Below are 56,018 nucleotides of genomic sequence, written 5' to 3' on the forward strand. Positions count from 1 at the left end.
GGGAATCCTGACCAAGCCCACCAGTACAGCGTCGACAGTGGTGCCGCGGACGGTGAGGAGCTGCGGGCTGGACACCTACCTGCCAGCACGAAGGTGAGATCTGGCGCTACGAGATCTCCCCGGACAGCCCGCACCCGGTGCGGGCGGCCACCAGCCTGGTCGCCCTCTTCCACCAGTGGACGCTGGCGATCACCGAGGGGGTCGTCGTGCACGATGAGGGCGGGTGGCTGCGGATCGAGGAGGACGAGCTGCCCTGGGTCAACGGCCTGGACCTGGTGGCCTTCCCGGTCGACCTGGAGGAGCACGTGCTGCGGCAGCGGCAGACCGAGTGCGGGGTGGACCTGGCCGCCGTCGACGAGGGCTTCGACCGGCGCGAGAAGCTGATCCACGCGGTGGCCGCGGTGAAGGCCGCTCTCAAGAAGTAACTACGGTTTCCGGCCCACCCCGCAGTAGACGTTCAGCGGCTCCGGGGTGGTGCCGGGCTCCGGGCGCCACAGGGGTGTCGGGACGACGCCCGGCTCGACGAGGTCCAGGCCGGCGAAGTATCCGCGGATCTGCTCGGGTGTGCGCAGATGGTAGTCGGCGCCTCCGCTCCTGGCCGTCTGCACCGCCTCGACGGTCTGGGTGGCGATCACGCTGTCGTTGACGACCAGGTAGCTGCCGGACGGGACGGCGTCGAGGAACTGCTCCACGATCGCGGGCGGGCCCGGCTGATCGTCGTCGGCGACGTTGCCGAGGATGCCGAGCATCATCAGGCCGATCGGCTCGGCGAGGTCGAGCGTCTTCGCGGCGGCCCGCAGGATCTTGGCGGGGTTGCGGACGTCGGCGTCCACGTAGTCGGTGACACCGTGCTCGCTGCCGCGCAGCAGCGCCCGGGCGTGGACCAGCACCAGTGGGTCGTTGTCCACGTAGACGATCTTGGACTCCGGGGCCACCCGCTGGGCCACCTCGTGGGTGTTGTCCGCGGTGGGCAGGCCGGTGCCGAGGTCCAGGAACTGGCGGATGCCGACCTCGCCGGCCAGGAACCGCACCACCCGGCCGAGGAACGCCCGGGACGCGACAGCCACGGCGACGACGTCGGGATAGACCTGTTTGACCTGGTCACCGACGGCCCGGTCGGCGGCGAAGTTGTCCTTGCCGCCCAGCCAGTAGTTCCACATCCGCGCGCTGTGCGGGACGTCCGCCCGCAGGTTCGCCGCCGAGGACTCGTCGGCCATCGCCTTGCCGCCTTCCGTCGTCACGGTGGCAGTCAGCATAGTGCGGTTTCAGATGGCTGAGTAATACGACATCTATCAATGTGAGCCCTCCTCTTGTTTCATGAGCGTTACTGCTCAGTAGCACAGTCGAGGATCGATGGGGGTCACGTGATGGGTTCGTTCGTACCTCTGAAACGCCTGGCTGCGGCCGCCCTCGGCGGCCTGCTGGTGCTCGGCGCCGCCGCTGTGCCGGCGGCCGCCGCGCCTGCGCTGCGCCAGGTGATGTTCGTCGGCAACAACTGGGACGGCACCGTCGACGTCATCGAGCCGAGCGGTGGCTACGCCCGCCTCGGCCGTTTCTCGGTGGTCCCGGACCGGGCGCAGCGGCTCGCCGAGATCTACCTCAACCCGATCAAGCTGGCCTTCTACCTCGGCATCCAGCAGGGGCCGGGGGAGGGGCACGACCAGCTCGTCGACGACATGTACACCACGCCCGCCGGGGACGCCCTGGTGGTCTCCCGCCCCAGCTTCGCCGACGTGGTCGCGATCGACCTGGCCACCGGGGCGGTGCGCTGGCGGTTCCCGGTCAGCGGCTTCCGCTCCGACCACATGGCGGTCTCGCCGGACGGCCGTACCGTCGCGGTCTCCGCCTCCACCGGCAACGTGGTGCACGTCCTCGACATCGTCACCGGCCGGCAGCTCGGCTCGTTCGCCACCGGCGACAAGCCGCACGAGAACATCTTCGCCGCCGGTGGCCGGCACCTGTGGAACATGTCGATCGGCGAGGTCAACACCGACCTCGACGCACCCTGGCTGGACTTCACCAAGGGCGACCGGAAGATCACGATCGCCGACACCAGCACGTACCGGGTGGTCAGGACCATCGACATGCGGTCCCGGCTGGACGCCTTCGGCCGCCGCGATCTGTCCGACGCGATCCGCCCGGCCGTGCTCACCCCGGACGAGTCGAAGCTCTACTTCCAGGTCTCCTTCTTCGCCGGGCTGGTCGAGTACGACGTGACCACCGACCGGGTCACCCGGGTGAAGGAGCTGCCGCAGAACCCGGCCACCGACCCGGACCGCACCTCCTGGGTGAACGACTCGCGCCACCACGGGCTGTCGATCAGCCGGGACGGGGCGAAACTCTGCGTCGCCGGCACCATGGACGACTACGCCACGGTGGTCGACCGGGCCACGCTCAACCCCGGGCCGCTGGTCACCGCGATCAAGCCCTACTGGGCGACGGTGAGCGCGGACGGCCGTGACTGCGTGGTCTCCGAGGCCGGCGCGGACCGGGTCACCGCGATCAGCTTCGCCACCGGCCGGGCCGTCGCCACCGTCGCGGTCGGTGACCATCCGCAGCGCGTACGCATCGGGCAGATCCCGGTGGGCTGGACCGCTCCCTGACCGCCGGCGCCGGCTGTGCTCATCCGGGAGGGATGAGGACAGCCGGCGCGTGCGGCGCGATCGTCAGAGCATGCGGACCCAGACGACCGAGGGCTACACGCACCGGATGGAGCGGGCCGTCGCGCAGGCGGTCGACGCCGGCCTCACCGGCCTGCTCGTGACGCCCGGACCGGACCTGGTCTACTTCACCGGTCACCACCCGACCGCGATCACCGAGCGGATCACCCTGCTCGCGCTGCAGGCCGGGCGGGAACCCGCGATGATCGTGCCGATCCTGGAGCGGCCGGACGCCGAACCCGCCCCGGGCGTGGCCGCCCTGTCCCTCGCCGACTGGGCGGACGGCACCGACCCCTACACCGCGACCGCGAAACTGCTCGACCCGGCCGGCCGCTACGCGATCTCCGACTCGGCGTGGGCGCTGCACGTGCTGGCCCTGCAGGAAGCCCTGCCGGGCACCCGGTACGTCTCGATGACCAGCACGCTTCCCATGCTGCGGGCGGTCAAGGACGCCGACGAGGTGGAACGGCTCGCCGCGGCGGGCGCGGCCGCCGACGCGGCCTTCGAGGACATCCTCGGGGTACGGTTCGCCGGCCGCCGGGAACGTGACATCGGCGCCGACCTCGCCCGGCTGCTGCGCGAGCACGGGCACTCCCAGGTCGACTTCACCGTCGTCGGGTCCGGGCCGAACGGCGCCAACCCGCATCACGAGATGGGCGACCGGGTCGTCGAGGACGGCGACATGGTGATCCTCGACTTCGGCGGGATCAAGGACGGGTACGGCTCCGACACCACCCGCCCCGTGCACGTGGGGGAGCCGACCGAGGAGGAGCGCCGGGTCCACGAGATCGTCCGGGCCGCGCAGCAGGCGGCCTTCGAGGCGGTGCGGCCGGGGATCACCTGCCAGGACGTCGACCGGGTGGCCCGGCGGGTCATCACCGAAGCCGGTTACGGCGACTACTTCATCCACCGCACCGGCCACGGCATCGGGCTGACCACGCACGAGCCGCCGTACCTGGTGGAGGGCGAGACGAGGCCGCTGGTGCCCGGCATGTGCTTCTCCATCGAACCCGGCGTCTACCTGCCGGGGCGCTTCGGGGTGCGGATCGAGGACATCGTCACGGTGACCGAGGACGGCGGCCGGCGCCTCAACAACACCAGCCGCGACCTGCACATCGTCTCCTGAGGAGCGGTCAGCGATCCAGCCACCGGTCGTCGGGGTGTCCCTGGGAGCATTTCGGGAACTTGAGTTTGTGGCCGCGTTTGAGCGGCCGTTTCGCCTCCCCGCAACTCGGCTTCCAGCTTGCGGTCCAGGGCACGAGATCGCCCGTGCGATACACCCTTTCCGCGGTGTCTGATGATCCGACGAAGTCGCTGCTGTCGGACCTTTTTACGATGTCGGACTCGGGAATCTTGTCGAAACGTTCTTCGGGCTCGATCGATTGCATTGTTCTTCCTATCTGCTACGAGCATCATGGATCCAACAGTGTTATGGGCATTCTGTGACACTCGGCGGTGGCGGTTTGTCGAGCGCCTTGGAGCGATCAATTCCGGGAGGCAGATTCATGGCGTCGCCGAGATAGGTCGCCAGGGTCGCCCCGGCCACTTCGCTGTCCGTGAAGTCGGCGCCGGTCAGTTTGGTTCGGACGAGATCCGCCCCTCTGAGGTCCACCTCCGCCAGGTCCGCTTGGGTGAAGTCCGCCCCACTGAGATCCGCGTTGGGCATGATGGAAGCGGACAACGTGGCGGTGCCGCCGAACTTGGCGTTCAGTGCGACAGCGCCGGTGAAATCCGCGTCCCGGAAATCATTACCGCGCAGTTCCGCGTGCTGCAACGAAGCGCCCGCCAGGCGCGCTCCGATGAAATCGGACCGGTCGATGACAGCGTTGTCCAGAAGCATGCAGGTCAGGTCGGCATTCAGGAATTCGGTCTTGCGCAGGCACACCCCGCGCAGATCTACCCGATCGTCGCGAAGTTCTCTGGTGATCGTGTGGAACAGCACGTGCAATGCCGCTCCGACATCCATGGGCGGTGCGCCCATGGCGTAGCAGCGCCGGCGATCAGTGGGATCGACGCCGATGGACGCCCTGACGTAATCGGCGAGCAGATCGATGATGGCGGGACGGTCGTAGGTCGAGTCCTTGGCCAGTCGGGCGAGAGCGTGGACGGCGCCCGTCCTGGTGACCGGATTCGGGCTGCCGAGTTGTTCGACGGCGGCGCTGTACCGGGTCGTGATCTGCCCGTCCATCGTGGTCTTGGCGGTGACCCCGGAGATGACCAGCGCGCAGGCCGCCGTCAACGCCGACACCACGGATGAGATGTGGGCCCAGCTGATGCCGCGGTCGGCACGGTGCGGCCCACGGTCACGGGCTTTCGGCCGTATCCGCATGCTCATCGCCTGCCCCCGGGACGCCCGCAGTTTCCGCCGGACCACGTCCCGTTGCGGCAAGCTGCCACGGCTCACCCCGTCGCCGGTCCGGTGACGTGCCAGGGCTGGAAGGCGTTGCCGACCTTGAACATTGCCGGGCGCAGGCGCGGGTAGTGCCGGAGCAGAACGGTGGCCATCGTGTTGTCCGTGATCCAGTCCAGTCCCTCCGGCGTGTACACCTCCGGTTTGTAGTACTCCGTGAAGAAGCGGTCGCTGTTCAGACGCCGCGACGCCATCAGGATGAAGATGCGGAACGCCGTGTCGCTGAAGGCGAATCCGGCCGGCAGCGGCTCGGCGAACATGCCGACAGTGACGTCGACCTGCTCGATGTCGCCGTGGTAGGCCGCTTTGATCTCCTCGGCCCAGGCCGGGTTGTCGGTGAGTTCCTCGAACGTCGCGGCCGGCGGCAGACGCAGCAGCCTGCGGAACTCGTTGTACCGGGGGACGCCGAGCTCCCGTGCGCGGAGCAGGTCGGTGGCGGCCAGATCCTGGAGCTTCCCGTCCGGCCTCTCGAACTCCTGGAGGAACTTGGGGAAATTGTGCAGGGTGACGAGGCCGGGCGGCAGAGTGCCGAAGCTGTAGAACAGGTCGGTGGTGTCGAACTCGTTCATCACGGCGGAGCCGGCCGGACCGGCGAGGTCGCGCAGCGTCGTCTGCCGCAGCGTCCGGTCGTCCGCGATGGCGCGCAGATGCCAGTCGTCGCGGACCAGTGGGTGCATGCGGTAGACCGTGACGAACTCCTCGGTCAATGCGAACGGAACCCCGAAGTGATCCGTGCTTCCGCCCGGGATACCGCTGACCACCTCGCTCGCCGAGACACGTCCGAACAGCTTGTGCACCCGTTCGCCGGCGATACCGAACCAGTTCGCCCGCAACGCCGCGACCGTGGTCGGGTGGCTGATCACGGCGGGGGTCCACTCCACCGTGTGGATCTTCGCGATCAGAGCGGCGTTGATCAGGCGGGCCCGCTGGAACAGCTCCTCATCCGTCCAGTGCGGATAGCGGCCGCGCAGCATGTCACAGATGGCGTTGTGCTCGGCGACGAACAGCCGGTGCATGAGCGCGACGCCGAGCCAGAAACCGGGAACGGTGTCGGCCCCGGCCTGTGGTTCCGGGTGCAGCTTGCCGTCCAGCCCGCTGCGCAGCGCCTTCTGCTCGGTCGCGTTGCATCCGTACAGCTGGGAGGCGTCCCACCAGTGCGAGTTCACGTTGATGCTGGTGGGCGGCATGGACGCGGCTGAGTCGGCCGGGCGGGTGTGGTCCGGCGGCGTCCGCATGATGGTCATCGGGCGCTGTGGCCAGGTGTCCGACTCCGCCAGCGGAATCACCCACGGGTCCTCCTCGGGGCTGACACCATGACTGAACCAGTCCCGGATCATGAACTGCAGCCACGCCGCGACCAGCGAGTTCACCGTCGTCGCCGGGACGAATTCGGTACGGGTGAGCAGGGCCTGGCTGATCTCCCGCGGGTTGGGGGTCAGCACGCCGGCGTCCTCCGGCCGGACAGTGCCGGCGAGTGGGATGTTGCGGCCGAACCGGGTGCCGGCCATGCCCATCCGGGGATTCGCGAGGTCGTTGTACGAGCCGTCCGCGGTCCGGCTGGTCCGGTGGTGCTCGGCCGGTGGCTCGATCGGTGGCGCATTCACCGTCGGCAGGCTCGTGGTGTCGTGCAGGTTCCGCTGCCTGAGCCGATGTCGCAGGCCGAGCAGGGTGGCCAACCCGACCGCGCTCGGCAACCGGTCCCAGCCGAATCGATGGTCGAAGTACTCGGCGGCCGCCATGTACAGCTCGGCCAGCCGGCGGCTCCCGGCGGTCCGGGACAGCTCACGCCGCCTGTTGTGTGGCTCCATCTCGGCCATCGGAAGGCTCCTCGGTCACTGGTGCGGATGTCGTGGATCGGCCGCGGGCCGGGCCGCGTCGGCCAGGATCACGTCGGCGGCCTTTTCGCTGATCATGTAGGTCGGCAGGACGATGAAGCTGCCGGGAATGCGGGGGAACACCGAAGCGTCCACCACCCGCAGGCGCGCGATGCCGTGCACCCGGAAGTGGCTGTCGACCACCGCGGCCGGGTCGGACGCGGGCCCGATCTTGCAGGTGCCGCAGGCGTGGTGGCCCCACGCCTCCGCCTGAACGAACCGCCGTAGTTCGTCGCGGCCACGCACTGCCGGGCCCGGCCACAGCTCGTCGCTGATGACGGCGTCCGCGGCCGCGTTGAGGGTTCGAACGAACTCGATGCCGTCGACCACCGCCTCGAGATCCGAGCCGGAGGCGTCGTTGCCGTCGGTGAAGTAGTGGAAGTTGACGACCGGTTGCTCTCGGGGGTCCGCACTGCGCAACAGCACCCGGCCGGCGGTGTTACGGGTGTGCGATTTGAGGATCGCCCAGGTGAAGCGGTCGCGGCTGCGCTGGAGCGAGGCCGAGTAGCCGGGGGCATAGCCGCGAAAATCGGCGAGCAGCCCGAAGATGAACAGATCGGGCGACGCGAGGGCCGGGTCGGACTTGCGGGTGATCCCGACGACTGCGCCGTTGGAGGTGTAGAGCCCCGCCCCGCGCTGCCACTCCCGGTACGCCGGGTCAGGTTCGGCGCCGGGAGCGGGCGGGAGAAAGGTCGCTTCCTCGATCAGCGCGAAGTTCTCGTTCGCACGCGAGACGACCCCCACCTCGTACCGGTCCTGGAGGTTCTCTCCCACACCGGGCCGGTCGCACACCACCTCGATGCCGTGTGCCCGCAGCTCGGCCCCCGGGCCGATGCCGGACAGCTTCAGCAGCTGCGGGGTCTGGAACGCCCCCGCTGACAGGACCACCTCACGGCGGGCGAGGACCTGCCGGACGACCGGCTCCGCGCCGGTGGCCGGCACGCCCGGAAAGCCGGGCACCTCGGCGTACTCGACGCCGGTCGCGGTCGTGCCGTCCAGCAGCACGCGGGTGACGAGCGCCTGGGTCCGCACGGCGAGCCGCCCGGACGATCGCCGTCGTGCCTCGGCCAGGCGTTCCCGGCTGCCGCTGCGCCGGCCGTCCGCCGTCGACATGGGAATGAGCCACAGACCCTGTAGCCGGCGGCGCTGGACCCGCCAGTCGTTCGGGTCGACCAGCGAGCCGAGCCCTTCCCAGACGTGCAGGGGGCGGCCCAGCCAGCCGGACAACGTCCGCGCCGCCGCCGCGAACAGCACGGCGGCCAGCTGCCGATCCCGTGCGATGAGCTGCGGATCAGCCAGGTGTGTCTCGAGCCAGCCGTCGAAGCCGTGCCGGCCACGGTTGACGAAGCGGTCCGAAAGGAACGGCAGCTTTGCCAGGAACTCGGCGAGCCAGCGGCACCGTGGCAGCATCTTCGGCCGTGGCCGGTAGCGACACCGTTCGATGCGCTCGAAGTAGCGGCGCATCGCCGCGGCGGACCAGCTCCGATCACCGGTGGTGCGGGCGATGTCCGCCCAGTCGGCGTCGTTCGGATACATCGTGATGAGCGCATGATGCGCGGTGCATCCCCCCACCGTGGACGCCCGGGGATAGAGGATGCCGCGGCCGGCCACGAACTTGCTGTCCCGCTGCGCCTGCTCCGGGTCGGTGTAGTGGGTGACGAAGTGGTCCCACGCGTACGCGGGATCCTCGCTGGCGTTGGCGTGGAAGGCGGGCACCCGGTAGTTGTCGTTCTCCGCCGCACTGCCCGCCTCGAGCACCAGCACCGTCATCCCGGCCTCAGCGAGCCGTGCCGCGAGCGGGCCCCCTCCGGCGCCGGAGCCGACCACGACGTAGTCGAAGACGTCAGGTTCCGCGCTCACTTGCGCTCCAGTGCGACGAGTGCGAGCACGGTGTTCGTCGCGGAGATGAGCACGAGCATCACCACCGTGCGGCGCGGCAGCAGACCGCGGGCACCGAGAAGGACGCTCGTCACGGTGTCGCTGGCATGGATGAGGACGCCCTCCCGGACGATCTCACGCTGCCTCGCACCGTGGCTGGTCAGCAACTCGGCACCGAGCAGAACGGTACGCACGCCGAAGAGACGGAAGGCGTACACGGCTGCCGGGTTGGGGCTGCTTCCCGGGTCGATCCGTCCGATCAGGCGCTCGGGCGTCACCCAGCCGAGCACCCCGTTGATCAGGCGGATGCCGCCGAGAGCGTAACGGGCGTACTGGGCCGTGCGGCGTGAACTCATGACGATGCCTTCTTCCCGGTCTGTTCCCGCTCCGGGCGCACCCGGCCCAGATATGACCCGAGCAGCACCAGCGCCACGACCACCCCGGACTTGAACAGGAGGTCGGGATGGAGCGCTTCTCGGTGGTTCCAAGCCACCGCGCTGAGCGCGACGAGAACCATGAGCGCCGGCAGCACCAGCCGCCGGCCGATCGGCCGGCCGCGCGGAGTGAGCAGCGCCCCGGTGGCCAGGCCGGTCAGCACCAGAAGAGCACCGAGCAGCACGACGAACATCGGTACGTTCGGCGCGAACAGCGAGATCCCGATCGCCGCCGAACCGAGCGTGACAGCGAGTGCCACCGTCCTGGGCCCGAACCGGCCCCGGGACGTGGCCAGGCTGACCGACGTCCAGAGGATCAGCGCATAGCCGCGCAACGCGCGCAGGATCGCCCGAACGGTACGGGTCCGGGGAACCGCTGCCAGCAGGTTCGCCGCGACCACCCCGATCTGGCTGGTGAGTTTGACCAGCTCGTCGGTGCCCACCTCATCGGCGAGCCGCTGGCGGCCGATCATCTCGGCGGCGGACAACAGCCGGACCGTCGTGGCCGGGGCGGGGACCGAATCCGTGCTCATGCTGCTCTCGTAGTCGCGCAACCACGCGGCGGCCGGTTCGTCACGGCGCAGGGCATCCGCCAGCCATGCCAACTCGTCGCCCACGAACTCCAGCTGAACCCGCAGCGCCACCTGGTCCGCGCAGCGCGGCAGCCCGGCCGGAGGCTTCTGCCCGCTGTCGAGATATGCCAGTTCGGCGCGAAGTGCGGGCTCACCGTCAGCCCACCGCGCGCTCAGGAAGTCGTACTCCGGACTGCCCGGCTCACCGGTCACCACCGCCTTCAGCGCGGACATCGCCGTTTCAGTGGTGTGGCCGAGCTGCCTGAGCCGCGCCGGTGACAGGAGGATCTGGCAGACCCGGGTGGTGCCGTCGATCCGGCCGCGCAACCAGTCGTTGACGCGCCACGACCGCCGGTAGAAGGCGCCGAAGTGATAGGCCTGCACCGCGGTGAGCAGGCTGCTGTCCAGACTGCTGACCTGGACCAGTTCCACCTCCTGCTCCGGCTGATCCAGCGTGCCCGCCAGGGCGAGGTGCACGATGTCCAGCATCAGTGCCCGGCGCAGGACGGCGGGTGCCCCGGCGTCCTGCGTGTCGGCGAGTGCCGGGCCCCGGAGCAGGTAGTCGACCAGGGCCGTCAACTCGGCGTCCGCGGGCGCCGAGATCGCCAGCAGGTCCGGGCCGGCCACGGCCAGTACCTCGGCGATGTCGCGGGCCTGCCGGTACTGCACGTCACGCCGAGCCTCGTCGGTCCATCTGGCCAGCAGCCCGACGATCCACCGATCGAGCGCCTCGGTGCCCCGGTCGCGGGTCGGCCAGCTCTTGCCGACGTCACGCCAGTAGGCGTTCAGCTCGCGCCGGTTCGCCCAGATCCGCTCGAGCACGTCGTAAAGTGCGGTGCGATGCCCGGCGATCGCCGCGCGTAATGCCGGGTCCGACACCGGGACCGTGGCCATGGCCCGTTTCAGCACGTCGAGGGCGATCGCCCCGAGCCGTTCGACAGTGGTCTGGCCCCACGTCCAATCGCCGTCGACGCGGGTGAGCGCGCGCGCCGGATCCGGGTCCGCCGGAACGAAGCTGAGTGTGTCGGCCGGCAGGCGCCGGATCGCATCGGTCAGCTCCTGGGCGCTCCACCGGGTGCTGTCACCGGTGCCGCCGCCGATGATCAGATCTGCGATCAGCCCCGCGGCGATGCGGCGCCTCTCCTGCTGGTATCCCTCCCACACCGCGGGGTCGCAGGCTAGGTTCGCCGCCTGCCGGGTCATCGCGGCGACCAGGCGAGCACGCGTGGCCCGTTGGTTCCGGACCGCGTCGTTGGTGCGGCGGATCTCGGCGAGCTCTCGGGCCACCGATTGGGTCGCCTGCAGGCGGGTGAGCACGTTCATGACGACCTCATGGGCCGGCGGCACCGGCGACCGGCCGCCGCCCGCGGGATCGTCCCTCTGCCCCGGCAGCGGGGCCACGTACGCCAGCACCCGGCGGACCTCTCGCTGCGCGGACTTGCGATAGATCGCGTCCAGGGCCGGCCGGATCGGCTTGTTCAGCAGGATGCCGCCGTCGACGACGTACTGGCTCTGCTCGAACGTGGCCGGCCCGGCGTCGGTGTCCCACCAGCGGGCGTCGCGATCGTCCACGATGCGGTGATCCCGTACGCCGATGAAGTGCGGCTCGAAAGCGCCGGGGAACGAGGAGGTGCACCGCGAGGCAGCGGCCAGTTTCGCCATCGTCTCGCGATGGCGAAGGTCGCCGGCCGGACAGGCCCCGTCGTTACCGAAGTGGAAAAGCGCGTCGTGGTCTATTTCGTCGATATTCGCGCCCATGTCGTCGGCGAATCTCGTACGCCGGCCGGCGTACAGCGTGCCGGTGAGGAAAAGATCTACACTGCTTTTCTCCGGAGGCACATTCTCGCGGTCGGCCTGGGCGCCTTTCCAAAGGTCGTCAAAGGCCGACTCCAGTGCCGGCAGAAAGTATTTGTCGCCCCGCAACAACGACGCCGGCTCGGCTTCCAGCGGATCCCGGAGCAACTGGGCCAGGCCGCCCTTGTCCGCCCAGAGCCGGCCCAGCCCGTCGAGTGAGCCGCCGACCCCGACGCCGACCGCGAGGAAGCCGCCGTTGATGCCGCCAGCGCTGGTACCAGCGATGACGTCGACTGTCGCGGTGGCGTGGAGGAGGTCCAGCAGGGCCCGGTAGCCGCGTCCTCGGGTGGCGCCGTCCCGGCTCGCGGCGACCATCCGGTTCAGCTCCGCGGTGACGCCGCTCATCCAGACGGCCAGGCTCACGCCCCCGTTGAGGACCACAGCGAACCTGATGTCCTGCCGATCATCCATTACCGACTCGATCCTGGAGTTGACACAGTCGAGATGGCATGAATAGATGCCTTCGGCTCCCGGCTCACGGTCGGATCATCGACCGGTCACTGGAGCCTATCGGCGGCGGCTAGCCCTCGTCGTGATATCGCGTCAACCGGCACCTTCGGCGGACCGGTCAATCCTTCTTTCATACAAGATGATCCGTCATTTCCCGGCTTACAGGCGCACCTCGTACACGTTGTTGAACGGGGTTTGCGCCGCCAGGCGGAACCGGGTGAAGCCGGCGTCCGTGGCGACCTGGCGGATGCGTGCCGGGCCGGCCTGGGTGCCGAGGGCGGCACCGGGCTCCTGGGAGAGCGAGGCCGGGGTGCAGAGCAGCGCCGAGAATCCGTAGTAGGCGCGGCCCACCGGGTTCAGGTTGTCCTCGACGTGGTCGCCGGCCGCCGGCTCGACGATCATCCAGGTGCCGTCGGGGGCGATGATGTCGCGCACGTGCCGGGCGGCGCCGTCCGGGTCGCCCATGTCGTGCAGGCAGTCGAACATCGTCACCAGGTCGTAGCCGGTGCCGGTGACGCCGGTCGCCGAGCGGACCTCGAACCGCACGCGATCCTGCACGTCCGCCGCGGCTGCCCGCTCGCGGGCGGTCGCGATCGACTCCGGGTGGTAGTCGGAGCCGGTGAACGACGACCGCGGATAGGCCTGGGCCATCAGGATGGTGGACGCGCCGTGACCGCAGCCCACGTCGGCGACGGTCGCGCCCCGCCGCAGCCGGCCGGCCACGCCGTCGAGCGCGGGCAGCCACGAGCTCACCAGGTTGGCCGCGTAGCCGGGCCGGAAGAACCGCTCGCAGCCGAGGTGGACGTCGTCGTTGTGCTCGTGCCAGCCCAGTCCCGCGCCGCGCCGGGCGACCTCGATGATCCGGTACGCGTCACGCACCGTCCCGTGGGCGATCTGGAAGAACCCGGGCAGGAACGCCGGGCTGCTCTCGTCGGTGAGGGCCACCGCGTGCTCGGCGGGCAGCGTGTACCGCCGGGTGGCCGGGTCGTACTCGACGTATCCGCCGGCGGCCTGGGCGTTCAGCCACTCGCGGGCGTACGGCTCCCCGGTCTCGGTCCGTTTCGCCAGCTCGGCCGGGGTGCTCGGGCCGTGCGCGGCCAGGTCCCGGTAGTAGCCGAGCCGGTCGCCCATCACCACGAGAGCGCAGTTCAGGGTCGCGCCCACCTCGTCGACGGCGCGGAACACGAAGCTCATCAGTCTGTCGGTATCGATCTGTGTCATGGGCCGACGCTAGGCTGGGTCAGTATTAGCATCAATGCTGATCACTGGAGGCCGATCAGTGGAACTAATAGGCCACGTGCGAGCGATCCGGGTGCTGTGCGAGCTCGCCGCCCGGGGATCGTTCTCGGCCGCCGCGGAGGCGCTCGGTCTCACCCAGTCCGCGGTCAGCCAGCACATCGCCGGGCTGGAACGGCAGACCGGGCTGCCCCTGGTCGAGCGGGGCACCCGCCCGCTGGCGCTGACCGACGCCGGCCACGCCCTGGTCCGGCACGGCCGGGCGATCAGCGCCCGCCTCGACAGCGCCGAACAGGACCTGGCCGAGATCGCCGGCCGGCGCGGCCGCCGCCTGCGGTTCGGCAGCTTCCCGACGGCGCTGACCACCTTCGTGCCGGCGGCCCTCGCCCGGTTGCGCAGCCGGCAGCCCGGCACCGCGCTGACCGTGGTCGACGACCACCTGCAGGGGCTGCTGCCCCGGCTGAACGACGGTGAGCTGGACCTCGCGGTGATCTACGACCATGAGGTGCTGGCCGGTTCCGCGCGGTTCGGCGGTGGCCGGGTGCACCTGTTCGACGACACCTTTCAGGCGGTGCTGCCGCGTGGTCACCGGGTGGCGGCCGGCCGTCGTACGGTCGAGTTGACCGACCTGGCGGAGGAGGCCTGGGTGGGTGGCCGGCCGGGCAGCGCCTGGTTCAGCATCGTCCGGCATGCCTGCCGGGCGGTCGGTTTCGACCCGCGGGTGTCGCTCACCTCCGACGACTACCGTGCCGTGCAGGCGTTCGTCGCCGCCGGCCTCGGGGTGGCCGTGATCCCCGGCCTGGCCGTCGCCCGCGCGCCGGCCGGCGTCGAGGTCCGGCAGCTGCGCGTGGCCGCGCCGGTGCGGCGCATCGCGGTGGCCTACCCGGACAGCGCCTACCAGCCGCCGGTCGTCCACGAGATGATCACGATCCTGGAATCGGTGACCCGGCGGCTCAGAGGCGCGGCGCGACATCCCGCATGAAGCGCTCCAGCTGCTCCCGCGGATCCGCCAGCGGCCAGAGGAAGACCTGATCGATTCCGGCCTCGGCGTAAGCGCGCAGCGTGGCCGCACAGTCCTCCGCCGGTCCGATCAGAACCCGCTGCCGCAGCTGATCCGGATCACGGTTCAGCATTCCGCCCAGCGCGGCCAGGTGCGCCTCCCGCGCCGCCTCACTCTCGGTCACGAAGGTCCACATCGTCGCCAGCGCACACCCGAAGCCGTCCCGCGCCCTCCCGGCCCGCTCCAGCGCCACGCCGAGCCGCACCCGCGCCGCCGCCACCTGCTTGGGCGACGCGTTGTAGGCCGACGCGAGCCAGCCGTCACCCAGCCGAGCGACGCGCCGCAGGCCCGCCGCCGAACCCCAACTGCCGATCCAGATCGGTGGTCCCTCCGGCCGCGCCGGTGCCGGCCGCAACACCCCGGCCGCGCCATAGAACCTTCCCTCGTACGCGGGTGAGCTGCCGCTCAGGTACGTCCGGAGCGCCCGGATCGCGTCGTCCAGGCGCGGCCACCGCTCGTCGAAGCCGACACCGGCGAGGGCGTAGTCGCGCTGCGACGACCCGGGCCCGACACCGAGCGTGAGCCGCCCGCCGGAGAGGATGTCCAGCGCGGCGGCGGCCTTCGCCAGCGCTGCCGGCCCGCGCACCACCGGCAGGGAGACCGTGGTGACCAGCCGCATGTCCCCGCTGCGCTCGACGACGCTGGCGAGAGCGACGATCCCGTCCAGCCAGGGCCGCTGAAAGTCGAGGTGGTCGTTGACCCCGACCGAGCCGAACCCCAGCTCCCGGGCGACGTCGACATAGGAGCCGAGCTCTCCGGGCCGCCACCCCCGTCCGTCGAGATCGATCAGTGGCAGGTGCACCCCGAACCGCATCCTCTCAGCCTCGACCACTCACCGGCCCGCTGTCCAAGGACCGCCGGGCTGACGCACTCCAGCCGTGTCGCGCCGGCCGGCTGGTCGAGCAGCGCATTCGGGGTCGGTCGTGGAGCCGCCGACCCGGTACGTCCGGCGGATGGATCCGCCGCCGATCGCATTTAGCCTGGTGGCGGCCGGGTTCGAAGGGGTGAGCCTGGAACAATCCGTACGCGAGGAGAAGACCTTGATGCCGACGCCCGAGCACATGCTCGCTCCCGCTCCGAAGAAGACGATGGGCCGGGGCAGGAAGGCCGGCCTGGTCGGTGGCGGCATCTTCCTTGGCCTGATCATCATCGGCGCCGCTGCCGGCGGAGGCGACGAGGTGCCCGCCGCAGCACCCGTAGCGGCAGCCACCACCACCGCCACCACGGCGGCGGCCGTGCCGGAAGCCACGACCGAGCCTGTTGTCGAAGCCACCGCCGAGCCCGCCGTCGAGGAGACGACCGAGGCCGTCGCGGAACCGACCACCGAGCCCACCGAAGAGCTGACCGTCGCGCAGGAGAACGCCGTCGAAAAGGCAGCCGACTACCTGTCGTTCTCCGCGTTCTCCCGGTCCGGGCTGATCAAGCAGCTGAAGTTCGAGGGTTTCTCCACCAAGGACGCCACGTTCGGTGTGGACGCGCAGAAGGCCGACTGGAGCGAGCAGGCCACCAAGAAGGCAGCGGACTACCTCGACACCAGCGCGTTCTCCCGGTCCGGGCTGATCAAGCAGCTGAAGTTCGAGGGCTTCTCCACCAAGCACGCCACCACCGGTGTGGACGCGCAGAAGGCCGACTGGAACGAGCAGGCCGCCCAGAAGGCAGCCGACTACCTGGACACCAGTTCGTTCTCCCGGTCGGGGCTGATCCAGCAGCTGAAGTTCGAGGGTTTCACCACCAAGCAGGCCACCTACGGCGTCAAGAAGGCCGGGCTGTAGCCTCGCGCTGGATCTGGTCGAACTGGGCGGCCATCGCCTCGGCCAGGGCCTGGGCGGCGGACATCGGGCGCACCATGACGGTGAGCTCGTCGATCAGGCCGTTCTCGTCCAGGTGCAGGAAGTCGCAGCCTTCGACCGCGACGTCGCCGATGCGGGCCTCGAAGACCAGCGCGTGGTCGCGGTCGCTGTCGCCGGTCAGCTCGCGGACGTAGCGGAAGTCCTCGAAGACGCGCAGCACGCCGCGCAGGATCGCCGCGGTGATCGGCTTGCCCGGGTACGGCTTGAAGGCGACCGGGCTGCGGAACACCACGGTGTCGGCGAGGGTCGTGGCGATGGCGTCGGGGTCGCGTGCCTCCACCGCGGCGCGAAAGTCGATCACGGCGTCAGCCTACGGCAGCCTGACGGCCCGAGGGGTCACGAACTGGCGGCGCTGTCGGTGGCCGGTACGTGGCCGCGGGTGCGGATCGTCTGCTGGACTTCCTCCGATGGCGTCTCGCCGCGCCGGTACGCCGCCGCTGCCTCCCGCTCGGCCGCCGCGAGCCGGCGCAGGTCCTCCGCCCGCTCCGCGGCTCGCGGGTTGTGATCGGTCATCTGCTCGTGCACGTCGGCACTGAGCTCGACGGTTCGCGCGACCTCGTCGGCGGACTTGGCCAGGCGCTCGTACTGGGCGGTCGCCCGGTCGATCGCAGTGCTGGGCCGCTTCGGTTCTTCCTTCATGCTCGCGGCATTCCCCACCGTCCTTGCGCTCATGCGCCGTGGGAGGTGCTTCTTTTCGGAGCCGGGGTCAGTGATCGTCCTGCTCGCGTTCGCTGCGGGCGATCTCGCGGTCGACCTCCGCCTGCTCCCGCTCGGCGCGGCGGCGGCTGGCGGTCAACGTGGCCCTGCTCCGGTGCAGCAGGTCCCTCGAACGGTTGATGGCGTCACGTCCGCGTTCGAACGCTTCCAGGCCCGCGGCGACGGCGTCGTCGGCGCCGATGTGGGTGCGGCGGCCCTCCGCGTTGATCCGGGCCTCCCGCGCGTCAAGGCGGTCCTCTCGCTCATTTGAGGTCACCTCGCGCTCGTCGGCGGTGCGGTCGCGTTCGTCGGCGGTGCGGTCCCGTTTGGTGGCGCTCGCATCGTGATTGCCGGGCGCAGGCAGGACCCGGGCTGGCTTCACCGAATCTCCCATGTCCTCCACGTTAGGCAAGTCGGCGCGACTCGGCACGGCTCCGGGGTGAGCGGGCCATCGGGTGAAGGGGTGAAATCCGTGGCCTCATTGTGCAAACCGGTGCGACATCAGTGCAGATGCACGTGCATACGCCAGTGCCGATGCGCGTTCGGGTGCATGCTGGCGGGGTGCAAGGGGACGTTCGTCCCGAATCAGGTGAACAGCGGGGCCCAGGATGGACGCACGAGAGAGTGCACGACAGCGGGTGTGGACCTTCGACGAGCCGGACTATCTGTTCGGCACCGGCCCACTTCGGATGATCGTTGAGCGGGTCGACTGGTCCCAGCCCCGGATGCGCGACGGGGAGACGTGGTTCGACGTTCAGGGAGTCGAGGTGACCGCCGACGGCCGGGTCGTCGGGCCCCGCCGCACCACCGTGAAGGCCAGCCGGTTGCGGGGCCCCGGGCGCCGTTGACCGCCGGTGGCCGCCGCGGGAGCGCGGCGGCCACCGGCCGGATTCAGCCGAGGAGCTGCCACTCCGCCAACTGGGTCATCGGCGCGCCGTGGTTGGCGGTGATCTGCAGGCGGTAGTGCTGGTAGGCGCCCGGGTTCCCCGGGATGACGAAGGCCCGGGTCTGCCGCCGGTGGGCGAAGTCGACGTTGCTGCGGCTGTCCAGCGTCACCCAGGTGGTGCCGTCGGCCGAGGCCTGCAGCGTCCAGGCCCGTGGATCCCGCTCGGGGGCGTCGTTGCCCGAGGTGAGCGTGTACTGCTTGACGGCGGCCGCGCCGGCCAGCCGGTTGGTCACCGTCGCGGTGCCGGCCGGGGCCAGCCACTTGGTCAGCGAGGTGTCGTCGACCAGCGCCGCCCTGGTCTCGGTCGGCGGGTTCTCGCCGGTGACGGTCAGCGTGCCGCCGGTGGCCCGGTCGGTCAGCTGCGCCGGGCGGCCGGCGCCGGTGGTCAGCGACGGCGGCAGGTCGGCGGCGGCGCTGCCCCACGATGACGGGTTCGGGCCCATCACGAACTCCAGGGTGCCGCCCGCCAGCAGGTCGGCATGGGTGAGGTAGTTCTTCGAGTACGCGACGCCGTTGAGCCGAGCACTCTGCACGTAACGGTTGGTGTCGCTCACGCCGGGCGCGGAGACGGTGAAGGTGCGGCCGTTCTCCAGTGCCACGGTCGCCCTCGGGTGCAGCGGGGCGCCGATCGTGTAGTCGGTACTGCCCATCCGCGCCGGGTAGAAGCCGAGCGCGCCGAAGACGTACCAGGCGGACATCTGGCCGTTGTCCTCGTCGCCGAGGTAGCCACTGCCCGGGCCGGGACCGTACTGGGTGGTCAGCACATGGCGTACCCGATCCTGGGTCTTGGCCGGGGTGCCGGCGTAGTTGTACATCCAGAGCATGTGGTGGATCGGCTCGTTGGAGTGCGCGTACTGGCCCATGTTGGCGTCGTAGGCCTCGCGCATCTCGTGGATGACCCCGCCGTAGCAGCCGGGCAGGTAGTCACGGGACGCCGCGAACACCGAGTCGATCTTCGCGGAGAGCTGGGCGCGGCCGCCGTACAGGTTGGCCATGCCCTGCGGGTCGTGCGGCGCCGGGGTGGCGTAGTGCCAGGGCGCGCCCTCGGTGAACTCGCAGCCCCACAGGTGCGGTCGGAAGTCGGCGTCGCTGGTACGCCAGCTTCCGTTGCTCTGCCTGCCGCGGAAGAAGCCGACCGAGGGGGAGTAGAGGTTGGCGTAGTCCAGCGACCGGTTGCGGAAGTACGCCGCGTCCTCGCTGTGGCCCAGCGCCGCCGCCATCTGCGCGATGCCGAAGTCGTTGGTGGCGTCCTCCAGGGTCCAGGCCGCCGACTCGCCGGCGACGTCGGTGGGCACGTAGCCCTTGAACAGCGACACCTGGTTGCCGATCCGGCCGTCGCGGGTGGCGGGCGCCCAGACGGTCGCGTTCTTCACCATGGAGGCGTAGGCCGCCTGGTGGTCGAAGTTGCGGATGCCTTTCAGGTACGCGTCGGCGAACGCGAGATCCTGGTTGCTGCCGACCATCAGCCCGACGCTGTGCGGTCCGGACCAGTGTGGCGTCCAGCCGCTCTGTTTGTAGGCGTTCACGAACCCGTCGAGCATCTCCCCGGTCCTGGTCGGGGTGAGCAGGGTGTACAGCGGCCAGGCGGCCCGCGAGGTGTCCCAGAAACCGTTGTTGACGTACATCTGGCCGTCGTGGACCTGGTTGTCGTACGGGCTGTGGTGGCGCCGGACCCCGTTCACGATCTCCGAGCGGTTGTTCGGGTACATGAACGCCCGGTACAGGTTCGAGTAGAAAGTGATCAGCCGGTTGGCGCTGGCGCCGTCGATCCGGACGCTGCCGAGACGGGCGTCCCAGAGGGCGGCGGCCTCCTCCCGTACGGTATCGAGGTCTTTGTCGCCGACCTCCTGCGCGAGGTTGCTGCGAGCCTGGGCCACGCTGATGAAGCTGGTGGCGATGCGGAGCGTGACCTGCTCGTTCGCGCCGGTGGCGAAACGCACCCAGCTGGTCGCGCCCTGCCCGCTGATCGTGCCGGAGGCCGCGATCGCCCTGTCGACCGTGGCGTGCACGAACATCCGCTGACCGCGGTGGGTGATCTCGCCGGAGATGGCGCGGGCCGCGGTGTCGACGGTCAGCGATCCGCTGCCGCTGTCGACGGTGTCGAGAAGGATCACCGCTTCGCTCGTGGCGGGGAACGCGAAGCGCATCACTGCGGCATGGTCGGTGGGCGCGATCTCCGCGGTGATTCCGTACGTGTCCAGCCGCGTCCGGTAGTAGTGCGCCTTGGCCACCTCGTTGGCATGGCTGAAGGTGGACTGGCGCGCCTCCGGGGTGGACTTGACCGCACCGGTCATCGGCATCACCTGCAACTGGGCGTAATCGGCGATCCACGGGCTCGGCTCGTGGCTGATCCCGAAGCCCTGCACGGTGGTGTCGTCCCACTCGTAGAGCCAGTTGTCGCTGTTGCCGTTGGTGATCGGAGTCCAGAAGTTGAAGCCGTGCGGCACGGTCGCACCCGGGAAGGTGTTGCCGAGCGAGTAGCCGCTGTTGGAGTCGGAGCCGCGCCGGGTCTCCACGTAGTCGCTGAGCCGCAGCGCGGGAGCGTCCTGCCGGATCTCGATGTCGTCGAAGTAGCCGCGGAACGTGCCGGTGTTGGCCGGCTGGTCGTAACCGATCAGGATCCGGTCGATGGTCTTGCCGGCGGTGTATGCGCCGATCGCCGAGGTGACCTGGTTCCAGGTGTTGAAGTTCAGCACCGAGCCGTTGCCCTGGAAGGTCGGGTGCAGCCGGACGCCGTGCTGATCCACCGCACCCGAGTCGCGCAGGTAGGTGCCGTCGGTGAAGGCCAGGTCGACGGCGACGTCCAGGTGCCCGCCGGACTGCGGGTACACCCAGTAGGAGAGCGAGCTGGTCGCGGTGACCGGCAGGTTCACGTCGAAGACGCGCTGGTAGGAGTAGGACTGGGTGGTGCTCTGATCATTGCCGGAGTACATCAGGGCGGCCGAGCCGGACAGCGCGGTCTCGGTGCGCACGCCGCTCTCCATCCCGGTCAGCCCGCAGCAGTAACCGCCGACGCCGGCGCTCGCCTCGGCGGTGTTCGTCCAGGCCGGTTGCGGTTGCCCGGACTCGAAGCCGGTGCTGAAGTCGCCGGGCGCGGCGGTTGCCGGGTTCGCCGGCAGGGCGACGATCAGGCCGGTGAGCAGGGTGGTGACGCCGATCAGGGCACGGATTCTCATGGGCCGCTCCAGCGCATTCAAGGATATCGATGACGTCGTTATCGGTACGCTGGCAGCGCGATCACGGGCGAGTCAACGATTCCCGGTTCCGGAACCTTTTTGCTTGTCTGCGGCGGGGCCCCTGCCGATGTTCGGGCCATGACCGAACTGGCGGAGCGTTTCCCGCTGACGATCGGCCCGGACGGGCGGGTGCTGCTCGCCCTGGCGTTGCGGCGCCATCCCCGGGCGAGCGCCGACCGATTCGCGCGGGCGCAGCGCTACTGGGCGTGCGCTCCCGGCGGCACGAAGCCACGGTGGCTCGCGCTCGCCAACGAGCATGCCGACGACGTGCGGGCGGCGGCGGACGCCCACGAGGCCGCCGCGGCGTACGTCCCGGGCGTCGCCTGTTCCGCGTGCCGGGACAGCCACTGGAAACCGGTGAACCGGGCAGCGGTCACCCGGTACGTGGCCACCGGTGTCACCGCCGGATGCCTGAGTTGTCACGACCCGTCCAGCGAAGCCCCGCCCGCCGCGGCGCCCGCGCTCGACGATCTCGTTCCGGTGCAGCCGCTGGAGGCGCGATTCCTGCCCTCGGTGACGGTGCGGGTGGACGGGGCGGCCGCCGCCCTGCTGTGGAGCGCCACCGGCGGGGACGCCGAGGGGATGTCGTCACTGGTGTCCGATCTGGTAACCCGGAACTTCGGGATCCGCCGGCCCGGCGGCTAGCGGGAGACGTCGCCGAGCGCCCGGTCCAGGATCTCCAGGCCGAGGTCGAGCTCGGCGTGCGTCGAGGTCAGCGCCGGCGCGATGCGGAACACGCCGCCCATCCCGGGCAGCTGGACCACGTTCATGTGCAGGCCCAGCTCCAGGCAGCGCCGGGTGACCGCCGCGCCCAGCTCGTCGGCCGGCCGCCGGGTCTCCCGGTCGGTCACCAGCTCCAGCCCGACCAGGAGGCCGCGGCCGCGCACGTCGCCGATCACCGGGTGCCGCTCGGCGAGCTCGCGCAGGCCCTTGCTCAGGTACGCGCCGAGCTCCGCGGCCCGCGCGTCGAGCTTCTCGGCGTGCAGGACGTCGAGGACGGTGTTGCCGACCGCGGCGACCAGCGGGTCGGAGACGTGCGTGGTGAAGAACAGGAAACCCCGCTCGTGGGCGGTCTGCTCGATCTCGGGGCTGGTCACCACCGCCGCCAGCGGCAGGCCCGCGCCGAGCGTCTTGGACAGGGTGAGGATGTCCGGCACGACCCCGTCGCGCTGGAAGGCGTACCAGTCGCCGGTGCGGCACAGGCCGGTCTGCGCCTCGTCGAGGATCAGCAGCCCGCCGCGCTCGTGACACCTGTCGCGCAGCGCGGCCAGGTAGCCCGGCGGCAGGTCGATGACGCCGCCGGAGCTGAGGATCGGCTCCACGATGCAGGCCGCCAGGCTGCCGACCGACTGGGCGTCGAACAGCTCGAACGCGAACTCCAGCTGGCGGCGCCAGTCGAGTTCGCCGTCAGCGGTGGTGAAGTCCGGCCGGTACGCGTTCGGCGTGGGGATCGCGAAGTTGCCGGGCGCGGCGGGCCCGTACCCCTTGCGCCCGGAGCTGTAGGTGGCGCTCGCCGCCGCCTGGGTCATGCCGTGCCAGGACCGGCCGAACGAGATGATCTCGTGCCGGCCGGTGACCAGCTTCGCCATCCGGATCGCCGCCTCGTTCGACTCGGCGCCGGTGGTCAGCAGCAGCACCTTGCTCAGCGGCTCGGGCAGCGACTCGGCGAGCCGGCGGGCCAGATCGACCACCGGCCGGCTGAGCATGCCGCTGAACAGGTGGTCGAGCGTGGCGGCCTGCCGCTGCACGGTGGCGGTGACGGCCGGGTGCGAGTGGCCGAGGATCGCGCTCATCTGCCCGGACGTGAAGTCGAGCAGCCGGCGGCCGCCGGCGGTGTAGACGAAGCTGCCCTCGGCGCGTTCGATGATCTCGGGGACGAAGCTGCCGCCGCCGATGTAGCGGACCAGGTGACGTTCGGCGTCGGACCAGAAGGCGTCAGTCATGCCGTTGACGCTAGAAAGCGTGCGAGCGTCACGTCCATCTCGCGTTTCTGGCTCTGCTGTTAAGCGCAGCCGTACAGTCACGCGCGTGACCCTGAACCCGTGGCGGCTGCGGCTGCTGGCCGACCTGGCGACCTACGGCACCGTCCGCGCGGTCGCCCAGCGCGGCAACCTCAGCCCGTCCGCGGTGTCCCAGCAGCTCGCCACGCTGGAGCGGGAGACCCGGACCGCGCTGCTGGAACGCACCGGCCGGCGGGTGCGGCTCACCGCCGCCGGGGTGCTGCTGGCCGGCCGGGCGCGGGAGATCCTGGCCGCGATGGACGCGGTCGAGGCCGAGCTGCGCGGCCTGGCCGACGAGCCCGCCGGCACGGTGACGCTGGCGGCTTTCCAGAGCGCGCTGCACGCGCTGGCCGAGCCGGCGATCGGCCGCCTCGCCGCACGGCACCCGGACGTGACCGTGGTGCTGCTGGAGCTGGAGCCGCACGACAGCATGCCGGCCCTGCGCCGCGGCGAGGTGGACGTCATCATCACGACCCGCGACTACGTGGGTGTGGAGCTCGACCCGGGGATCGACCTGATGCCGGTCACCGAGGACGCGGTGGTGCTGGTCCTGCCCGCCGATCACCCGCTGACCGCGTACGAGAGCGTCGCCATCGAGGCGTGCGCCGACCAGCCGTGGACGTTCGACCTGCCCGGGTCGTACATGTCCGAGCTGGCCACCCGGTTGTGCCGCGAGGCCGGTTTCGAGCCGGCGGTCATCTGCCGGTTCAACAACTACCTGCTCGCGTTGCAGCAGGTGGAGAAGGGCCGGTCGATCGCGCTGCTGCCGAGCCTGGCGATCGACCCGCGTTACCGGGTGGTGACCCGGCCGCTGGCCCCGGCGGTGACCCGCCGGATCACGGCCGCGGTCCGCCGCCCGCCGGCGCCGCGGCCGGAGATCACCGCGGTGCTGTCCGCGCTGCGGGCGGCCCAGCCGTGACGCGTGTCGTGGCGGCGGCGTCAGCCGCCGCCACGGGTACGCGTCAGCCCAGGCGCCAGAGCTGGGCGGCCAGCCCGTTGCAGGGGTAGAGCGACAGGCGGGCGCCGTTGGCGGCGTTCCACTCGAAGTTGTCCAGGCACATGTTGCCGGCGACGTTGCGCAGGGAGAACCAGCCGTTGCCGCGGTCCTGGACGATCCACTGCTGGGCCGTGGACCCGTTGCAGGTGTAAAGGCCGACGTCGGCGTTGGACGCGGTGTTGGCGTTCAGGTTGTCCAGGCAGGTGCCGGTGTTGCGGTTGCGGATCTCGTAGTGGCTGCCGTTGCGGTAGTTGAACTCGAACTGCTGGGCGGTGCCGCCGTTGCAGTCGTAGAGGCGGACCAGGGCGCCGAGCGTGGTGTCGCGGTTGTAGTTGTCGACGCACCGGTTGCTGTGCTGGCCCCGGATGCCGGCGTTGGTGACGGTGCTGGGGATCGGCTGGCCGAAGAACGGGTCACCGTTCTCACGCCAGAGCAACTGCTGCATGCGGGTGTGCCGGTTCGGGTCGGTCAGCGCGTCCGGCGTGGGGGTGGCGTAGTCGCGGGCGTGGTAGACGAGCATGTCGGTCACGCCGTCCTCGGCGACCGTGAAGCTGCCGTGGCCGGGACCGTAGACGCCGTTGGCCGTCTGGAAGACCGGGTTGGGGTGCTTGTACCAGGAGGCCGGGTTGAGCAGGTCGACGTTGTCCCAGGAGGAGAGCAGGCCCAGCTTGTAGCGGGAGTCCGTCGCGGAAGCCGAGTAGGCGATGTAGACGCGACCGTTCCTCACCAGCGGCGACGGGCCTTCCACGACACCGGCCACGCCCTCCTTCTCCCAGTTGACGGTCGGCCGGGCGATCTCCACCGCGGTGCCGGTGATGGCGGTCGGGCCGTTCATCCGGGCGATGTACATGTGGCTGTTGAAGTTCGTCGACGGGCTGTCCTGAGCCCAGGTGAAGTAGCGGACGCCGCGGTTGACGAACGACGCCGCGTCGAGCTGGAACGAGTCCCAGCCGGTGTTGAACCGCTGCGGCGCGCTCCACGAGCCGGTCATCGGGTTGGCGCTGGTGTTGCGGATCCAGTACAGCCGCTGGTCGAAGCGGGCGGTGCTCGGTGACGCCGAGAAGTACATGTACCAGGCGCCGTCGACGTACTGGATGTCGGGCGCCCAGATCCAGCCGCTGAGCGCTCCGCTGGACGGGGCGACGAACGCGTTGGTCGTCGCGGCGGTGCCCAGGCCCTGCAGGGTGGTCGCGCGGCGCAGCTCGACGCGCCTGTAGTCGGGCACCGAGGCGGTCATGTAGTAGTAACCGTCGGTGTGCTTGTAGATCGCGGTGTCGGCGCGCTGGGAGATGACCGGGTTGCGCACGGAGATGAACTGGGCGGACACCGGTGGGGTGAACCCGGCCAGCAGCGCGACCACCGCAGCCGCCACGACCGTGAGTTTGCGGCTCATGCGAGCGAAGGGACCCATCGAGGACTTCCTTGGGTGCGGGGACGGGGAGAGGACGTGTGATCGCTAACATGCAGGTCCGCAGGCGTCCCGTCAAGAGAGCACGGTGAATTCGTCCCGATGGCCACTTCGGGCAGTGGGCGGCACCCTCGATCGAGCCTTGTTAATCACGTAGCAGTCTCGTAACATGCCGCTCACCTTGTGAGCGTTAACGCATTCGTGGTTCTGCCCCCGAAAGGAACTGCTCCATGCGCTTGCGTGTCCGAAGCTTCCTCACCGCCGTGCTGACCACGGTCGCGCTCTGTCTGACCGTCGGCGTCGGCGCCACCCCGAGCAGCGCCGCACCCGGCGCGACCTTCCAGAACCCCGTCGTCGGTACGCCGAACAGCGCGGATCCGTGGCTGGGCTACCACAACGGCAACTACTACTACACGGCCACGACCTGGACCGGGAAGATCTACATCCGCAAGTCGCCGACCCTGGCCGGCCTGCGGACCGCGCCGGAGACGACCGTGTTCACGATGTCGCAGCCGAACGCGGTGTCGAACATGTGGGCGCCGAGCATGCACCTGCTCAACGGCCCGAACGGCCAGCGCTGGTACCTGTACTACTCGGCCGGGCCCACCGCCTGCTGCGGAGGGCAGCGCCAGCACGTGCTGGAGAGTGCGGGCACCGATCCGATGGGCCCCTACACCTACCGGGGCGCGCTCGTCCTGATGCCGAACAACGGCTGGTCGATCGACGGCAGCGTGATGACCGTCGGCGGGGTCAACTACTTCGTGTTCTCCGCGTTCAACAACAACGTCGGCTTCGAGAACGGCGGCCTGCAGAGCCTCTACATCTCCCGGCTGACGAACCCGTGGACGCCGGCGGCGCTGGGCTCACTGATCTCCGAGCCGACCCTCGCCTGGGAACGGCAGGGCAACCCGGTCAACGAGGGCCCGTTCGTGCTGCAGCGCAACGGCCGCACGTTCCTGACCTACTCGGCGAGCTTCTGCGGCACGCCCGACTACAAGATCGGCGCACTCGAGCTGACCGGCTCCGACCCGCTGAGCCGTAACTCGTGGACCAAGCTGGCCAACCCGCTGTTCCAGCGCAGCGACGCCAACGGCGTGTACGGCCCCGCCCACCACTCGTTCTTCAAGTCACCCGACGGCACCGAGGACTGGATCGTCTACCACGCCAACGACTCGGCCTCGCAGGGCTGCGGCACCACCCGGACCAGCCGGGCGCAGCGGATCGCCTGGAACCCGGACGGCACGCCGCACCTCGGCACGCCGGTCTCCACCGCGACGGTCCTGGCCGGACCGTCGGGCGAGCTGGGCAACCCGGGCGCGGTCACCGTCCAGCGGCTGCAGTCCTACAACTTCCCGGACCGGTACGTGCGGCACCAGGCCTACGCCGCCCGGATCGACGCGAACGTGAACCCGGCGCTGGACGCGCAGTTCCGCGTCGTGGCGGGGCTGGCCAACGGCGCGGCGGGCACCGTGTCGTTCGAGTCGGTGAACTTCCCGGGTCACTACCTGCGGCACAACAACTACGTGCTGCGGCTCGAACCGAACAACGGGTCGGCGACGTTCCGTGCGGACGCCACCTTCCGGCAGGTCGCCGGGCTGGAGGATGCGGCGTGGTCGTCGTTCCAGTCGTACAACTTCCCGGACCGCTACCTGCGGCACAGCAACTACGTGCTGCGGATCGACCCGGTCACGACGGCCACCGAGCGCGCCGACGCCACGTTCCGTCGTACCTCCTGAGCACCCGGCCCCGCCGGTGGCTCACGGCGGGGGCGGCTCGGAGAGCAGGCCGCGCAGCACCCCGCGTACGGTCGCCTCGAAAAGATCTCGCGGCGCCGAGGCCGGCGGCGCGGTGAAGGCCGCGACCAGATTGGGGTAGGCGGTCATGTCGATGTCGGCGAAGCCGGCCGGCGGGCCGGCCGCCTCGCTGCGCGCGAACAGCGTGGTGACGCCGGTCATCATCGCGATCGCCTCGAACTTCGCGGTCGGCGCGGCCGGGACCGGCCGCAGGATCGCCAGGCAGTGGTCGAGCCAGGCCAGGCCGGCCGGGCCGATGGCGGTCGGCCGCGGCAGGATGTCGATCAACCACGGGTGCGCCCGGTAGAGCTGCAGCTGCCGCCGGGCCATCCGCACCATCGCGTCCAGCCAGTCGCCGGAGATCTCCGGGTACGGGCGCAGCTCGTCCACCGCCCGATCGGTCATCAGGTCGAGCAGGTCGTCGCGCGACGACAGGTAGCGGTAGAGCGAGCCGGCGCCGGTGTTGAGCGCGCTCGCCACCGCCCGCATCGAAACCGCCCCGAGGCCGTGCGAGTCGGCCATCGCCATCGCCGCGGCCACGATCTCGTCGCGGGAGTGTGCCGGGGCGGGACCGCGGGTGCCCCGGGCCGGACGGTTCCAGATCGATGAACTCACCGCTACACTCTAAACTGCAAACGGCGTTCGCAGTTTTAGATCCGAGAGGGAGGCGGCATGACGCAGGACTGGACCGTGCAGCGGGTACCGGCGGCCGACGGCGCCGAGATCGTGCTGCACTCACTCGGCACCGGGCCGGGCATCATCGTCGTGCACGGCGGCGGCGTCACCTTCGGCATCTACCGGCGGCTGGCGGTCCGGCTCGCCGACCGCTTCACCGTGCACCTCTACAACCGGCGGGGGCGCGGCGACGCGGCGGCCCGCGCCGAGCCCTACGACGGTGAGCAGGACCTCGACGACCTGGCGGCGCTGCTGGCGTACACCGGGGCCGGCAACGTGGTCGGCCACAGCGGCGGTGGCTTCATTGCGCTGCGCGCCGCGGCGCGGCGGCTGCCGATCACCCGGCTGGCGCTCTACGACCCGGCGGTGGCGGTCAACGGCCTCACCCCGGCCGCATGGCTGCCGGCCGCCCGGCAGGCGGCCGACGCCGGCGACCTCCCCCGCGCCATGGCGCTGACCACCGCCGGGATCAACACCCACTCCGCGGCCTCCCGCCTGCCGCTCACCCTTCAGATCGGCGTGATCAAGCTGTTCTTGCGTACGCCCATCGGCCGCATGATGGGCGAGTTGCTCCCGACGACACTGGACGAGGCGGCGCTGATCCACGACCACGACGGCCCGCCCGAGCAGTGGTCCGGCGTCGAGGCCGAGGTGCTGCTGGCGTGCGGCGCCGCCGGCCCGCCCTACTACCGGCCGTCCATCGAGGCGCTCGCCGCGGTGATGCCGCACGCCCGCACGCTGGTCGTGCCCCGCGCCGGCCATGACGCGCTCGCCCGCGCCCCGCAGCACCTGGTCGACGCCCTCGCCGACTTCTTCGCCGCCGGTGTCAACCGTGGGCAGGCGCGACGACCGGCCGTTTAGCCTCTCGGTTCCCTGGCCCCTTAGACCACGGCGCCACGAGGTTGGACCTCGACCGCAGCGATGCCCCGGCCGTAGAGAACCACGAGCCGATCACCGTGCCGGGTGCGGAGCACGCCCGAATCCTCCGACAGCGTGGAGATCACGTGTTCGACAAGCTTGTCATCATCGTGAATGTCAGGGTCGTCGAAGGTGATGTCCATGCGATCGCCGCCGACGAGTCGGACGCGCAGCACCGTGGAAGCCATGTCCTCACGCTAGCCGGGCCGCGACGCCGGGTATAGCGATGCGCGGTGGCCGCGACCGGCAGCTCACGCGATGGATGGTGCCGTCACGGGGTCTGCGGGCGCCGCCGTTCGTCCCGGGCCGTCACCGGGCCCGGTGCCTCGAGCGTCACCTTCGACGCGTCGAGCATCGTGGTCCGGTCCGAGCGCTGGTCCTTGAAGAGGATCAGGAAGAGGACCAGGACGACGCCGGCGATCACGGCGGGGATGATCCAGATCTGGGTCCAGTCGTGACCGTCGGCGGTGGCGAACCGGTCCACGATCGGGCCGGCCACCAGCGATCCGATCAGGATGCCGACGCCGTAGGTGGCCAGGGTGATCAAACCCTGCGCCGCACTGCGGAACCGCTCGCCGGCGAACTTGTCGGTGTAGATCTGGCCGGCGACGAAGAAGAAGTCGTAACAGATGCCGTGCAGCAGGATGCCCAGCAGCAGCATCCAGAACAGGCTGCCGGCATCGCCGTAGGCGAAGAAGACGTATCGCAGCGCCCAGGCCGCCATGCCGATGGCCAGCGTCATCTTCACCCCGAGACGCACCAGCAGGAACGGCATCAGCAGCAGGAACAGGACCTCGGAGGCCTGACCGAGGGACTGCACCGCGGCCGCCGAGCGGACCCCCGCCTCGTTGAGGAAGAGGTTGGTGAAGTTGTAGTAGAACGCGAGCGGAATGCAGATCGCGATGGAGGACAGGAAGAACACCAGGTAGGAGCGGTTCTTCAGCAGGCCCACCGCTTCCAGCCCGAGCAGGTCGTGCACGGTCGCCTTCTCGCCGCGCCGGGTCGGCGGGGTGGCGGGCAGCAGGAAGCTGAACAGGCCGAGGATCAGGGAGGCGACGGCGGCCATCCGGAAGGTCAGGCTGAGCTGGCCGTCACGTTCCCAGGCCAGCCAGCCGATGATCACGCCGGCGACGATCCAGCCGATCGTGCCGAGCACCCGTACCGCGGGGAACTGCTTCTCCGGGTTGGTCATCTGCCGGAACGACACCGAGTTCACCAGGGCCAGCGTCGGCATGTAGAGGATCATGTAGCCGAGGATCACCGGGAAGAACGCCGCGAAGGTCTCCATCGTGGAGGCCCAGAACAGCATCGCGGCCCCGGCCAGGTGCAGGATGCCCAGCACCTTCTGGGCCGAGAAGAACTGGTCGGCGATGAGGCCGATGATGAACGGCGCCGCGATCGCGCCGAGGGACTGGGTGAGATAGGCGAGGCTGATCTGGCTGCCGGAGGCCTCCAGGCTGGCGTCCAGGAAGGTGCCCATCGTGACGAACCAGGCGCCCCAGACGAAGAACTGCAGGAACATCATGAACGAGAGCTTCAAGCGGATGGGTGTGCTGATCGCGCCCGGTGGCTGAGCGGTGGGAGCCGTCATGGTGGTGCCTCCTCAAGGCTTGACCGTTCTGCGGGCACCTCGACCCAGCCGCCGGTCGCGGCGGAGGTCAGGACCGCATCGGTGACGACGGCGGCACGCAGGCCGTCGTCGAACGTGGGCAGGCCGTCCGGTCGCTCGCCGGTCGCGGCGGCGTAGACGTCGGCGACGAAAGCGGTGAAACAGTCGAGATAGCCCTGGGGATGACCGGCCGGGACGATGCTGTAGCGCAACTCCGCGCCGCGGTGCACGACCGTGTTCTGCTCGCGCCCGCCCACCCACAGGGTGTCGGGAAGCTCCTGGTCGAACTGGAGAGAGGACTGGGCGCCGTCGACCGAGAACCAGAGCCGGTTCTTACGTCCCGGGGAGACCTGACTGACCACGACCGAGCCGATCGCACCCCGGTCGGTGGCGAAGAGGACCGTCGCGGCGTCCTCGGTGCTCGGCGGGGGCCGGCCGGGTCCGCGCGGGACGGTCAGCATGCGGGCGGCCAGGCGGGTGATGCGGTGGCCGGTGGTGAACTCGACGACGTCGCACCAGTGCACGCCGATGTCGCCGAACGCGCGGGAGCCGCCGCCCAGCGCCGGGTCCAGGCGCCAGTCGTGGTCCTCGGTGCGCGACAGCCAGTCCTGCAGGTAGGAGCCGTGCATCAGGCGTACCGTGCCGAGGTCGCCGCGGTGCACGCGATCGCGGGCGTCCCGCACGGTGGGGTAGAAGCGGTAGACGAACGGCACCGCCGTGGTCACCGGGACCCGCGCGGCGAGCTCGGCCAGCCGCCGGGAGCTCGTCACGTCGGTGGCGAGCGGCTTCTCGCAGATGACGTGTTTCCCGGCGGCCAGCGCGCGTTCGGCGAGCGGCGCATGCAGGTGGTTGGGCGTGCAGATGTGCACGACGTCGACGTCGTCGGCGTCGATGAGATCCTCCGCGGAGGCAGCCGCCCGCTGCGCCATCAGCCGGGTGGCCGCCGCCTGTGCCGACCGTGCGTCGCGGCCAGCGACGGCGGCGAGGACCCCGCCCGCGGCGCGTACCGCGCGGGCGTGGACCTCGCCGATGAACCCGGCGCCGATGATGCCGGACCGGGGCAGGTGTGCCACGGAGAACATCTCCTCAGCTCTCAGGTGGTGGGGGTGAACACCACCTCGTCCGATCCGCTGAGCGGGGGAAGCCCGCCCTCGGGCGCGTCGGTGTAGCTGGCGACGAAGACGCCGCGCAGGTTGCTGGCGCCGGCGTGCCCGGTGTCCACGAACGTCTGGATCGAGCCCGAGCAGCCGGCCGTGGAGCTGAGCGGATGCCCGTGCTCGTCGTGGCCGAGGACGTAGGCCACGGTGACCCGGGCGCAGTCGATCGGCGCGTCGTCCTCGACCGTCACCGTGAAGGTGACCACGTCGCCGAACTGGAACGTGCCGCCGGCGGGTTCGGCGGTGAGGGTCACCACCGGGATCACGTTGCCGACGACGATCCGCACCGACCACGCGGCCCGCCGGCCGGTGGAGTCGGTGACGTTCAGCGTCGCCTCGTAGACGCCGTTCTCGGTGTAGGTGAACGACGGGTTCAGCGCCCGGGAGTCGACCCGGCCGTCGGCGTCGAAGTCCCACGCGTAGCGCAGGGCGTCGCCGTCGGGGTCCGCGGTGCCGGCGCTGCTGAACTGGACGGTCAGCGGGGCCAGCCCGTTGTCGACGCTGGCGGTCGCCACCGGCACCGGGGTGCGGTTGCCGCGGGTCCAGTCGATCCGGGCGAGCTGGGCCTCCGGCAGCTCGGCGAAGTAGCCGGTGCCGTACTCCAGCACGTAGAGCGCGCCGTCCGGCCCGAACTCCATGTCCATCGGGTTGTCGAAGACGACGTTCGGCGCGACGTCCGCGATCGTGGTCACCGCACCGCGGCGCACCGTGAACGCCTTGACGTAGTCGCGGGTCCACTCGTAGAACAGCGGCTTGTCCTCGAACGCCCGCGGCCAGCTGAACCGGGTCTGGTAGCGCGGGTCGTAGTCGTACGCCGGCCCGGCCATCGGGCCGATGCCGCCGGTCTCCAGCTCGGGGAAGAGCGGCGAGAGCTCGTAGGAGTAGTAGACCTGCGGCTGCTGCACCGGCGGCAGCACGCGACGGCCGGTGTTGTACCGCGAGTCGTTGACCGGCGCGGCGCAGTTGAACGCCGGTCCGGGGGTCTCGGTGGCGAAGTCGTAGTCGCGGTAGGGCATGGTCGGCGTGACACAGAACGGCCAGCCGAAGTTGCCCGGCCTGTCGATGATCATCCACCGGCCGTGCCCGGCCGGGCCGCGGGCGGGATCGGGATGGTCGGCGTCCGGGGAGTAGTCGGCCATGTAGACCTTGTCGGTCTTGGGGTCGACGTCGAAGCGGAACGGGTTGCGCAGGCCCATCGTGTAGATCTCGGGCCGCGTCCGGGGCGTGCCCGGCGCGAACAGGTTGCCGCGCGGGATCGTGTAGCCGCCGCCCGGCTTCACCCGGATCCGCAGCAGCTTGCCGCGCAGGTCGTTGGTGTTGCCGGCGCTGCGGCGCGCGTCGAAGGCGGGGTTGCGGCCGGCGCGGTCGTCCAGCGGCGCGTAGCCGTCGGACTCGAACGGGTTGGTGTCGTCACCGGTCGACAGGTACAGGTTGCCCTTGCTGTCGAAGTCGATCTGGCCGCCGACGTGGCAGCAGATGCCGCGGTCCACCGGCACGTCGATGATCTTCTGTTCGCTGCGCAGGTCGAGGGTGTTGCCGCGCAGCTTGAACCGGGACAGCCGCAGCACTCCCTTGAACCGGTCCCAGTCGGCCTGAGTGCCGGTCTCCGGCGCGTCACCCTCGTTGACGTCCGGGGTGTCGGGGTCGTCCACCGGGGTGTTCCCCGGCGGCGAGTAGTAGAGATACACCCACCGGTTGTTCTTGAAGTCCGGATCGATCGCGACGCCCTGCAGGCCCTCCTCGTCGTGCTGGTAGATCGGCACGTCGGCGGCGAGCGGGTTGAGGCCGGTGCGGGGGTCGTTGATCCGTACCTGGCCGGTGCGGGCGGTGTGCAGCACCCGCAGGTCGGGCAGCACGGCGAGGCTCATCGGTTCACCGGGCCGGTCGTTGAGCGTCACCTTCTGGAACGCGGACTGGTCGGTGGGTACCGGTGGTGGTGGGGGCGTGGGCGCCGCGGCGGCGGGTGCCGTCATGCCGGTGAGCCCGGCGAACGTCGCGAGCACCACGGCCGATGCGGTTCTGCGTCGGGGCATGACCGTCGCCTCCTCAGAACCGGATGGTGCGCAGGAATCGGTAGCCGACAGCGGCCGTGTCCAGCGCGTCCGCGGGGGCCCGGGGCGGGATGCCGGCGTCGTCACGCTCGACGATGTACTCGGCGACCGTGGTCTGCGCGAAGATGCGCCGGAAGTCGATCAGCCCGGTGCCCAGGTCGGCGAACCCGCTGTCGATGTTCATGTCCTTGCAGTGGAACTGCAGGACCCGGCCGCGGTGGGCCCGGATCACGTCCACCGGGTCGGCGGCGCCCCGCCACGACCAGTAGAGGTCGAGTTCCAGGTGCACCAGGCGCGGGTCGGCGGTGGCGGTGAGCAGGTCGAAGGCGGTCCGGCCGGAGCTGTCGGACAGTGGCAGGAACTCGAAGTGGTGGTTGTGGTAACCGAACCGGAAGCCGGCCACCCGGGCCAGCGCGCCGGCCCGGTTGAGGTCCTGGGCGAAGGCGCGCCAGACGGCGGCGTCGCGGATCGGGCCGTTCGGGCCGACGCCGAAGAAGGGATGCACGACGTAACGGCAGCCCAGCGTACGGGCGTCGGCGAGGGTCGCCTGCCAGGCGGCGGCGTCGAACGGCTGCGGGATGCCGAAGTGCCCGGAGGTGGCCCGGATCCCGTTGGCGTCCAGCAGCGCGCGGAAGGCGGCCGGCGTGAGACCGGCGGTGCCGGCCAGCTCGACCCGGGTGTATCCGATGTCCGCGAGGGCGGCGAGCGTCCCGGCCGGGTCGGCCGACAGCGCGTCCCGCACGGTGTAGAGCTGAATGCTGATCCGGTCGGCCGGCACGCGGTGCCGGCCGCCGGACGCGGCGGCCGGTGCGGCCACGATCCCGCCGGCGCCGGCGGCTGCGGCCGCCACGGCGCCGGAGCGCAGGAGCGTACGACGGCCGAACGAGGTGGTGGACATGGACGATCTCCTTCCCGGCCCGCGCGGGAGCGGACCGCGACGACGTGCGCTGCGGTCGGAAGGTTGCGTGGGGATGGTGAAGGGATTCCGGCGTCGATGACGAGCTCTGGCCGGACCGGCGATCTCGGGTCGGGAAAAACGGTCGCTCGACCATGCTTCTCCGCGCCGCGGATCCGCGCAAGCTCTCCGGCGGCGTACTACGGCCGGAGCGTCCGGGCAGGTCAGGGCGAGATAAGATCCAAGGTGACCGATTCGTCACCGGGCGCTGATTTGCGCACCGACAACCGGGTGTTTTGCCGGGATGAAACGAGCTACTGCGGTGTTTGAGCAGATTGGGCCCGTGTGTCGGCCGCGGTCACAATCAGCGGTCAGTGGAATTGTTCCGGACCCGGCAGGCGGCGGCCAGCGCCTCCAGTTCCCGGATGAGGCGCTCGGTGCGCTCGGCGCCGAACGTGGCCGCCACCTCGGCGTGATGCTCGGCGGCCCGGCGGTCCAGTCGGGCGACCAGCTCGCGGCCGAGGTCGGAGAGGTAGACGGCGACCCGGCGGCGGTCGGCGGTGTCCTGCCGGCGGTAGATCACCGCGCTGTCCACCAGGCGGTCGACGGCCTTGGTGAGGGTGGGGTGCGGCATCAGCACGGCCTCGGCCAGGTCGGTCATCGAGTGGCCGCGCCCGTCGGAGAGCGCCCGCAGGATGCGCCACTGCTCGACGCTGACGCCCTCGGCGGCCAGCCCGGCTGCCAGCTGCCGGTTGATCTCACGTTCGGTCTCGCTGAGCAGGTACGACAGGTGCGCACGCAGTTCCGTCCCGGCCAACTCCGGTGCCCCCTTTTTCGTACGGCTTTCAGCGAAGATACTCGGATGCCCGACGACGTCGTTCTGGTCACCGATCCGCTGGAGGCCCGGCTGCTCGCCCCCGACCCGGGTGAGGCCGTGCGGATCGGCGTGGTGGTGCCGACCTCCGGCACGCTCGGGCTGCTCGCGCCGTCGGCACTGAACTGCGCCGTGCTCGCCGCCGCCGAGCTGAACGCGGCCGGCGGGATCCTGGGCCGGCCGGTGGAGCTGACGCTCGTCGACGGCGGGCGCCCACCGGCCGCGGTGGCGGCCGAGGTGGCCGAACTGGTCCGGGCGAACGCCCTCGCCGCGGTGGTGGGCACGCACACCAGCGACGTCCGGGTGGCGCTGACCCGGGTGCTGGGCGGCCGGATCCCGTACGTCTTCACCCCGCCGTACGAGGGCGGTGAACGTACCCCGGGGGTCTTTCTGCTGGGGGAGACGCCGCAGCGACAGCTGCGGCCGGCGCTGGACCGGCTGCTGACCGGCCGGGCCCGGCGGTGGATGTTGCTGGGCAACGACTACGTGTGGCCGCGCCGGGTGCACGAGGTGGCCCGCCGGCATCTGATCCGGGCCGGCGCCGGGGTGGCCGGTGAGCGGCTGGTGCCGTGCGGCGCCGCGGACGCGGAGGCGCTGGTGGCCGAGGTGCTGGCCGCCCGGGTCGACGCGGTGCTGCTCACCCTGGTCGGCAGCGACCTGGTGCGGTTCAACCGGGTGTTCGCCACGTCGGCGGGCGCCGGCCGGGTGGCCCGGGTGTGCGCGGCGCTGGAGGAGAACGGCCTGCTCGGTGCGGGTGGCGACGGCACCGGCGAGCTGTACGCGGCGATGGGCTACTTCGCCGCCCTGGCGACCGATGCCGCGCTGGACTTCGGGGAGCGGTACGCGGGGCGGTTCGGCCGGGACGCCCCGGTACTCAACGGGCACGGCGAGGGCGCGTACGACGGGGTGCGGTTGCTGGCCGCGCTGGCGGCCGCGGGCGGTTCGTGCTGCGTGACCGGCATGCGGTGCAGCCGGTCTACGTCGCCCGCGCGGACGGCCTGGACCTCCGAATCATCGACAGCCTGTAAAACCTTTCTCCAGAAACCTTTTCTAAGGAAAGCTTTTGGATTAGCGTCGCCCCTCAAGCGTTGAAGGGGGATCGCATGGCTCAGCCACCGGAAGCACCGGCCACCGCCAGTCTCGAGAAGTACGGCTACCGCCAGGAACTCAGTCGTTCGCTCAGCTTCACCGACCTCCTGATCTACGGGCTCATCTTCATGGTCCCGATCGCGCCGTTCGGCATCTTCGGCAGCGTCTACAGCGGCTCCGGCGGCATGGTGGCGCTGGCGTACGTCATCGGCATGGTCGCGATGATGTTCACCGCCCTCTCCTACGCCCAGATGGTCCGGGCGTTCCCGATGGCCGGCTCGGTGTACAGCTACGCCGGGCGCGGCATCGCGCCCCCGGTAGGCTTCCTCGCCGGCTGGGTGATCCTGCTCGACTACGTGCTGGTGCCGGGCCTGCTCTACCTGGTCGCCAGCGTGGCCATGCACTCGCTCGTGCCGGGCATCCCGGTGTGGCTGTGGCTGATCGCCTTCGTGCTGCTCAACACGATCGTCAACTTCCTGGGCATCCAGATGACCGCGCGGGTCAACAAGATCATGCTCATCGCCGAGCTGATCGTGCTGGCCATCTTCCTGGCGATCGGCATCGGCGCGCTGGCCTCCGGCAAGGGCGCCGGCTTCTCGTTCAGCCCACTGTTCAACGCGGACACCTTCTCCTGGTCGGTGGTGTTCGGCGCGGTGTCCATCGCGGTGCTGTCGTTCCTCGGCTTCGACGGCATCTCGATGCTCGCCGAGGAGAGCCGCGAGGAGGCCCGCCGGATCGGCAAGGCCATGGTCGCCGCGCTGCTGCTCGCCGGCGTCCTGTTCATCGTGCAGACCTGGGTGGCGTCGCTGCTGGTGCCGGACGCGCCCGGCCTGCTCGCCAACGGCGACCCGGAAGGCACCGCCTTCTACGATGCCGCGCGTGCCGCCGGTGGCGGCTGGCTGGCCAGCCTGACCGCTCTGGCCACCGCGATCGCCTGGGGTTTCGCCAACTCACTGGTCGCCCAGGCCGCCACCAGCCGGCTGCTCTACGCGATGGCCCGCGACCGGCAGATGCCGCGGTTCCTGGCCCGGATCAACGAGAAGCACCGGGTCCCGGCCAACGCCACCCTGGTGGTCGCGGCCGTGTCGCTGGTGCTGGGCCTCTACATGGCCACCCGCGACGACGGCATCTCGCTGCTCTCCACCCTGGTCAACTTCGGCGCGATGACCGCGTTCCTGGCGCTGCACGTCGCCGTGGTGGTCCACTACGTGGTGCGCCAGCGCAGCCGCGACTGGCTGCGGCACCTGGTCGGGCCGGTGATCGGCTTCCTGATCCTGCTCTACGTGGTGATCAACGCGGACATCGCCGCCCAGACGCTCGGCTTCCTGTGGCTGGGCATCGGGGTGATCGTCCTGATCACCTTCTACCTGACCGGCCGTCGCCCCGAGCTGGCCGGCCTCGCCGAAGGGAGCAAGCAGTGACCGAGGTGGTCAAGTACCGCCCCGCCGCGGACGAGTTGTCCTACACGTTCGGCGGCCGTGAGCCGGTGCGCCGGGTCAAGCCCGGGACGATCCTGGAGCTCTACACCGAGGACTGCTTCGGCGGCCGGGTCCGCACCGTCGACGACCTGCCGTCCCAGGTCTGCGAGTTCCCCTACCTCAACCCGGTGACCGGCCCGTTCCACATCGAGGGCGCCGAACCGGGCGACACCCTCGCCGTGCACTTTGCCGAGATCGTGCCGGCCCGCGACTGGGCGGTCTCCTCGACGTTCCCGCACTTCGGCGCGCTGACCACCACGCACACCACGGCCATGCTGCACCCGCCGCTGGACGAGGTGGTGTGGCGTTACGACGTCGATGTCGACGCGGGCGTCGTGCGTTATCACGCCCGGCGCGGCGACTTCAGCACGGAGCTTCCCCTGGACCCCATGCACGGTACGGCGGGAGTCGCGCCCGCGGCGTTCGAGAGCCGGATGACGATCGTCCCGGACGCCCACGGCGGCAACATGGACACGCCGGAGCTGCGGGCCGGCGTGACCGCGTACTTCGGGGTGAACGTGGCCGGTGCGCTGTTCGCCCTCGGTGACGGTCACTGCCGGCAGGGCGAGGGCGAGGTCTGCGGCACCGCGGTCGAGGCCGCGATGAACACCGTGCTGATCGTCGACGTGATCAAGGGAGTGGGGACGCCGACGCCGCGCTTCGAGACCGACGAGGCGCTGATGTCGGCGGGGTCGGCGCGGCCGCTGGAGGACGCGTACCGGATGAGCCAGCACGACCTGGTGACGTGGACGGCGGACCTGGTCGGGCTGGACCACCTGGACGCCTACCAGCTGATCAGCCAGGCCGGGCAGGCGCCGGTCGGCAACGTGTGCGACCCGAACTACACGATGCTGGCGAAGGTGGCCAAGCGGTACCTCGGTGCGGCGGACGCCTACGAGGGTGTGCACGGGCGGCTGCGGGCGGTCGCGCAGGACTACCTCTCCTCCCGGTGAGCGTCACTCGCCGGTCGGTGGGTTCGGCAGCAGCGGGATCGGCCTGCGGAAGCGGATCTCAGTGGGCATGTCCACCGTGCCCTGCCGGTGCGCGACCTGCTGGCCGGCCAGCGACAGGGTGCCGTCGCAGTCCCAGGTGCCGGCCCGGAGGGCGACGAGCGCGCCGTCGACCACCACGCCGATCAGCCCGCGCATCGTGAATCCCAGCGCGGCGTGCAGGCCGACCGTGGCCACCGGCAGGTCGGCGAGGTGCACCTCGACGCTGGGCTGGAAGTCGAAGGACGCGCTGTGCGTGGCCATCTCCACCAGCTCCTCGCCGCCGGGGTTGGTCAGGCTCCGGGTGGCCGCGTCCCGCAGGGAGGTGAACCGGTTCCAGCTCTGCTCGAAGATATCGATCACGCCCATGTCCAGGATGCCGTCGGCAACGGTGCCGACCTCGGCGAGCACGGCGTCCTTGCCGGCTGCCGGCATCCGGCCCAGGCCGTTGCGGATCTCCTCAGCCGCCGCACCGGAGCGTAGGGCCTCGGCCAGCTGGGCGGCGGCGTCGCCAGGGTTGTCGAAGAACAGGGCACGGATGGGCGGCGTTGCGGTCTCGCTCATAGCGCCTCCTCGCGGACGCGGATCCCTGGTGGCGGCTGCCGGACAACCAGCCGGATCAGCCGGCGCGGCGCTGCGTCCGGCTCGCCGACTGTCGCCAGCGGCGGGCTGGGCGGTAAGACGGCTACGACGTCGACGCCATCCGGCATTCGGGGATCTTCGGCGGGAATCCTGGGCGGATTGGGCGGTATGCGGCTGAAGACGCGGCGGATCAGGATCCGGCCGCCGATGAACGCCGCTCCGAGGAGGATCACTGCCGCTGCCCGCCAGATGACTCCCAGCGACCTGTTCCACCAGCTCCGGGTCTCCGGCTGGGCGGCGTCCAACACGCCCACGCTGGTCCGGCCGTCGGCGGTGGCTGTGTCGGCGGCTTCAGCGGAGGCATAGGTGACCTGCCAGACCAGAATCGCGGTGCCGGGCGGCGCCTCCTTCGGCACGATCACGTCGGTGACCCAGCCGGCGGCGGTCCGGGTGCAGTCGGCGAGCACTCCGCCGGGCGCGATGCCGGCGGTGCACCCGGTGATCGCCGGGCTGTTGTCGAACGTCTGATGGGTGACCCGGACGTGCTCGCCGGGCCGCACCGATGCGGGTTCGACCTGCACGCCGAACTGCGCTTCGGACTGATCGCCGCCCAGCACCCGGTAGGCGATCGTGCCCCTGTCGGAACCGGTCCGGGCCGCGACGTCCCAGAGCAGCGGGAGATCGCCCGGTTCGGCGTCGTCAGGAACCGTGAGTTCTGCGGTCCAGCGGTCGCCGGCGCCGTCGCAGGGCACGACTCGTTCCCCGCTGAACGCGGCACGGCAGCCGGTGATGTCCGTGCCGGGAGTCAGCGCCGATACGGAGAGGTTGACGGGTCCGCCGGGCTTGGCGGCTTCCGGATCGGTGCGGGCCACGAACGCTGCGGGCGGCCTCTCGGTCGAGGTGGGGGCCGGTGTCGTCGACTCCTCGGTCGGCGGCAGTTCGGTCGGGGGCAGCGTGGTCGGGCCGTTCCGTGACGGGGTGGTGGTGGGTGACTTGGTCGTGCGGGGCGGCAGCACCTCGAAGGGTAGGTCTCCGTTGTCCGAGAGCGGTTCGCCGGCGTCGTCCACCGAGGCCACACCCCAGCGCAGCAGCGTCGAGCCCGGCAAGGTTCCGGCGGGCACCCGGGTCCGCACGAACCAACGTTCGTCGGTGGCCTGGCATTTCGCCCCGGTGTCGTTCGGGAAGAATGCCATGCAGCCGCCGATCGTGATTCCGCGGAACGCCGGGGTGATCGTCAGCGTGATCTCATCGAGGGGAGAACCTCTGCTGGGCTGGGCGGTCACGGTGAACCGCTCCAGTTCCACGACCACCGGGATCTCCAGGGTTCCAGCGTCGTCGTCGTCCTGCTCGTCAGGACGGCTGCTCCGGTAGGACAGCGACCACGGGATCCGCAGCATGCTGCCCACGCGAGCGTCCCGGGGGACCGTGATCACCGCGGTATCGGCCGAACTGCACGGGACCCGGCCCTGGTACTCGATCGCGCATTCGTCGACGGTGACTCCGGTGGTGTTGCTGCGGAAGCTGACGACGAGGGGCATGCCCGGTTGCGCGGTCGAGGACGACACGCCGAACTGCGGAGGCGGCGGTGCGATCCTGACTTCGATCTCGCCGAAGTCCTTGTCCTCCAGTGGCGGATCCGAACCGGTGTAGACGATGTTGAACACCCATGTCAGGTCCAGCGGCTTGCCTGGAGGGACGTGGTCGGGGACGGCGATCTCGATTTCCTTGTTAGCGGCCGGGATGCTGTCACACTCGCTGGTGAGCTCGGCGAAGGTGGCGTAGCAGCCGTGAATCTGCAGGTTAGGTGTCGGTGTGGAGAAGACCACCTTCAGAGGTTCCCCCGGTGTCGCCACCACCGGTTCGGTGGTGACGTCGACCCGCAGGATGGTGAACGGCACCACGTCGGTCTCCTGGAGGGGGCGGGATGGGCCCTCCACCGAGTCGCCCGCGGAGTAGGACACCTCCCAGTGAAGGCGGTCGAGGTCGCCTCCGCGTGGCGCAGGCACAGTGATCTTGATGGAGGCCTTGAACGGCGATTCGCGCTCCATGGGACAACTCGCCGCTTGCTTCGGCTCACTTGCGAACCAGACCTTGCAGGCGGTCATGTAGTAGCGGTCGTCTTTGTCGAGGTTCGACAGGTCGACCGTGATGTCCCGGCCGGGCAGGGCCTGGGCGGGCGTGGCCTGAGCGCCGAAGTAGGGCTCCCGCAGTGAACCCGCGGAAGGCACGGCGGCGCCCACGGCCGGCGCACAGGCGAGCAGAACGACGAATGCGCGGGCCAACCAGCGCATGGCGAAGCCCTTCACATTCCCACAGTCGACCCGTTCCCCGTGTCCGTCAGTCATGTCATGGACAGATGGCCCACCTCGCCGCTCGCATCGACAGACGTCAGGCAGAAAGTGGCCGTGACCAGCTTCCTTCGAAAGCTACCCTCGGGTAACCTCGGGTCGGCATGCCGGTTCGCGTACATTTCGGACGCACTCTGGAGGAACCGTGGGTCACCTTCGTCGCACCATCATGCTCGCTGCGACGGCCCTGCTCGGGGCCGCCGCCACCATCACCGTCGCCACACCGGCGCAGGCCGCGCCGATCGCGATCAACTTCAACAACGTCACGGGTACGACGCACCTCGCCAAACCGAACGTCGACGTCGCCGTCCCGACGTCGTCCGTGCAGACTCTGATCGATCTGGACACCAACACGGTCACCGGCAGCGCCAACCTCGCCGACCTCACCGCGAAGATGAAACTCGCCCATCTGATCGGGACCACCTCGACGGTGAAGATCGTGCCGGTGGGTGGGCTGACCGGCACCATCGATCTGGGCGCGTCCAAGCTGTCGACCACGACCACCTTCACGCTGCAGGTCGTCGACGTGCACCAGGACGCCTTCCCGCGGATCAACCTGGTGAAGCAGGGGTGCCGCACGGTGCGGCCGTCGACGCTGACGCTGAACAACACCTCCCCGGTGGAGCTGTTCAAGCCCATCACCATGGAGGGCACCTACACGATCCCGCCGTTCAAGGGGTGCGGGCTGCTCACGCCGCTGCTGACCCTGCTGCTGTCCGGCCCGAACAACACGATGAAGCTCACCCTGCAGTAACCCCGGATCCGCCCGGAGTCCCGTGGTCGCCGGTGCGGCCACGGGGCTCCGCGGGGGCGGTCGTGCCGCGGATGACCAGGTGGGTCGGCAACGTCAGCTGAGGCTGGATGCCCGGGTCGCCGCCGAGCAGCGCGAGGGTCATCTCGGCCGCGCGGGTGCCCTGCAGTTCGACGGGCTGCCGCACGGTGGTCAGATCCAGGAGCTCGGCGACCGGGTGGTCGTCGATGCCGATGACGGAGATCGCGTGGGGCACCGCGATCCCGGCGCGCCGCAGACTGCGCAGCGCTCCGGTCGCCACCTCGTCGGAGAAGGCGAAGACCGCGGTCGGGGGACGGTCCGCGCTCAGCAGCCGGTCCATGCCCTCGGCGCCCATCGTGACGCTCCACGGCACGTCCACCTCGAGCTGCGGGTCGGCGTCGAGCCCGGCCTCGTCGAGGGCGGTGCGGTAGCCGTACATCCGGTCCATCGGCGGCGCGTAGGGCCGCTCCGGGGAGAGCGCCGCGTTGATCATCGCGATGCGCTCGTGCCCGGCCCGGATGAGGTGGGTGACCGCCTGGCGGGCCGCCGCGGCGTCGTCGATGCGCACATGCGGATGGTCGGCGAGCGCCCCACCGGCGATGACCACCGGCACGCCGAGCGCGGCGAGCTGCCGCTGTTCGAACTCGCTGACCGGGAAGGCGACCACGATGACCGCGTCGACCTGGCGGCGCAGCGGCAGGTCCGCGAAGAACCGGCGGCTCTCCCGGTCGTCGGCGACCTGGTAGACGAGCGTGTCGAAGCCTTCCGGCCGCAGCACCGACAGCACGCCGGACAGCACCGCGCTGTAGAACCAGGTCGTGGTCTGTGGCATGACCACGGCCACCCGGCCGGTGGATCCGCGGCTGAGCCGCGCGGCGTCCGGCGAGACGACGTAGGACAACTCGTCGACCAGAGCTTTGACGCGGGCGCGGGTCTCGTCGGAGACGCCGGGTGCGCCGCTCAGCACCCGTGAGACGGTCGCCTTGGAGACGCCGGCCAGCGCGGCGACGTCCGCCATGTTCAGCCGCCGGGCCGTGGGGTCCATGCACCGCAGAGTAACCGGTTTCAGATGCCGAGCATACGCATCGATCGACGTTGACCTGTTGCGCGGCACGGGCGTTGACTGCGGTCAACGAAACCGGTTGCGGAGGTGTGCCATGAGAAGCCTGCTGAGGGCGGCCGCCGCCCTCGTCTTCGCGGTGGCGGTCGGCGTGCCCGGCGTCGCCACGGCCACCTCCGGCACGGCGGCGAAGGTGTCGTCGCCGGACGGCCGGCTGACGCTCAGCGTGACCACACAGGACGGTCAGCTGCGCTATGCGGTGCGGCGCGGCAGCCGTACGGTCGTGCTGCCGTCGGCGCTCGGTCTGCGGCTGGCCGACGGGTCGACACTCGGCGCCGGGGTGGCGGTGACGCGCGTCGCGACCCGTACCGGAGACGCCACCTGGCGGCCGGTCTGGGGCGCCGACGCCACCGTGCGCGACCACCACCGCGAGCTGACCGTCGGCCTGCGGCAGGCCGACGGCCGGGTCTTCGATCTGATCGTCCGGGCCTACGACGACGGGATCGCGTTGCGGTACGCGATCCCGCGCCAGCCCGGTCTGCCGAGCCTGGAGATCGCGGACGAGGTCACCGAGTTCGCGCTGGCCGGCGACCCGGACGCCTGGTGGTCGCCGCGCAGCCTGGCCTTCGACGGCGACGAGCAGCTGTGGCAGCAGTCGCGGTACAGCGCCATGGGCGACACGATGACACCGGCCACGTTCCGCTGGCCGGACGGCACCCACCTGTCGATCCACGAGGCCGACCTGGTGGACTACGCGGCGATGACGCTGGTCCGCGAGCCCGGCCGGCTCCGCGCCGCGCTGACCCCGACGCCCGGACGGGCGGCCGCGGTGGTCACCACGACCGGCCGCGCCACACCGTGGCGGGCCCTCACCATCACACCGGGCGCGGGCGGGCTGATCGACTCGCACCTGCTGGAGAACCTCAACCCGCCGTGCGCGGCGGTCTGCGCCGCGGACACCTCCTGGATCAAACCGCTGAAGTACGTCGGCATCTGGTGGGCGATGCAGCACCAGCAGTACACGTGGGAGGAGGGCCCGCGGCACGGCGCGACCACCGAGCGCACCAAGAGCTACATGGATTTCGCGGCCGCGCACGGCATCGGCGGGGTGCTCGCCGAAGGCTGGAACAAGGGGTGGGAGGGCTCCTGGGCGGACCAGAGCTACACCACCCCGGCGGACGACTTCGACCTGGAGGGCGTGGTCGCCTACGGCAGGAGCAAGGGCGTGGAGTTCGTCGCGCACAACGAGACGGGGGCGAACCTCGCCAACTACGAGGCGCAGCTCGACGAGGCGTTCGCCCTGTACGAGCGGCTCGGCATCCACTACCTGAAGACCGGGTACGTCGGCGCGATCCCCGGGCAGTACGCGTACTCGCAGGGCGCGGTGAACCACTTCCGGCTGGTGCTGGCGAAGGCGGCGGAGCACCGGATCAACGTGTTCTGCCACGAGTGCGTGCACGCGACCGGCGAGACCCGCACCTTCCCGAACGCGCTGTCCCGCGAGGCGGTGCGCGGGCAGGAGTACGACGCGTTCTCGGCCGGGAACCCACCGGTGCACACGCTGACCATCCCGTTCACCCGGATGCTGTCCGGGCCGATGGACTACACCCCCGGGATCATGAACATCCTCTGGGATCCGCAGGGCCAGGGCCGGCGGGTGCACACGACGGTGGCGAAACAGCTGGCGTACTACGTCAACTACTTCTCCGGCGTACAGATGGCCGCTGATCTTCCGGAGCACTATGCCGGCGCGCCGGGCCTGAAGTTCATCGAGGAGGTGCCGGCCGACTGGGACGAGAGCCGGGTGCTGTCCGCCCGGGTCGCCGATCATCTGGTGACCGCGCGACGGGCCGGATCGCAGTGGTACGTGGGCGCAATGACCGGCGAGCGCGCGCAGACCCTGCGGTACCGGCTGGACTTCCTCGGCCACGGCCTGTGGGTCGCCGAGTCGTACACCGACGCGGCGGCGACCGACTACGCCACCCATCCCACGCCGCTGGCGGTCAACCGGTCACTCGTCACCCGGCACGACACCTTTGTAGCGGCCCTGGAACGGGGCGGCGGTCAGGCCGTACGCTTCCGTCCCGCCACCGCCGCGGATCGCGCCGCCCTGCCGCGCTATGCCGAGCCGAGGCCGCGGGTCACCGCGCTCGACGTGCCGGCCGTCGCCGAGGACGGCGACATCGTGACGATCAGGGCCACGGTCGCCAACCGGGGAACCGTTCCCGGTGGCGCCGACGTCGTCATGGCGGTGCGCGGCACGGACATCCGGCAGACCCGCTACGTCCGCGTCGACCCCGCAACCGCGGCGACCGTCCTGTTCCAGGCGCGCCTGACCGGTGACCGCGCGGTGATCACCGTGGACGGGCATCGCGCCGTCGTCCGGCTCGAACGGCCCGCGGTGGCGGCCCCGGCGAACCTGACCGTCACCCGCTTCGCCGGATCGATGGTCGCGCTGGCCTGGGATCCCGTCCCCGGCGCCGCCCACCAGGTGTTCCGGCGCACGGCCGACGGCGTCTACGGCGCCCCGATCGCCACCGTCCCGGCCGGTACGAACTCCTATGTGGACAGCACTGTGGCCGTGGACACCACCTACGCCTACGTCGTCCGGGCGGTCGTCGGAGGGCGCGTGTCGATCCCGTCCAACGAGGTCAGCCGGCACACCACGCCGCAGCCGGTCCGGGTGACCTGGCGGGTCCGGGTGCCGGCCAACACTCCGCCCGGCGACATCGTCCACCTGCCGGGTTCCCTGCCCGAGCTCGGGCCGTGGGATCCGGGGAAGGTCGCCATGACCCAGGTCGAGCCGGGCATCTGGGAGACCACGCTGTCCGTGCTGGAGGGCACCGTCGTGCAGTACAAGTACACCCGCGGCTCGTGGGAGACGGTCGAGCACTGGGGTGAGATCACCGGCACCACCAACCGCTCGGCGGCGATCACCTACGGCACGGCCGGCACCCAGGTGGTCGACGACACCTCACTCGACCCGGACACGCCGGACGCTCACGAGGCGGTCCGCGCCTGGATCGACCTGCCACCCACGTGAGGCCGCAGCGCGCGGCCGCTGAGCACCATCAGCGCGGCCGCGCCGGCCATCGCCAGCGAGGCAGTGATCCACATGGCCGGGTATCCCGCCGCCTGAGCGACGGCGCCCAGACCCAGCGGCCCCAGGCACGCGCCGGTCTGGGCGCCGGTGAGCGTGACCGCGCTGGCCGTGGCCGGGGCCCGTGGGTGCAGGCGGACCACCGCGAAGTTCATCAGCCCCGGCCACGACCAGCCGAGCCCGAACCCCACAAGCACACCGGCCAGCAGGGGCGCCGGGCCTGGTGCGGCGAGGAGCAGGAGGCCCACCGATCCACCGGCCAGCAGCCCGGCCACCACCGCGACCTGGTGGCGCGGATGGCGATCGGCCTGCCAGCCGCCGAGCACGCGGGCGCCGACGCAGATGACACTGCCCACGGTGAGGGCCGCGCCGGCCAGTCCGGGGGAGACGCCGCGCTCCGCGGCCGACAACACCAGGAACGCGCCGAGCGCCTTGGCGCCAGCGGCGCCGAGCGCCGCGGCGACACCGACGACCAACAGAGCCCTCGAGGTACGCCGGGAGCGTCGCGCCGTCTCGAAGGACGCCCCGGCCGCCGTGTCGTCAGGCGCGAGCAGGAAAGCGGGCAGGCACAGCGCCGCCGCGCCGGCGAAGGCCCAGCGCCAGCCGAACGTGAGCGCCACGACCGGCACGGCCGCGCCGGACAGCAGCGTGCAGATCGGGATGGCCGCCTGCTTCACGCCGAACGAAAGCCCCTGCCGGCGAACCGGAACCCGGCGTGCCAGGCTGGCGTTGCCGGCCAGCTGGCCCATCGCATTGCCGACGGCGCCGATCACCAGGATGCCGACCAGAGTCGCCAGTGACCGGGCGGCCAGCGCGACGGCGAGCAGCGACGCGATGGACAGGGCGATGCCGCAGCGGGAGATCAGCGCCGCCCCGTGCCGCTCCACGAGCGCACCGGCAGGCATTGATGCCAGCGCACTCGCGCCGAAGTAGGCCGCCATGGCGAGACCTGTCCCGGCCGCCGAGAACCCGAGCTCACCGCCGATCTGCACCGCCAGGCCGCCGACCAGGAACACCGGGACCGACACCGCGACCGTGGTGGTCAGCGCACCGCAGACCGCCCGCAGCGGCCGGTGGGCGGCCTCAAGCGGCATCGGGTTTGGCGGCCCAGCCGAGGTAGGTGACCAGCGGCGGCCCCTTCGGGTCCAGGACGAAACCGGTCAGCGGGCCGACCTCGTCGTCGGTGAGGCGGCCGCGGCGGCGGCGCAGGACCGCGGTGACCAGGCGCACGACGCTGGCCGGTCTGAATCCGCAGACGTCCTCGCTGTGCAGGCCGTGCGCGGCCAGGACGCGGGCGACCTCGGCCGGTGGGCGCAGCCGCGCGGCGGCGTAGCGGCCGGGCGGCATGATGCGGGTGAACCGGAAACCCTGGAACGCGCCGAGATAGACCGCGCGGCCGGGCGCCGTGCGGTTGACCGTGTCGTAGACGAGAGTGCCGCCGGGCCGCAGGACCCGGGCCGCCTCGCGGATCACCGCGTCGAGGTCGCCGGTGATCTCGAACGTGTCGGCACAGTAGACGACGTCGAACGACGCGTCCGGGAACGGCAGGTCCTCGGCGGCGGCGGTCGTGAAGGTGACGCCCGCGACCGCCGCGGTGGCCAGCTCGGTGGCGACCGGGGACGGGTCGGCGCTGGTGACGTCGAGGCCGAGGGCGGCCAGTCCGGCGGGCAGGGTGCCGCGACCCCCGCCGATGACCAGGATGCGCGCCCCGGCCCGTACCCGATGGGGGATCTTCCTCAGGTATTGGAGGCGAACCTCCTGGAAGGCGACGGCCCGCAGATGGCGGCCGTCGATGGCCTCGGCCGATCGGGTGTCAAGCTCCACGCGCGGACTCGCCATGGCGTCTCCCTCTCTGATCGGTCAGCGACAACAGACGGTCTCCGCGGCGGCGGCGGTGGTGCCGAGCGCCGCGGGGATGAGGGCGGCGGGCGTCGGCACCCGGCGGCCGCCCAGGCCGGGGATCCAGCGGGGGAAGCGTTCGCCCCAGGCGGCGATGAGCCCGACAGCGGTGAACGCCACCAGCTCCGCGACGATCGACAGGCAGACGAGGTAGATCCGCCCGCCGAGCGTGGCGTCGTCGCGGAACACGGCCGGCAGCCGCCAGATGCCGGACGGGAGCACCACGAGCGGGACGGCGTAGGCGGTGATTCGCGCCCAGCGGGGCACTCCGGCCACCGGGGCGTGAGCGGACCTCCAGGCGGCACGGAGGCGGCTTGATCTCATGCGGCTCACGTTACGAACCGGCCCGCCGGAACACCTCCCACCAGCGAGGGAGTAGCGTCCCGCCGGCGGGGGAGCGGCACGCTATCACACGGATATGACAATGTCGCCGGTCTATCCGTTAACAGTCTCGGGCGTCGCGCAATACCCCAGCTTCTGTCCACTGTGGCGCGACTTCAGATAACGCAAGCACGCGGTCGTTAATCCGATGTTCACCCGGGTAGCAGAACGTTCGGCGGGGAGTTACCTGAAAGACTCCAAAGAACGAGTGAAGATCGACCGGCGTAGCGGATGTTCACCTCCGCTTCGCCTCTCCGGCGCTTACCGGCGGCGACGCATCGCTGGGCGCATCCACCACGTCAGGACGGGATTCCCGCTGCCCTCAGCACGCCCGGAAACGAAGGAGCATCATGGCGTTACACCATCCTGCCTTGACCTCTCCGGCACCGGCCGCCCTGCTCGGTTCCAAGGCCGAGACGCTGGAGCAGTTGGCCCCACTGGTTCGCGCGGCCCGTGTGCTGCCCCTGCTGTACTTCCCGGTCGACGACTGGGAGTCCGACCCGGACAAGCTCCTCGACGACGTGCTGAGCCGGCCGTGGGGCAACCAACCGCTGATCGTGCGCAGCAGCACCCGCAGGGAGGACGACGCGGGGACCCTGATGCCGGGCAGCTACCTCTCGGTGGCCGGGGTGGCCGGCCGGGAGGCGCTGCGTGAGGCGGTCGACGCGGTCATCGACTCCTACCGGCAGCGGCCGGAGACGGCGGCGCTGGACGGTCTGGGCGAGGAACTGGTGCTGGTGCAGCCGCTGGTCGTCAACGCCACCATGACCGGGGTGGTGTTCACCTGCGATCCCAACACCGGCGCGCCGTACCTGGTCATCAACTACGAGGAGGACGGTGACTCCGCGGCGGTGACCAGCGGGGCGCGGGCCCGGCTGCGCACCTTCTACGCCTGGAAGACCAACGGCACCGGCCGCGGCGATCCGCGCCTGCAACGGCTGACCGACCTCTCCCGGGAGCTGGAGGACCTGCTGGAACGCGACAACCTCGACATCGAGTTCGCGTTCGACGGCACCGGCGAGCTCTACCTGCTGCAGGTGCGGCCGATGGTGGTCGAGACCCTGCTCGACAACGCCGAGCACGAGCAGGCGCTGACCGCCATCGCGACCAAGGTCCGTACGGCTGCCCAGCCGCATCCCCACCTGTGCGGCAAGCGCGCGGTGTTCGGGGTGATGCCGGACTGGAACCCGGCGGAGATCGTGGGCACCCGGCCGCGCCCGCTGGCCCTCTCGCTCTACCGCCGGCTGATCACCGACGGCCTCTGGGCCGACCAGCGCGCCCGGTACGGCTACCGCGACGTCCGCGGCTTCCCGCTGATGGTGGACTTCTTCGGCCTGCCCTACATCGGGGTGCGGGAGAGCTGCAACTCGCTGATCCCCGCCTCGATCGACGACGAGCTGGCCGAGCGGCTGGTCGACCACTACATCGACCGGCTGGCCGCCAACCCGGAGCTGCACGACAAGGTGGAGTTCGACGTCGTCTTCTCCTGCTACTCGCTCACCCTGCAGGAACGCCTGAGCAACCAGGCCGAGCACCTGTTCAGCGTGCAGGAGCGCGACGACATCGTCAGCGCGCTGCGGAGCCTGACCAACCAGCTGATGGACCCGGAGCACCCGGCCCGCCGGGAGGACCTGGCGAGCATCGCGTCGCTGCGCGCCAAGCTCGGCGAGGTGCGCCAGTCCGACCTGGACCTGCCGACGCAGATCTACTGGCTGCTGGAGGACTGCCGGCGGTTCGGCACCCTGGCGTTCGCCGGGTTCGCCCGGCTCGGGTTCATTGCCACCGAGATCCTGCGCTCGCTGGTGGACACCGAGGTGCTCACCGAGCAGGACGTCGCCCGGCTGATGGCCTCGCTGGACACGGTCACCAACCGCATGCTGCGCGACCGTTCCGGGCTGTCGCGGGCCGAGTTCCTGCGCCGTTACGGCTTTCTGCGCCCCGGCACCTACGACATCCGCTCGCCGCGCTACGACGAGGAGCCGGACGGCTACTTCGACTGGCCGAACTCCCGGCTGCGGGTGGAGGCGCCCGAGCCGTTCCGGCTGCCGGCGCCGACCATGCACCTCATCGACGACCTGCTGCGCCAGCACCGGCTGGAGCAGGACGCGTACGGGCTGCTGAACTTCATCATCACCAGCATCGAGCTGCGGGAGAACTCCAAGTTCGAGTTCACCCGGCACCTGAGCGAGGCCCTGTCGCTCTTCACCCAGCTGGGGCGCAGTGTCGGGATGGACGCCGAGGAGATGTCGTACCTCGATGTGGACTGCGTTGACGAGCTGCACCGCGGCGCGGAGAGCCCGGCCACCGTGCTGCGCCGGCGCTCCGCCGAGGGCAGGCGGCGTTACGAGCTGACCCGCCGGCTCGTTCTCCCGCCGATGATCACCGAGCCGGCCGACGTGAAGGCGTTCCACCTGCCCAGCACGGAACCGAACTACGTGACCCAGGCGTGCGCGAGCGGGCGGGTGGAGCTGGTCTCGGCGCATCCGGCCGACCTCAAGGGCAAGATCCTGATGCTGCCCAGCGGCGACCCCGGCTACGACTGGATCTTCTCCGAGGGCGTCGCCGGTTTCATCACCCGTTACGGCGGCGCGAACTCGCACATGGCGATCCGCGCGCACCAGTTCGGCATCCCGGCCGTCATCGGGGCCGGGGAGGTGCTCTACAACCGCTGGTCGACCGCCGAGCACCTCAAGATCGACTGCCTCAACCACCGGGTGGAGATCCTGCGATGACGTGTATCGCCGTCACCCAGCGCGTGGTCGTCGACCCGGAGCACGGCACCCGCAGCGACGCGCTCGACCAGCAGTGGTGGCCGTTCCTGCGGTCCTGCGGACTGGTCGGGATGCCGGTGCCGAACGACGCCGACGCCGCCGTACGGCTGGTGCGCACCGCGCCGGTCCACGGGATCCTGCTCACCGGCGGCAACGACCTGGCCGAGTTCGGCGGGCAGGCGCCCGAACGCGACCACACCGAGAACGCGCTGCTCGACGTGGCGTACGAGTGCGGCCTGCCGGTCGTGGCCGTGTGCCGCGGCATGCAGCTGCTGCTGCGCCGCTTCGGCGTCCCGTTGCAGCGGGTCAGCGGGCACGTGGCGGCCCGGCAGACCGTGACGATCGGGACCCGCAGCCGGACCGTGAACAGCTATCACCACTGGGCGGCGACCACGGTGCGCCCGCCGCTGCGGGCGTGGGCGACCGGGCCGGACCGGGTCGTCAAGGCGGTACGGCACGAGAGCGAGCCGCTGCTGGGCCTGATGTGGCATCCCGAGCGGCTGCCGGCGGACCTCGCCGAGGAGGACCGGCAGGTGATCCGGGAGCAGTTCGGAGGTGCCTGGTGAGGGGCGTCATTCTCGCCGCCGGGCGGGGCAGCCGCCTCGGTGGGCTGACCGCCGAACGGCCCAAGTGCATGGTGCCGCTGGCCGGCCGGCCGCTGCTGCACTGGCAGCGGGCCGCGCTGGGCGCCGCCGGGATCACCGAGCAGGCCGTCGTCGTGGGATACCGCTCGGAGCTGGTCGACACCCAGGACATGACGGTGTTCCGCGCGACCCGGTGGGCCGAGACCAACATGGTCGGTTCCCTGCTCGCGGCCGAACAGTGGCTCACCACGGGGCCGTGCGTGGTCTCGTACGCGGACATCGTCTATTCCGCGGCGACCGTGCGGCGGCTTGCCGCCGCGCCGGGCGAGCTGGCCATCGCCTACGACCCGGCCTGGGCCGAGCTGTGGCGGCGGCGTTTCGCCGACCCGCGCGACGACGCCGAGACGTTCCGGCTGGCCCCGGACGGCGCGCTGCGCGAGATCGGCGCCCGGCCGGCCACCGTGCGGGAGGTGCAGGGCCAGTACATGGGGCTGCTGCGGTTCACCCCGGCGGCCTGGTCGGCGGTGCGGGCCGTGCTGGACGCGCTGACGCCGGCCGAGGTGGACGCGCTGGACATGACCAGCCTGCTGCGGATGCTGCTGGACGCGGGCCGGCGGGTCGAGACGGTCGCCTGCGAGGGCGCCTGGGGTGAGGTGGACAGCGGCACGGACCTCGCCGTCTGCGAGGACCTGATCGCCCGGGGCGAGTTGCGATTCGACGAGGAACGGAAGGCACTTTCATGATCGTTTGGCTGATCGGTCTCTCCGGCGCGGGCAAGACCACCGTGGGCACCCGGCTCGCCGCCCGCATGCGCGCGGAGCAGCCGAATCTCGTCTACCTCGACGGCGACCTGCTGCGCGACGTCTGGGGCGGCGACCTCTCCCACGACGTCGCCGGGCGCGAGGTCAACGCCGCCCGGCTCAGCAAGCTCTGCCTGATGCTCGACCGGCAGAACATCCACGTGGTCGCCGCGGTGCTCTCGATCTTCCCGCGGTGGCAGGCGTGGAACCGGGAACATTTCTCCAGCTACTTCGAGGTGTTCCTGGACGTGCCGATGGACGTGGTCGTCGACCGCGACACCAAGGGCCTCTACCAGGCGGCGCTGCAGGGCCGCGAACGCGACGTGGTGGGCGTCGACATCCCGTTCCCCCGGCCGGCCGATCCGGATCTGGTGCTGGACAGCTCGGGACGTGACGGCACACCGGACGAGCTGGCCGACCGGATCCTCGCCGCGCTGCACGAGCGGGCCGCCCGATGAGGGCCCGGACCGTGGCCGCTCTCGCCGGTGGATACCTCGCCGCCGAGTACGGCGTCAGCGTCCTCGTCAAGCGCCTCAAACCCGTCTTCCCCTGGCTGATCACCCCGGCCGACCTGACCCCGCCGATCGACCCCGGCCTGGTCGAGAAGCACGTCGCCCGCTCGTTCGACCCGGAGCTGGGCTGGTGCCGGCGGCCCGGCGAGCGGGGTGACGAGGTCACCGACCGCGGCCGGGTCGGCTACGCCGTCGACGAGCACGGCCGCCGGCGCAACCCGGGCTTCGAGCAGGACCCGGCGGCCGTGGCGTGCTTCGGTGACTCGTTCACGTTCTGCCGGCTGGTCGCCGACGACCAGACCTGGCCGCACCACCTCTCCCGGATGCTCGGGGTCAACGCCGCCAACTACGGCGTCGGCAACTACGGCCTGGACCAGGCGCTGCTGCGCCTGGAACGGGAGCTGCCGACGCTCGAGTCGCAGGTCGTCGTCATGGGCGTGGTCCCGGAGACCATCGCCCGGGTGCACTCGTACTGGAAGCACTACTTCGAGTACGGCAACGTCCTGGCCTTCAAACCCCGCTTCACCCTGGGCGCGGACGGTCTGCGGCTGCACGGCAGCGCGGTACGCGAGCCGGGGGAGTACGCGACCTACCGGGACCGCCTCGCCGAGATCACCGCTCTCGACCCCTTTCACACCGGCAAGTTCCGGCCGGACCTGCTGCGCTTCCCGTACCTGCCGAGGCTGGTCCGCCGGGGCCGCCGGCACCTTCCGGTGCTGGCCCATCTCGTCGCCGGCCTGGCGCGCGGCCGCCGGGAGGAGGCGGTCCGTGCGGCGTTCGGCGTGGTGCTGCGCGACAACGCCCGGTGGACGGCCCGGCTCTACGCCGATCCGCAGGCGCGCCGGCTCATGCGGGCCCTGGTCGAACGGTTCGCCGCGGTGTGCCGGGCGGCGGGCAAGCATCCCGTCCTGCTCGTCATCCCGCAGCTGGCCGACCTGGAGCGCGCTGACGGCGCGACGGCCCACCGCGGCTTCGTCGCCGAGGTGGCGGGCGTCCTGCCGGTCGTCGACCTGACCGGCCGGTTCCGCCACGATCCGGACCGGGCCGGGCTGTTCTCCTACGGCAAGCTGGGACCGCACTGCAGTGATCGCGGCAACGCCCTGGTCGCCGGCGAGCTCCGGCCCGTGGTCGAGGCGCTGCTCCGCTCCGACGCCGAATCGCACGCGGGGGGATGACGAATGCTCGAAGCGCTGGGGCTGACACCGGCCGACCAGAGGGTCTACGCCATGTGGCTGCGGCATCCGCAGTGCACCGCCGCCGAGATCGCCCAACGGATCGGCGGCACCGAGGACGAGGTGATCGCGAGCCGGCAGGCACTGATCGCCGCCGGCATGCTGGCCGCCGACACGCAGCGGCCCGACCGGCTGACCCCGGTCGCGCCGGACGTGGTGGTGGACCGCCGGCTCGCCGACATCGAGGCCGCCGCGGCCCGCGAGCGGGCGCAGGCCATGCAGGCCCGCGTGCACCTGTCCGCGCTGATGGCGGCGCAGATGTCGCGCGACGGCGGGGACTCGCCGGGTCAGCGCATCCGGGGCCGGCTGCGGCAGGCCAAGCTCGACGAACTGGTCCGCGGCGCGCACCGCGAGATCGTCGCGTTGCAGACGCGCCGCCCGACGGTCGCCGGGCTCACCGGCGCGTCGGCGGGCCTGGACCGGCGGGTGCTGCGCCGCGGCGTGGCGATCCGGGTGCTCTACCCGCACGACCGGCTGGTGCGCGCCGACGACGTGGCTCACGCTCGCCGCCTGACCGGGGACGGCGCCGAGGTGCGGACCACGGCCCGGGTGGCCGCCGCCGCGGTCGTGGTCGACCGGGCCGCGGCCGCCCTGCTGGTCGACGGCGACGGCGAGACGGAGCTGCTGGTGCTCAACGACGCCGCGGTGGCGGGCACGCTGGCGGCGATGTTCGAGTCGTGCTGGGAGCACGCGCAGCCGCTCGGGGCGCCGGCCGACGGGCTGAGCGGCAACGACCGTACCCTGCTGCAACTGCTCGCTCTCGGCGCCACCGACGAGGCCGCCGCGCGCAGCATGGGGGTGTCGGTGCGCACCGTGCGGCGGCACGTCTCGCAGCTGCTGGACCGGTTGCAGGCGGTCAGCCGCTTCCAGGCCGGGGTGCAGGCCGCC

Annotated in this window: 49 protein-coding genes (1 of these 49 running past the window's edge); 21 read left to right on the forward strand and 28 right to left on the reverse strand. The window is 70.9% G+C overall.

The genetic code is table 11. From position 1 onward, the window contains the following. Positions 1 to 137: 137 nt before the first annotated feature. Positions 138 to 425 carry a hypothetical protein gene (locus AB0F81_RS09615; protein ID WP_360193703.1) on the forward strand — a complete coding sequence of 96 codons (288 nt, stop codon included), beginning with the start codon at positions 138 to 140 and terminating at the stop codon, positions 423 to 425. Here the strand turns inward: AB0F81_RS09615 and AB0F81_RS09620 are convergent, their stop codons facing one another. Next, positions 426 to 1,241, reverse strand: a complete 816-nt coding sequence (locus tag AB0F81_RS09620) for an SAM-dependent methyltransferase (RefSeq protein ID WP_360193706.1) — start codon at positions 1,239 to 1,241, stop codon at positions 426 to 428. Positions 1,242 to 1,367: 126 nt separating this feature from the next. Here AB0F81_RS09620 and AB0F81_RS09625 point away from each other — a divergent pair, with 126 nt between their 5' ends. Both AB0F81_RS09625 and AB0F81_RS09630 read left to right on the forward strand, forming a co-directional pair. After that, on the forward strand, positions 1,368 to 2,603 hold the full coding sequence (locus tag AB0F81_RS09625; RefSeq protein ID WP_360193709.1) for a YncE family protein: 1,236 nt from the start codon (positions 1,368 to 1,370) through the stop codon (positions 2,601 to 2,603). 70 nt (positions 2,604 to 2,673) lie between these two features. After that, positions 2,674 to 3,786 (forward strand): aminopeptidase P family protein, encoded by a 1,113-nt coding sequence (locus tag AB0F81_RS09630; RefSeq protein WP_360193712.1) that lies wholly within the window; start codon positions 2,674 to 2,676, stop codon positions 3,784 to 3,786. A gap of 7 nt (positions 3,787 to 3,793) precedes the next feature. Here AB0F81_RS09630 and AB0F81_RS09635 read toward each other — a convergent pair whose 3' ends face one another. The 7 genes from AB0F81_RS09635 to AB0F81_RS09665 form a co-directional block, all read right to left on the reverse strand. After that, on the reverse strand, positions 3,794 to 4,048 hold the full coding sequence (locus AB0F81_RS09635) for a hypothetical protein (RefSeq protein ID WP_360193715.1): 255 nt from the start codon (positions 4,046 to 4,048) through the stop codon (positions 3,794 to 3,796). Positions 4,049 to 4,089: 41 nt separating this feature from the next. Next, entirely contained in the window at positions 4,090 to 4,995 is a 906-nt protein-coding gene (locus AB0F81_RS09640) for a pentapeptide repeat-containing protein (protein WP_360193718.1), read from the reverse strand. Positions 4,996 to 5,060: 65 nt separating this feature from the next. Further along, positions 5,061 to 6,887, reverse strand: a complete 1,827-nt coding sequence (locus tag AB0F81_RS09645) for a peroxidase family protein (RefSeq protein ID WP_360193721.1) — start codon at positions 6,885 to 6,887, stop codon at positions 5,061 to 5,063. A gap of 15 nt (positions 6,888 to 6,902) precedes the next feature. After that, a complete protein-coding gene (locus AB0F81_RS09650) occupies positions 6,903 to 8,804 on the reverse strand; it encodes a GMC family oxidoreductase (RefSeq protein WP_360193724.1) in 1,902 nt (633 codons plus the stop codon). After that, positions 8,801 to 9,178 carry a hypothetical protein gene (locus AB0F81_RS09655; RefSeq protein ID WP_360193727.1) on the reverse strand — a complete coding sequence of 126 codons (378 nt, stop codon included), beginning with the start codon at positions 9,176 to 9,178 and terminating at the stop codon, positions 8,801 to 8,803. The genes AB0F81_RS09650 and AB0F81_RS09655 overlap by 4 nt, the downstream gene beginning before the upstream one ends. Next, positions 9,175 to 12,093, reverse strand: a complete 2,919-nt coding sequence (locus AB0F81_RS09660; protein WP_360193730.1) for a patatin-like protein — start codon at positions 12,091 to 12,093, stop codon at positions 9,175 to 9,177. Before AB0F81_RS09660 ends, AB0F81_RS09655 begins: the two co-directional genes overlap by 4 nt. 198 nt (positions 12,094 to 12,291) lie before the next feature. Then, positions 12,292 to 13,353: a class I SAM-dependent methyltransferase gene (locus AB0F81_RS09665; RefSeq protein ID WP_360193732.1), complete on the reverse strand. Its 1,062-nt coding sequence runs from the start codon at positions 13,351 to 13,353 to the stop codon at positions 12,292 to 12,294. A gap of 76 nt (positions 13,354 to 13,429) precedes the next feature. Here AB0F81_RS09665 and AB0F81_RS09670 point away from each other — a divergent pair, with 76 nt between their 5' ends. Next, positions 13,430 to 14,350: a LysR family transcriptional regulator gene (locus tag AB0F81_RS09670; RefSeq protein ID WP_360193735.1), complete on the forward strand. Its 921-nt coding sequence runs from the start codon at positions 13,430 to 13,432 to the stop codon at positions 14,348 to 14,350. Here the strand turns inward: AB0F81_RS09670 and AB0F81_RS09675 are convergent. Continuing rightward, entirely contained in the window at positions 14,322 to 15,242 is a 921-nt protein-coding gene (locus AB0F81_RS09675; RefSeq protein WP_360193737.1) for an LLM class flavin-dependent oxidoreductase, read from the reverse strand. The two genes, AB0F81_RS09670 and AB0F81_RS09675, sit on opposite strands and share 29 nt — an antisense overlap. Before the next feature lie 139 nt (positions 15,243 to 15,381). On the opposite strand from AB0F81_RS09675, the gene AB0F81_RS09680 reads away from it, so the two are divergent. Then, positions 15,382 to 16,200 carry an Ltp family lipoprotein gene (locus tag AB0F81_RS09680; RefSeq protein WP_360193740.1) on the forward strand — a complete coding sequence of 273 codons (819 nt, stop codon included), beginning with the start codon at positions 15,382 to 15,384 and terminating at the stop codon, positions 16,198 to 16,200. Here the strand turns inward: AB0F81_RS09680 and AB0F81_RS09685 are convergent. The 3 genes from AB0F81_RS09685 to AB0F81_RS09695 all read right to left on the reverse strand — a co-directional run bounded on the left by AB0F81_RS09685 (position 16,181) and on the right by AB0F81_RS09695 (position 17,377). Continuing rightward, positions 16,181 to 16,579 (reverse strand): nuclear transport factor 2 family protein, encoded by a 399-nt coding sequence (locus AB0F81_RS09685; RefSeq protein WP_360193743.1) that lies wholly within the window; start codon positions 16,577 to 16,579, stop codon positions 16,181 to 16,183. The genes AB0F81_RS09680 and AB0F81_RS09685 overlap by 20 nt on opposite strands. A gap of 35 nt (positions 16,580 to 16,614) precedes the next feature. After that, on the reverse strand, positions 16,615 to 16,917 hold the full coding sequence (locus AB0F81_RS09690) for a hypothetical protein (protein WP_360193747.1): 303 nt from the start codon (positions 16,915 to 16,917) through the stop codon (positions 16,615 to 16,617). A 67-nt stretch (positions 16,918 to 16,984) separates the two neighbouring features. Continuing rightward, positions 16,985 to 17,377 (reverse strand): hypothetical protein, encoded by a 393-nt coding sequence (locus tag AB0F81_RS09695; RefSeq protein ID WP_360193751.1) that lies wholly within the window; start codon positions 17,375 to 17,377, stop codon positions 16,985 to 16,987. Positions 17,378 to 17,582: 205 nt separating this feature from the next. Here AB0F81_RS09695 and AB0F81_RS09700 point away from each other — a divergent pair, with 205 nt between their 5' ends. Continuing rightward, positions 17,583 to 17,822 carry a hypothetical protein gene (locus tag AB0F81_RS09700; RefSeq protein WP_360193754.1) on the forward strand — a complete coding sequence of 80 codons (240 nt, stop codon included), beginning with the start codon at positions 17,583 to 17,585 and terminating at the stop codon, positions 17,820 to 17,822. Positions 17,823 to 17,865: 43 nt separating this feature from the next. On the opposite strand, the gene AB0F81_RS09705 is transcribed toward AB0F81_RS09700, so the two are convergent. After that, the gene (locus AB0F81_RS09705; protein ID WP_360193757.1) at positions 17,866 to 21,096 is read right to left on the reverse strand and encodes a GH92 family glycosyl hydrolase; all 3,231 of its coding nucleotides are present in this window, start codon (positions 21,094 to 21,096) and stop codon (positions 17,866 to 17,868) included. A 138-nt stretch (positions 21,097 to 21,234) separates the two neighbouring features. Here AB0F81_RS09705 and AB0F81_RS09710 point away from each other — a divergent pair, with 138 nt between their 5' ends. Further along, positions 21,235 to 21,801, forward strand: a complete 567-nt coding sequence (locus AB0F81_RS09710; RefSeq protein WP_360193760.1) for a hypothetical protein — start codon at positions 21,235 to 21,237, stop codon at positions 21,799 to 21,801. Here the strand turns inward: AB0F81_RS09710 and AB0F81_RS09715 are convergent. Then, the gene (locus AB0F81_RS09715) at positions 21,798 to 23,099 is read right to left on the reverse strand and encodes an aspartate aminotransferase family protein (RefSeq protein WP_360193763.1); all 1,302 of its coding nucleotides are present in this window, start codon (positions 23,097 to 23,099) and stop codon (positions 21,798 to 21,800) included. The two genes, AB0F81_RS09710 and AB0F81_RS09715, sit on opposite strands and share 4 nt — an antisense overlap. 85 nt (positions 23,100 to 23,184) lie before the next feature. Between AB0F81_RS09715 and AB0F81_RS09720 the strand changes: the two genes are divergently transcribed. Beyond that, complete coding sequence (locus AB0F81_RS09720) at positions 23,185 to 24,075, forward strand: LysR family transcriptional regulator (RefSeq protein WP_360193766.1); 891 nt, start codon at positions 23,185 to 23,187, stop codon at positions 24,073 to 24,075. Between the two features lie 43 nt (positions 24,076 to 24,118). On the opposite strand, the gene AB0F81_RS09725 is transcribed toward AB0F81_RS09720, so the two are convergent. Next, positions 24,119 to 25,546, reverse strand: coding sequence for a family 43 glycosylhydrolase (locus AB0F81_RS09725; RefSeq protein ID WP_360193769.1), 1,428 nt, complete (start codon positions 25,544 to 25,546; stop codon positions 24,119 to 24,121). A 245-nt stretch (positions 25,547 to 25,791) separates the two neighbouring features. Between AB0F81_RS09725 and AB0F81_RS09730 the strand changes: the two genes are divergently transcribed. Then, on the forward strand, positions 25,792 to 27,297 hold the full coding sequence (locus tag AB0F81_RS09730; RefSeq protein ID WP_360193773.1) for a family 43 glycosylhydrolase: 1,506 nt from the start codon (positions 25,792 to 25,794) through the stop codon (positions 27,295 to 27,297). Positions 27,298 to 27,318: 21 nt separating this feature from the next. Here the strand turns inward: AB0F81_RS09730 and AB0F81_RS09735 are convergent, their stop codons facing one another. After that, positions 27,319 to 27,969: a helix-turn-helix domain-containing protein gene (locus AB0F81_RS09735; protein ID WP_360193776.1), complete on the reverse strand. Its 651-nt coding sequence runs from the start codon at positions 27,967 to 27,969 to the stop codon at positions 27,319 to 27,321. A gap of 57 nt (positions 27,970 to 28,026) precedes the next feature. Between AB0F81_RS09735 and AB0F81_RS09740 the strand changes: the two genes are divergently transcribed. After that, positions 28,027 to 28,890, forward strand: a complete 864-nt coding sequence (locus AB0F81_RS09740; protein WP_360193779.1) for an alpha/beta hydrolase — start codon at positions 28,027 to 28,029, stop codon at positions 28,888 to 28,890. 20 nt (positions 28,891 to 28,910) lie between these two features. Here the strand turns inward: AB0F81_RS09740 and AB0F81_RS09745 are convergent, their stop codons facing one another. The 6 genes from AB0F81_RS09745 to AB0F81_RS09770 all read right to left on the reverse strand — a co-directional run bounded on the left by AB0F81_RS09745 (position 28,911) and on the right by AB0F81_RS09770 (position 35,476). Continuing rightward, positions 28,911 to 29,135 carry a hypothetical protein gene (locus tag AB0F81_RS09745; protein ID WP_360193782.1) on the reverse strand — a complete coding sequence of 75 codons (225 nt, stop codon included), beginning with the start codon at positions 29,133 to 29,135 and terminating at the stop codon, positions 28,911 to 28,913. A gap of 83 nt (positions 29,136 to 29,218) precedes the next feature. Then, positions 29,219 to 30,538, reverse strand: coding sequence for a nucleoside permease (locus AB0F81_RS09750; RefSeq protein WP_360193785.1), 1,320 nt, complete (start codon positions 30,536 to 30,538; stop codon positions 29,219 to 29,221). Beyond that, positions 30,535 to 31,638, reverse strand: coding sequence for a Gfo/Idh/MocA family oxidoreductase (locus AB0F81_RS09755; protein WP_360193787.1), 1,104 nt, complete (start codon positions 31,636 to 31,638; stop codon positions 30,535 to 30,537). Before AB0F81_RS09755 ends, AB0F81_RS09750 begins: the two co-directional genes overlap by 4 nt. A gap of 11 nt (positions 31,639 to 31,649) precedes the next feature. Next, the gene (locus tag AB0F81_RS09760; RefSeq protein WP_360193790.1) at positions 31,650 to 33,746 is read right to left on the reverse strand and encodes a PQQ-dependent sugar dehydrogenase; all 2,097 of its coding nucleotides are present in this window, start codon (positions 33,744 to 33,746) and stop codon (positions 31,650 to 31,652) included. 13 nt (positions 33,747 to 33,759) lie between these two features. Continuing rightward, positions 33,760 to 34,662, reverse strand: a complete 903-nt coding sequence (locus AB0F81_RS09765; protein ID WP_360193792.1) for a sugar phosphate isomerase/epimerase — start codon at positions 34,660 to 34,662, stop codon at positions 33,760 to 33,762. A 361-nt stretch (positions 34,663 to 35,023) separates the two neighbouring features. Then, positions 35,024 to 35,476, reverse strand: coding sequence for a MarR family transcriptional regulator (locus AB0F81_RS09770; protein ID WP_360193795.1), 453 nt, complete (start codon positions 35,474 to 35,476; stop codon positions 35,024 to 35,026). 45 nt (positions 35,477 to 35,521) lie between these two features. Here AB0F81_RS09770 and AB0F81_RS09775 point away from each other — a divergent pair, with 45 nt between their 5' ends. From AB0F81_RS09775 to AB0F81_RS09785, 3 genes are read left to right on the forward strand one after another with little or no spacing between them, the layout of a single operon-like run. After that, complete coding sequence (locus tag AB0F81_RS09775; RefSeq protein ID WP_360193798.1) at positions 35,522 to 36,625, forward strand: substrate-binding domain-containing protein; 1,104 nt, start codon at positions 35,522 to 35,524, stop codon at positions 36,623 to 36,625. An 11-nt stretch (positions 36,626 to 36,636) separates the two neighbouring features. Next, the gene (locus AB0F81_RS09780; protein ID WP_360193801.1) at positions 36,637 to 38,043 is read left to right on the forward strand and encodes an APC family permease; all 1,407 of its coding nucleotides are present in this window, start codon (positions 36,637 to 36,639) and stop codon (positions 38,041 to 38,043) included. Further along, positions 38,040 to 39,053 (forward strand): acetamidase/formamidase family protein, encoded by a 1,014-nt coding sequence (locus AB0F81_RS09785; protein ID WP_360193803.1) that lies wholly within the window; start codon positions 38,040 to 38,042, stop codon positions 39,051 to 39,053. The genes AB0F81_RS09780 and AB0F81_RS09785 overlap by 4 nt, the downstream gene beginning before the upstream one ends. 3 nt (positions 39,054 to 39,056) lie before the next feature. Here the strand turns inward: AB0F81_RS09785 and AB0F81_RS09790 are convergent, their stop codons facing one another. Together AB0F81_RS09790 and AB0F81_RS09795 are read right to left on the reverse strand one after the other, a co-directional pair. Then, the gene (locus AB0F81_RS09790; RefSeq protein WP_360193806.1) at positions 39,057 to 39,653 is read right to left on the reverse strand and encodes a hypothetical protein; all 597 of its coding nucleotides are present in this window, start codon (positions 39,651 to 39,653) and stop codon (positions 39,057 to 39,059) included. Further along, positions 39,650 to 42,016, reverse strand: coding sequence for a hypothetical protein (locus tag AB0F81_RS09795; protein WP_360193808.1), 2,367 nt, complete (start codon positions 42,014 to 42,016; stop codon positions 39,650 to 39,652). The genes AB0F81_RS09790 and AB0F81_RS09795 overlap by 4 nt, the downstream gene beginning before the upstream one ends. Positions 42,017 to 42,164: 148 nt before the next feature. Here AB0F81_RS09795 and AB0F81_RS09800 point away from each other — a divergent pair, with 148 nt between their 5' ends. Next, a complete protein-coding gene (locus AB0F81_RS09800) occupies positions 42,165 to 42,773 on the forward strand; it encodes a hypothetical protein (RefSeq protein WP_360193811.1) in 609 nt (202 codons plus the stop codon). On the opposite strand, the gene AB0F81_RS09805 is transcribed toward AB0F81_RS09800, so the two are convergent. Further along, positions 42,760 to 43,836: a LacI family DNA-binding transcriptional regulator gene (locus tag AB0F81_RS09805; RefSeq protein WP_360193814.1), complete on the reverse strand. Its 1,077-nt coding sequence runs from the start codon at positions 43,834 to 43,836 to the stop codon at positions 42,760 to 42,762. The two genes, AB0F81_RS09800 and AB0F81_RS09805, sit on opposite strands and share 14 nt — an antisense overlap. Before the next feature lie 112 nt (positions 43,837 to 43,948). On the opposite strand from AB0F81_RS09805, the gene AB0F81_RS09810 reads away from it, so the two are divergent. Then, positions 43,949 to 46,894, forward strand: a complete 2,946-nt coding sequence (locus tag AB0F81_RS09810; protein WP_360193817.1) for a glycoside hydrolase family 97 catalytic domain-containing protein — start codon at positions 43,949 to 43,951, stop codon at positions 46,892 to 46,894. On the opposite strand, the gene AB0F81_RS09815 is transcribed toward AB0F81_RS09810, so the two are convergent. From AB0F81_RS09815 to AB0F81_RS09825, 3 genes are read right to left on the reverse strand one after another with little or no spacing between them, the layout of a single operon-like run. Continuing rightward, positions 46,852 to 48,045, reverse strand: a complete 1,194-nt coding sequence (locus AB0F81_RS09815) for an MFS transporter (RefSeq protein WP_360193819.1) — start codon at positions 48,043 to 48,045, stop codon at positions 46,852 to 46,854. The two genes, AB0F81_RS09810 and AB0F81_RS09815, sit on opposite strands and share 43 nt — an antisense overlap. Beyond that, on the reverse strand, positions 48,035 to 48,790 hold the full coding sequence (locus AB0F81_RS09820) for a methyltransferase domain-containing protein (protein WP_360193822.1): 756 nt from the start codon (positions 48,788 to 48,790) through the stop codon (positions 48,035 to 48,037). The genes AB0F81_RS09815 and AB0F81_RS09820 overlap by 11 nt, the downstream gene beginning before the upstream one ends. A 21-nt stretch (positions 48,791 to 48,811) precedes the next feature. Then, positions 48,812 to 49,174 (reverse strand): hypothetical protein, encoded by a 363-nt coding sequence (locus AB0F81_RS09825; protein ID WP_360193824.1) that lies wholly within the window; start codon positions 49,172 to 49,174, stop codon positions 48,812 to 48,814. Positions 49,175 to 49,602: 428 nt separating this feature from the next. Here AB0F81_RS09825 and AB0F81_RS09830 point away from each other — a divergent pair, with 428 nt between their 5' ends. The 6 genes in view from AB0F81_RS09830 to AB0F81_RS09855 are tightly spaced (at most 3 nt apart) and all read left to right on the forward strand, a layout consistent with a single transcriptional unit that may run on beyond the window. After that, complete coding sequence (locus AB0F81_RS09830) at positions 49,603 to 51,963, forward strand: PEP/pyruvate-binding domain-containing protein (protein ID WP_360193827.1); 2,361 nt, start codon at positions 49,603 to 49,605, stop codon at positions 51,961 to 51,963. Continuing rightward, positions 51,960 to 52,568, forward strand: a complete 609-nt coding sequence (locus AB0F81_RS09835) for a gamma-glutamyl-gamma-aminobutyrate hydrolase family protein (protein ID WP_360193830.1) — start codon at positions 51,960 to 51,962, stop codon at positions 52,566 to 52,568. The genes AB0F81_RS09830 and AB0F81_RS09835 overlap by 4 nt, the downstream gene beginning before the upstream one ends. Then, entirely contained in the window at positions 52,565 to 53,329 is a 765-nt protein-coding gene (locus AB0F81_RS09840) for a phosphocholine cytidylyltransferase family protein (RefSeq protein ID WP_360193832.1), read from the forward strand. Before AB0F81_RS09835 ends, AB0F81_RS09840 begins: the two co-directional genes overlap by 4 nt. After that, the gene (locus tag AB0F81_RS09845) at positions 53,326 to 53,844 is read left to right on the forward strand and encodes an adenylyl-sulfate kinase (RefSeq protein ID WP_360193835.1); all 519 of its coding nucleotides are present in this window, start codon (positions 53,326 to 53,328) and stop codon (positions 53,842 to 53,844) included. The genes AB0F81_RS09840 and AB0F81_RS09845 overlap by 4 nt, the downstream gene beginning before the upstream one ends. Next, entirely contained in the window at positions 53,841 to 55,073 is a 1,233-nt protein-coding gene (locus tag AB0F81_RS09850) for a hypothetical protein (protein WP_360193838.1), read from the forward strand. Before AB0F81_RS09845 ends, AB0F81_RS09850 begins: the two co-directional genes overlap by 4 nt. Before the next feature lie 3 nt (positions 55,074 to 55,076). Next, positions 55,077 to 56,018: the 5' portion of a LuxR C-terminal-related transcriptional regulator gene (locus AB0F81_RS09855; RefSeq protein WP_360193841.1), read on the forward strand. It continues 18 nt past the right edge of the window; 942 of the gene's 960 nt are visible here — the first part of the coding sequence; it begins with the start codon at positions 55,077 to 55,079; its stop codon lies off the right edge, out of view.

The sequence above is a fragment of the Actinoplanes sp. NPDC024001 genome, from assembly GCF_040638955.1.
Classification (GTDB): domain Bacteria; phylum Actinomycetota; class Actinomycetes; order Mycobacteriales; family Micromonosporaceae; genus Actinoplanes.

What these genes read in the sequence shown, in the direction of transcription:
- AB0F81_RS09745 (WP_360193782.1), bottom strand. Translation starts at nt 29,135, where the DNA reads ATGGCTTCCACGGTGCTGCGCGTCCGACTCGTCGGCGGCGATCGCATG.
- AB0F81_RS09810 (WP_360193817.1), top strand. Translation starts at nt 43,949, where the DNA reads ATGAGAAGCCTGCTGAGGGCGGCCGCCGCCCTCGTCTTCGCGGTGGCG.
- AB0F81_RS09690 (WP_360193747.1), bottom strand. Translation starts at nt 16,917, where the DNA reads ATGAAGGAAGAACCGAAGCGGCCCAGCACTGCGATCGACCGGGCGACC.
- AB0F81_RS09640 (WP_360193718.1), bottom strand. Translation starts at nt 4,995, where the DNA reads ATGAGCATGCGGATACGGCCGAAAGCCCGTGACCGTGGGCCGCACCGT.
- AB0F81_RS09795 (WP_360193808.1), bottom strand. Translation starts at nt 42,016, where the DNA reads ATGACTGACGGACACGGGGAACGGGTCGACTGTGGGAATGTGAAGGGC.
- AB0F81_RS09675 (WP_360193737.1), bottom strand. Translation starts at nt 15,242, where the DNA reads ATGCGGTTCGGGGTGCACCTGCCACTGATCGATCTCGACGGACGGGGG.
- AB0F81_RS09750 (WP_360193785.1), bottom strand. Translation starts at nt 30,538, where the DNA reads ATGACGGCTCCCACCGCTCAGCCACCGGGCGCGATCAGCACACCCATC.
- AB0F81_RS09790 (WP_360193806.1), bottom strand. Translation starts at nt 39,653, where the DNA reads ATGAGCGAGACCGCAACGCCGCCCATCCGTGCCCTGTTCTTCGACAAC.
- AB0F81_RS09705 (WP_360193757.1), bottom strand. Translation starts at nt 21,096, where the DNA reads ATGAGAATCCGTGCCCTGATCGGCGTCACCACCCTGCTCACCGGCCTG.
- AB0F81_RS09710 (WP_360193760.1), top strand. Translation starts at nt 21,235, where the DNA reads ATGACCGAACTGGCGGAGCGTTTCCCGCTGACGATCGGCCCGGACGGG.
- AB0F81_RS09730 (WP_360193773.1), top strand. Translation starts at nt 25,792, where the DNA reads ATGCGCTTGCGTGTCCGAAGCTTCCTCACCGCCGTGCTGACCACGGTC.
- AB0F81_RS09755 (WP_360193787.1), bottom strand. Translation starts at nt 31,638, where the DNA reads ATGTTCTCCGTGGCACACCTGCCCCGGTCCGGCATCATCGGCGCCGGG.
- AB0F81_RS09660 (WP_360193730.1), bottom strand. Translation starts at nt 12,093, where the DNA reads ATGGATGATCGGCAGGACATCAGGTTCGCTGTGGTCCTCAACGGGGGC.
- AB0F81_RS09820 (WP_360193822.1), bottom strand. Translation starts at nt 48,790, where the DNA reads ATGGCGAGTCCGCGCGTGGAGCTTGACACCCGATCGGCCGAGGCCATC.
- AB0F81_RS09725 (WP_360193769.1), bottom strand. Translation starts at nt 25,546, where the DNA reads ATGAGCCGCAAACTCACGGTCGTGGCGGCTGCGGTGGTCGCGCTGCTG.
- AB0F81_RS09850 (WP_360193838.1), top strand. Translation starts at nt 53,841, where the DNA reads ATGAGGGCCCGGACCGTGGCCGCTCTCGCCGGTGGATACCTCGCCGCC.
- AB0F81_RS09655 (WP_360193727.1), bottom strand. Translation starts at nt 9,178, where the DNA reads ATGAGTTCACGCCGCACGGCCCAGTACGCCCGTTACGCTCTCGGCGGC.
- AB0F81_RS09835 (WP_360193830.1), top strand. Translation starts at nt 51,960, where the DNA reads ATGACGTGTATCGCCGTCACCCAGCGCGTGGTCGTCGACCCGGAGCAC.
- AB0F81_RS09775 (WP_360193798.1), top strand. Translation starts at nt 35,522, where the DNA reads ATGCCCGACGACGTCGTTCTGGTCACCGATCCGCTGGAGGCCCGGCTG.
- AB0F81_RS09665 (WP_360193732.1), bottom strand. Translation starts at nt 13,353, where the DNA reads ATGACACAGATCGATACCGACAGACTGATGAGCTTCGTGTTCCGCGCC.
- AB0F81_RS09760 (WP_360193790.1), bottom strand. Translation starts at nt 33,746, where the DNA reads ATGCCCCGACGCAGAACCGCATCGGCCGTGGTGCTCGCGACGTTCGCC.
- AB0F81_RS09815 (WP_360193819.1), bottom strand. Translation starts at nt 48,045, where the DNA reads ATGCCGCTTGAGGCCGCCCACCGGCCGCTGCGGGCGGTCTGCGGTGCG.
- AB0F81_RS09780 (WP_360193801.1), top strand. Translation starts at nt 36,637, where the DNA reads ATGGCTCAGCCACCGGAAGCACCGGCCACCGCCAGTCTCGAGAAGTAC.
- AB0F81_RS09805 (WP_360193814.1), bottom strand. Translation starts at nt 43,836, where the DNA reads ATGGACCCCACGGCCCGGCGGCTGAACATGGCGGACGTCGCCGCGCTG.
- AB0F81_RS09845 (WP_360193835.1), top strand. Translation starts at nt 53,326, where the DNA reads ATGATCGTTTGGCTGATCGGTCTCTCCGGCGCGGGCAAGACCACCGTG.
- AB0F81_RS09825 (WP_360193824.1), bottom strand. Translation starts at nt 49,174, where the DNA reads ATGAGATCAAGCCGCCTCCGTGCCGCCTGGAGGTCCGCTCACGCCCCG.
- AB0F81_RS09635 (WP_360193715.1), bottom strand. Translation starts at nt 4,048, where the DNA reads ATGCAATCGATCGAGCCCGAAGAACGTTTCGACAAGATTCCCGAGTCC.
- AB0F81_RS09765 (WP_360193792.1), bottom strand. Translation starts at nt 34,662, where the DNA reads ATGTCCACCACCTCGTTCGGCCGTCGTACGCTCCTGCGCTCCGGCGCC.
- AB0F81_RS09715 (WP_360193763.1), bottom strand. Translation starts at nt 23,099, where the DNA reads ATGACTGACGCCTTCTGGTCCGACGCCGAACGTCACCTGGTCCGCTAC.
- AB0F81_RS09630 (WP_360193712.1), top strand. Translation starts at nt 2,674, where the DNA reads ATGCGGACCCAGACGACCGAGGGCTACACGCACCGGATGGAGCGGGCC.
- AB0F81_RS09700 (WP_360193754.1), top strand. Translation starts at nt 17,583, where the DNA reads ATGGACGCACGAGAGAGTGCACGACAGCGGGTGTGGACCTTCGACGAG.
- AB0F81_RS09645 (WP_360193721.1), bottom strand. Translation starts at nt 6,887, where the DNA reads ATGGCCGAGATGGAGCCACACAACAGGCGGCGTGAGCTGTCCCGGACC.
- AB0F81_RS09680 (WP_360193740.1), top strand. Translation starts at nt 15,382, where the DNA reads ATGGATCCGCCGCCGATCGCATTTAGCCTGGTGGCGGCCGGGTTCGAA.
- AB0F81_RS09625 (WP_360193709.1), top strand. Translation starts at nt 1,368, where the DNA reads ATGGGTTCGTTCGTACCTCTGAAACGCCTGGCTGCGGCCGCCCTCGGC.
- AB0F81_RS09740 (WP_360193779.1), top strand. Translation starts at nt 28,027, where the DNA reads ATGACGCAGGACTGGACCGTGCAGCGGGTACCGGCGGCCGACGGCGCC.